Raw genomic sequence first — 55653 nt, 5'->3', positions numbered from 1 at the left:
TCTACTATGGTACAAATTCCTTTTGAAGACCTCAGTTTGACAGGTTCGAAAAAATACGGCAGACTGCAGCTCATCCGAATGGCCCTGGCGACAGAAAACCGTTCTGGATTTAACCCATAGGAAGGAAGGTCATCTGGAAGGACAAGGATTTTGCCATTTGTTAAATCAGAAGCGACGATTTTGAGCGTATCTTTTTTCAGATCCCCAAATACGGTGACACCTTTTCGTTTTAACACGTCTGTCAGCCATTTTTCTAGACGGTCACCTTTGTAAAGGCCAAGACGCCAATAAATAGACACCCACCTGAGCATTTTAAACGGGATGAATTGACACCTTCGATCAAGCAATTGATGCTCATCCATTTCGTCTAACAGCTCCCGAATCTCCTGACTCGTAAAACCCGCTGCGATGAGTGAAGCAATGATCGCTCCCGCACTTGTTCCAGCGAGACGGACAAATTGAAATCCTCTTGCTTCAAGCGCTTCATAGGCGCCTGCAAGTGCTGCACCCTTAATGCCTCCACCTGAGAACACACCATCTATCTTCATCAAGGAGCCCCCTTTTCTGTCACACTATTAATAGTGTAGGAGCATTTGCCTTTCATTAGAACTATATTCAAAAAGGACACCCATGCTAAGGGTGTCCTTTCAGCGTGTAGACAAACCCTCGCATTCGGTGTCAGTCCTGCGCTCCGGTGCTTACGAATGTCAAATTCGCTCCGCTCCGATGCTCGTCCTTCCTAGGGCTGCAAAGGTTTTCTTTCACGCTGAAAAGAAGACAAAGAGCTAAAATAAAGTACATTTTACCCCTTTGTCAACAATTTAAAAGGACACCCTTCGACAGGTGTCCTTTTTCTTAAGATTCTTGATTTGTTTGTTCGTTTTTCTTTTGAATCGCTTTCAGCTGAACGGATCGCTCATCGTTTTCTTCAAAGAATTGGACAAGATCGCCGATGCGGTCAATGCTGTTCCAGCTGAGATGATGCTCAATACCTTCTACATCATCATAAATTTTCTCTTCATCTACACCAATGATTCTTAAAAATTGCTCTAGCAGTTCATGTCTGTATACGAGACGTTTTCCAATTTTTTTGCCTTTCGGGGTTAAAATTAGACCACGATATTTCTCATAAATGAGGTATTCATCTTTATCTAGCTTCTGAACCATTTTTGTTACAGAGGAGGGATGGACAGCGAGGGCTTCTGCAATATCAGATACTCTTGCATATCCTTTTTCTTCTATCAGCATATAAATTTGTTCAATATAATCTTCCATACTAGGTGTAGTCATAAAACCCCTCCAAAATGCACCTTTACTTAATAATCATAACAATTCTACACCATCGCCCATTAAAAAACAAGAAGAGTCCTTCGTCTTAACGCTTGTAATTCCAATCATCTGTGGCGTATTTCGTTTTGGCGAGGTGATGAACAAATGCCAACTCTTCATCTGTCAGCTCATAAGGCACAAGCTCGATATTTAATCCTTTTTCAAACCCTCGTTTAAATGCAACACGCGCATCGTCTATCGTACATGTTCGATCTGAAATTTCATTGATCGCCACCGCTTTGTTTTTAAAGCTGCGCTGCATCCGCTCTCTCACCCGGTCGTTTGGATACAGAAATAAATCAAACAATTTATCCTCATCAAGATCAATTAAAATCGAGCCATGCTGGAGGATCACACCTTTTTGCCTTGTTTGCGCACTGCCTGCTACTTTTCTGCCTTCTACAACAAGCTCGTACCATGAAGGCGCATCAAAACATACAGACGATCTTGGATTTTTTAAGCTTTCTTTTTCTTTTTCTGTACGAGGAATGGCAAAATACGCATCGAGTCCCAGTTCTTTAAAGCCCTCTAAAATCCCTTCTGAAATGACGCGGTATGCCTCTGTCACCGTCGCCGGCATCTCTGGGTGCTCTTCTGACACGATGACACTGTAGGTCAATTCCTGATCATGAAGAACGCCGCGGCCTCCTGTAGGCCTGCGAACAAATCCAAGACCATAGCGCTCAACCGCTTCCATGTTGATTTCTTTTTCAACATGTTGAAAATATCCAACAGATAATGTCGCTGGATTCCAACCATAAAAACGGATCACAGGCGGGATCAGCTTCTCGCTATGCCAATAAAGCAAGGCTTCGTCCATGGCCATGTTAAAGGCAGGGTCTTGGTTTCCTGTATCAATGAAACACCATTTCTCTTTTTGCATATAAAATCCCTTCTCTTTTACGTAGTCAATGTTAGATGACGGTGGTGACCACCGATTTTCTCTCTTCATCAGTCTATCAAATAGGGAAGGAATTGAAAATAATTCTTACCATTTATGATGACAAGTTTCTTTTGCTTTACTATAATAGTATTTGTCTAAAACGTACCATCAGACAGGTGACTGTGCTGATGCTCAAGAAGGAGTCGAGTCGTATTGCCAATATTCAACTATATCGTCCTCTCACTTTGTGGACTTTTCGTTCTTTATTCCATCGGCAGTTACATTTATCAGCAGCGCATTATGAAAACGCTGACGGAAGCAGAATTTATCAAAGGTTACCGCAAAGCCCAACTCATTGATGTGAGAGAACCAAATGAGTTTGAAGGTGGACATATTTTAGGCGCAAGAAACATTCCCCTTTCACAATTAAAGCAGCGCAAAAATGAAATACGCCCTGACAAGCCTGTTTATCTCTATTGCCAAAATAATTTGAGAAGCGGAAAGGCTGCTCAAACGTTACGTAAAAATGGCTGTCGTGAGATTTATAATTTAAAGGGCGGCTTTAAAAAATGGGGCGGCCGCATTAAAACAAAGAACTAACAAAAAAGACTCTGGGAGCTATTGCCCCCCATGAGTCTTTTTATTTTCTTTCAAAAACCAGCACTGGATTTCGTGCAGCCTTTGTTTCATCCATTCGTTTCACAACGGTTGTATGTGGTGCTTCCTGTACGATTTCTGGGTTCTCTTCCGCTTCTTTTGCAATTTGAATCATCGCTTCAATAAATGCATCAAGGGTTTCTTTTGATTCTGTTTCAGTTGGTTCAATCATGATACATTCCTCTACATTTAGCGGGAAGTAAATCGTTGGCGGATGATAGCCAAAATCAAGTAATCGTTTGGCAATATCAAGTGTCCGCACACCTAGTTTCTTTTGGCGTTTACCTGAAAGGACAAATTCATGCTTACAGTGGCGATCAAATGGCAAATCATAATGAGCACATAAGCGGCGCATCATATAGTTTGCATTCAACACCGCATGATCAGTTACAGCCTTTAAGCCGTCTGGCCCCATAGAGCGGATATACGCATACGCTCTGACATTGATACCAAAGTTCCCATAGAACGGTTTCACACGGCCGATGGAATCTGGACGATCGTAATCAAAGAAATAACCATCTTCTTTCTTCACAAGCACTGGCTTTGGCAAATATGGAATCAAATCCTTTTTCACACCCACTGGACCTGAACCAGGGCCTCCTCCTCCGTGTGGACCTGTAAAGGTTTTATGAAGATTTAAGTGAACCACATCAAATCCCATATCCCCCGGTCTTGCTCTGCTTAATACAGCATTTAAGTTCGCTCCATCATAATAGAGCTTCCCGCCTGCTCCGTGGACGATTTCAGCCATTTCTAAAATATTTTCTTCAAAAAGGCCAAGTGTATTTGGATTTGTGAGCATGAGAGCCGCCGTTTCTTCATTGACCACACGGCGCAGGTCGTTTAAATCGACAAGCCCATGGTCATTAGATGCCACCGTAATCGTTTCAAATCCAGCTACTGTTGCAGATGCGGGATTTGTTCCATGAGCAGAATCAGGCACGATGACTTTTGTTCGTTTATGATCTCCTCTTGCTTCATGGTATGCACGAATCATCATGAGCCCCGTCCATTCGCCATGTGCTCCTGCCGCAGGCTGTAATGTCACGGCGTCCATTCCTGTAATTTCTTCTAAATGGTCACCTAAATCATAAAGTAACTCTAATGCACCTTGCACAGTGTCTGCCTCTTGAAGTGGATGCACATGCGAGAAGCCTGCAAGACGTGCCACCTTTTCGTTAATCTTTGGATTATATTTCATCGTACAAGAGCCTAGAGGATAAAAGCCAGAATCGACCCCGTGATTACGCCTAGATAATGCTGTGTAGTGACGCATAATATCCAGTTCAGAAACCTCTGGCAGCTCCGCATCTTCATGGCGGATATACGTTTCATCAAATAAATCTGGGAGCTTCTCCTCAGGTACGTCTAAATCAGGCAGGCTGTAACCAATTCTTCCTTCTTTGGATAATTCAAAAATAAGCGGCTGATCTTGTTTATTCATGACGATCCCCCAATTCCTTGATGAACGTATCAATTTCTTCTTTTGTTCTTAGTTCTGTCACAGCGACAAGCATATGCTGCTGAAGCTCTGGATAATCACGTCCCAAGTCATATCCACCGATGATTCCTTTTTCAAGTAATCGTTTATTGGCTTCTTTCACAGGTTCATTCAGTTTCAACACAAATTCATTAAAATGAGCGCCCTCTATTTCAGCCTGTAACCCGTGTTTTTCTGCCTGCGTCTTGGCATAATGGGCTTTTTGTACGTTTTGATAGGCAATGTCTTTGATACCTGTTTTTCCAAGCGCCGTCATCGCAACAGAAGCGGCTAACGCATTTAATGCTTGGTTTGAACAAATATTTGAAGTCGCTTTGTCTCTTCGGATATGCTGCTCGCGCGCTTGAAGGGTCAGCACAAATCCTCGCACACCGTTCTCGTCTTCTGTTTGTCCGACTAAACGCCCCGGCACTTTCCGCATTAATTTTTTCGTCACAGCGAAATATCCACAATGAGGTCCGCCAAATGCAGCTGGAATGCCAAATGGCTGCGCATCACCAACGACAATATCTGCCCCAAGCTTTCCTGGTGGTGTCAGTAAACCAAGTGCAAGCGGGTTACTTGAGACGATGAACAGACTTTTCCCTTTATGTGCAATCGGTTCAATGTCTTTTAACGGTTCGACAACACCGAAGAAGTTTGGGTATTGTACAAGGACCGCTGCTGTTTCCTCGCAGACGGCTTCTTCTAATGCAGCTAGATCGGTCTGACCTTTTCGCGCAGGTACCTCGACGACTTCAATATGCTGTCCTTTCGCATATGTTTTCAGCACCGCTCTTGATTCAGGATGAACCGTTTCAGAGACCACAATCTTTTTCTTCTTTGTATGTCCTGCAGCCAGCATCGCCGCTTCAGCTAATGCCGTTCCGCCATCATACATCGAGGAGTTGGCAAGATCCATACCGGTCAGCTCAGCAATCATTGTTTGAAATTCAAAGATTGCTTGCAATTCACCTTGAGAAATTTCAGGCTGATAAGGTGTGTACGCTGTATAAAATTCAGAACGTGAAATCACATGGTCGACAATCACAGGCTGGTAATGATCATACACACCAGCACCTAAAAACGAGGCATAGGCCACTGTATCTTTATTTTTTGCAGCAAGACGAGACAATTCCCGCACTAGCTCTGTTTCTGATGCGGCTTCTTTGATGTTGTACGCACCTTTGAATCTGACTTTCTCTGGGATATCTGAGAAAAGCTCATCAATTGACTGAACACCGATGACATCCAGCATTTCTTTTTGATCTTGCTCTGTTTGCGGCAAATACCTGTGCTTCATCCTCTATTCCTCCTCGTTATTTGGCTCTTTTATAAAATGGTGTGGCGACGATTTTGGCTTTTAGACGTTTTTTACGAACTTGCACTTCCACTTCTGTCCCAAGCTGCGCCTCTGATGTTTCAATCAAGGCAAGCCCAATATTTTTCTTTAATGTTGGAGATTGTGTACCGGTTGTGACTACACCAATCTGCTTATCTCCTGAGAAGACTGGATAGTCTGTCCGCGGAATCCCCTTATCTATCATTTCAATCCCGACAAGCTTTCGCTTCGGTCCTTCTTCTTTTTGTTTTTTAAGTGCATCTTTTCCGATAAAATCTGCTTCTTTATCCGTTTTAACAGCAAAACCAATGCCGCCTTCTAAAGGAGAAATATCCTTCGTGAGCTCTTGGCCATAAAGCGGGAGTCTTGCTTCAAATCTTAAGGTGTCACGTGCACCGAGTCCACATGGGATCAGTCCTTTCGGCTGTCCGGCTTCTAATAAAGCGGTCCAAAGGTGAACAGCATCTTCTGACTGGCAGTAGATTTCAAAGCCGTCTTCTCCTGTGTAGCCGGTTCTTGAGACAAGCACCTCTTTTTGCGCAATGATTGCTTTTGATAAAAACGTAAATGGCTTCAGTGATGTTACCTCTTCATCCGCAACATCTTTGATGATGTCAGCAGCATGAGGTCCTTGAAGGGCTAACAAGGCGGTTTGATCAGAGACATTTTTAATCGAAACATCTTCCCCACCTTGATGTTTCAGCAGCCAATCCACATCTTTTTCAATATTTGAAGCATTGATCACAAGCAAATAGTTGTTCTTTTCTTTTTGGTAGACAAGCAGATCATCCACCGTTCCGCCATCTTCATAACACATGGCTGTATATAGTGCCTTACCGTCTGTCAGCTTTGACAGATCATTGGTTAATAACCTTTGTAAAAAAGGAAGGGCTCCCTGACCTGTGACTTCCACCTCACCCATGTGAGACACGTCAAACAGCCCTGCTTTTGTTCGAACAGCTTCATGTTCTTCTTTAATGGAAGAAAATTGGACAGGTAATTCCCAGCCCCCGAAGTCAATGGTTTTTGCGCCAAACGTTTCATACGCATGAAAAAGCGGTGTTCGTTTCAACATCAATCGTTTCCCCCTTTTTTCTTACAGTGCACATCACAAGCTGAATTTTCAGAAAAAAATCACAGCAAAAAAGGACAGAGCGCTCCCTTTTATCAAAAAGAAGTCTCTGTCCTTGCACCTGAAAGTTTACAGCACAACATCATTGTGCGTTTTCCCCTTTGGTGGTTTGCTAAAAATCGCTGCGCAAACACTCTCCAGAGTTGCGTCCGGTAAGAGTACTTTTGCCTGAGAGATTCACTGAACCAATTCAGCTTGCTCCTTCGGCGCCTGTCAGTGCAAAATAACCGCTAGGTCTCTCCCCATACCATCATCCGCTCATATTCTTCACCTTTATTGGACATACTATCAAAATGGGTGACTTATTCTCTAGATCACTTACCAACATCCTACCATTAGAAATGGATGAAGAGCAACAGAAAAATCATTAACATTTTTAAAATAATTATTCATTATCGTTCGCTTTTATTGATATATAACATCTTTTAAATCGCTATCAAAAAATGAAGCGTTTAAAAACAGAACGATTTTATCATCACTCTACCAGAAAGGCAGGCGGTCACATTGAATATTCAAACGATCTTTGATCAAAAATGGGCAAGTGAATTTCAAAAGCGGCTTACAGCAGACGGTCCCTGGGCGAATTGGGATATGTACCGTTTAGCAGCACAGGTACAAAAAGTGACAGCCATTGATTCATTTGAAGGACTGCAAGCACCTGCGCACCTGCCTGCATTTACTCCTTTAAAACACCAGCTCGAAGTCGCTAGAAGAGTCGTAGAAGAGATGAATGGGAAAGCCATTTTAGCAGATGAAGTGGGTCTTGGAAAAACCGTTGAAGCAGGACTGATTATCAAAGAATACATGATTCGCGGACTTGCCAAGAAGATTCTCATTCTCGTACCCGCATCCCTTGTGTCTCAATGGGTACAAGAACTGCGGACGAAATTTTACATAGATGCTGTCGAGCAAAAAAAGAGCTATGTGTGGGAGCAGTGCGATGTTGTGGTTTCCTCAATTGATACAGCCAAAAGACAGCCGCATCGAGACACGATCTTATCCATCTCCTACGATATGGTCATTATTGATGAAGCACACAAACTGAAAAACAATAAAACGAAAAACTATGAGTTTGTGAGAAATTTGAATAAAAAGTTCTGCCTTCTGCTCACAGCCACACCTATCCAAAATCGAATAGGAGAAATTTTTAATCTCGTCTCTCTGTTGAAGCCAGGCCATTTAGGTAATGAAACACAGTTTAAAGACCTCTTTGCCAAAAAAGACCTTCAACTTGAGGACCATGACCGGCTAAAACAGTTAGTCAATAAAGTGATGATTCGAAACCGAAGACAAGACACTGGCATCGAATGGTCAAAGCGGCATGTAAAGACGATTTCTATTGATTTCTCCCCGACAGAACAAGCACTATATGATGAAATTTGTCAGTTAAAAGAAAACCCTTCCTATACGAAGCACATGTTTTCAATTATGACCTTAGAACGAGAATGCTGTTCAAGTCGTGAGGCCGTCTATATGACCATTAAAAAAATGCAAGAAGAGGAAAAACACATTCTAGGTGCTTCTGCGATGATGCACATCATGGAGAAAATCAACCAGGTAGAACAAAATTCTAAAGCACTTGAAGTCGTTAAACTCATTCAGCAATTAAATGAAAAAGTCATTATCTTCACTGAATACCGCGCGACACAAATTTATTTGCAATGGTTTCTCCAGCAAAACGGCATCAGTTCGGTCCCTTTTCGAGGCGGGTTTAAACGGAGTAAAAAAGACTGGATGAAAGATTTATTTAGAGAGCGGGCGCAAGTGCTCATCGCGACAGAAGCAGGCGGCGAGGGGATCAACCTTCAGTTTTGCAACCAAATCATCAACTACGACCTTCCGTGGAACCCAATGCGCTTGGAACAAAGAATTGGACGTATTCACCGGCTCGGTCAGGAGCGGGATGTTCACATTTACAATATGGCAACCAGCGGGACAGTCGAAGAACATATTTTAAAACTTTTATATGAAAAAATTCAGCTGTTTGAAAACGTCATTGGCGATCTAGATGATATTTTAACCCGAATTGATATCCAAGATGCTGAAACAGAATTGCATCAAATTCTCTTCCAGCACGAGTCTGACGTAGACATGAAAAAGAAATTAACCCAATTTGCTTCCTATTTAACAGAAACACAAACACCGCTTTTAGAAGAAAGACAGCAAGGTTCATAAAGGAGAGTTGACCAATGGAGCAGCGCGAGATTCACACATTTCTTCTCCGTTTCTTTCAGGCAAATCAATGCGACATACTTGAAGAAAGTGCAGGACACCTGACCGTACAGCTGACAATCGAAATGGATAAATTGATCATGAACCGTCCTTTTTATTGGCATTGGCTCGAAAAAACGGGAGGCGTACCTGAGCCGCGGCAATTGACTTTGATCACCGATCAAAAAAAAGCTGATGACTCGGTCGAAGGAGAATTTGTCCACTTCGGCTCCCCTCGTTTATTCCAAATATTCCAGGCTGTGAAACAGCAAGGCCGTTTTATTCGGCTGTACGAAAAAGTCAGACCGCTCACAAACAGCCAGATCGCACTGGAGCCGTGGCTTGGTCTCAATGTCAAAATATCCTATCTGGCAGACCGTAAAAAAGATAAACTGCTGTCTCTTGGACTTCATCTAATACGCGGAGAAGTCATCGAACAATTTCAAGAGAAGCTAGAAGCACGTGAGCTATCGTCTCAAATTCCTGATTATTGCTTCACAATGAGTACGATGATTAAGCCAGAGAGCGGCGTCAAACGGCTTTACAGCCTGATGGAACGTTATGCCAATGAAGAGCCGGATGATTGGGCGGTAAGAGCTGTTCAAAAGTGGAAAGAAGACTCGGAACTTTTAAACCAATTTTATGAAGGGACTTCAGACACATCTGTAGAATATGAAATAGAAAGACAAGCACTTAAAACTTTATACGAACCAAAAATCAGTCTTACGATTGAAAATGGCGGACTTTTTTACTTACAGCAAAAAAGAGGAGGCTGACTTAGCGAGTCTCCCTCCCTTTCATGTGATATCAAATTTTCGATCAATCAAAAGCAATGTTTGTCTGTTTGTATTGGGCGGAAACATGACGCAAGCAATCTATGAGGTCTTATCACCAGTGTTTTTCCATTTCATGCGTTAAGTGCCTGAAATACACGATTCAGTATTTTAGGAGGGTATTTGTATGGAAAAGAAAACGAAGTTATTAGACAGTGAATGGGTTCAATTATTACGCGAAGCGCGCAAAGCAGGACTAACAGTAGAAGAAGTCCGTCATTTTCTCAAATCACGCGAAAAGTCCTCTGAGTCTCCCCCTATGGCAAGAAGTCATTCTATCAAACCTTTCTGAATGTGCTATAATATCGAAAGGAAGGTGATGACATTGATTGGCCAGCGTATTAAACAATACCGCAATGAAAAAGGCTACTCACTATCAGAACTGGCCGAAAAGGCTGGGGTAGCGAAGTCTTATTTAAGTTCAATAGAAAGAAACTTGCAAACAAACCCCTCCATTCAATTTCTTGAAAAAGTCTCCGCTGTTCTGGACGTCTCGGTTCATACACTGTTAAACGAAAATGATGAAACCGAATACGATGGTCAATTAGATAGTGAATGGGAAAAACTAGTTCGAGATGCAATGACATCAGGGGTTTCGAAAAAGCAATTTCGTGAATTTTTAGATTATCAAATCTGGAAAAAAAAGCAAGAAGAGGAGTAATGCGCATATTTTAGCGCATACTCCTCCAATTGCTATGCAGATCTTGTTATCAGTCTAAAGACTGACTTTATTTTTTATCTTCGCTGTGTGCTTTTTCGTTTTCTTTCACGTAGCCTTTTTCATCCGTATGCTTTTTTGGATTGATCGTTAAACCATTCCACTGAGTCGCTTCGAAGGAAAGATCAATTTGAATCGCATCGCCTTGGTATTTATTTTGGATATAGTGACCCGCTTTATCCTTCGTCTGGTCATTGACAAATTCAATGATCATTTCCATTTTATCGTAATCAAACGGATTCTTTGGAATGCCGTCATACTCTGGAGCTGTTGACCCATCAACGGTGGCAACATTAATTTTACCACTTTCATGTAAAAACTTCTCATCGACGGCATGACGAAGCTTTTCAAATGCGGTCTGATCCTGCTTTGACGTTAATAAATGCAGGTCAAGCAGGTTTGCATGGTCTAAAATAATATTTTTCGGGTATCCATTCCCACCTTCGGCTCCAACCGTTAGAACACTCACCTGAAATTGGCTGAGGAATTCTTCAGCTGTATTCTTCCCGCCATTTTTCGCTGATGTTCCATCTTGAAATTGGCTGTAATCAAGACTCATCAGGACTTGATTAATTGCAAGAGACCCTTTATTTTCAAAATTAAATTCCTTCTTTATACGGTCACCGGGTTTTATGTTCGCAAGGTTGATGGCGCCGGAATTCTCTTTTGCAGATAGATTCAGCTCTCCTGTAGAGTAGACCGCGTTTGCCGTCTCAACATCATTAAATGCAGCCCACGTTCCCCCTCCAATTAAAGCAAGACCTAATGCTCCCGATAAAACACCTAAACGAATTGATTTTTTCATTGCCATGATTGAACCCCCTAATAAATTGTTTTATTGAAACCTGATTTAGGTTACAAACGAAAATTTATGCTTGTTCCTCTGACATATGTAACTCAGCCGTATGTCTTCGATGTTTGGCAGCACCAACAAAATGAATGGTTGAATAAACAAGCAGCATCACCCCTGGAATGATGAGCAAAAGAGCGGTCCCAGCAGAAGTTCCTGCATACGAAAGAAGCTTTCCTGCATAAGGAATGTTCACGCCCGTATACTGCGCAGTCACTTGATTCGCTTTGACGAGCGTGCCGTCTTGATACATATTGTGGTCTCCTTTTGTCTCAAAGGCTTTATTTACTCCTTTTCCTTTCACCCCAACAATGCGGTGAGTCACAAAGGATTGGTCTTGCTTCGTTTGAAACGTAATAATATCCCCTTTTTTGAGTGCTTCAGGTGAGGTGACATGTTTCACGACAATCAATGAACCAGTCGAAAATTCCGGTTCCATTGATCCAGATAATACTTGCTTGAACTCATAACCAAAAATCTGAGGATCTCCTCCTGTTGTTCTTGATGACAACACGACAATAATACACACAATCATCATCGTGAAGACCAGCGCGTAAAGAATACTCCCAGACATTTTCATCCACTTTTTCATACCTTTCTCCCCTTTACATATCATGTTTCATTCAAAAGACTAGTCCCCTTTAGGACACCTTTTCTTGACAATTCGAAAGCTGCATATGTTGAGACGTAAAGAATGGCTTTTCAGAACCACCAAACCCTTTAGGATAATAGATTTTAAACACATAGATTCCATTTGTTTTTGCTTTACCTGACGTGACAGTCGTCGTTTCTTCTGATGAGAGGGACTGTATAGCACCTTTTTCAATAACATGGCCATCTTGTAATGGCATCTGAACACTCTCTACTTTATGTAGTTCCCACTTCCATTCAGAGTGCGCGATGGGTTGTCCAATATTTTTTAGTGACATGCTCAGCTTTTGAGGCGCACAGACTGTCCCCTCAATGATCGTTTGATCGATCAGTTTCAAATGGCTTCTATCCCATTTCTTCGGCTGGCAATGCTGATCTGTCTCTTCGAAATTTTCACATGTTTTCATGACAAAATTCGAATGCTCAACATCGTTAAAAGAAGCATTAGTAGACGTAATAAAAAAAGAAGTGAAAATCAAACAAATAGCACAAAATAGTACAAAGAGCGGCTGTTTCATTGAATCTTTCAACTCCTTGAACAATTGTTCTTTAAAAAGAACGATTACACTCAGTATAAGGAATTACCTATAAAATCCAAAACGTCAAATTAGTCCATTTTGTTCTTAAACAAGAACATTACCGAGAAAATTCTTCCATTTTCTCATTCTTTCGCCATATTCAATATTTTTTTCTGTGACATTTGTACTTCTTAAAAATTTACATAAAAGTGCAGGATTTGGTCAGGATAATAATTGGTGAGGTGATGTTAGTTGAAATATGGAAGAATCATGATCATGCTCAGTTTACTGTTAAGCCCTTTGATCCAAAGCGCCCATCTAGCGGAGGCAAAAGGAATCACTGCCGCCGCAGATCAATGGGAAACAAGGGCAGTCAAAGAAGCAAAAAAACGGTATCCGTTAGCACATGTTTTATTCAAACAAAAAGTGTGGGATCGGCACCGGGAGAAAGAATCCGTGAAGCAATATCATATTACGTTGAAAGATCAGGCCAAAGAATTTGGGGTATATGTCACCATTTCCTATAACCCTTACTCGAACAAGGTCAATAAAGTCATTGTTGTCGAAGAATACAGCTAAAATGGCATTAAAAAAACCGCCTGCTGGCGGCTTTTTACTTTTGTCGATGACGTTGACGTTTTTTTAGCATCATTGAGAAGCCAAAAGGCAGAACACCGAATAAACGCTGAGAAAATGGTGGTTTCGTCTCCATTTTTTCCTGTTTATGTTCTTTCCGCTCGTCACGTGGTGTATTCATATATTTAATAATTTCCTGCGTCATATATTTTACATAATCATTTGTCTTCATCGAACACTCACCTCTTCTTCCTTAAAGTGTTACCAAGAAGAGTATCGTTTTATACACTCGCTAATGAGTGCTGATCCATTGATTGATTTCTCCTGTCTCCTTATTCATCTCTAGTTCCCGCTCGTCAGTTACACCACCCTTTGTCTCGATGTTAACCAAGAGGCGGACTAGCTTTTTTCTGTCATCGCACCCAATTCGCTTCAACGTCACTCGACCTTCTTCTGTGACAATTGGGCTCAATGGCTGATTACAAATACGATTTAATTTGTTTGCAGCTTCACTTAGACCTAAACGAAATAACTGCTGTTTTTGATAAAAAGAAATCGTGAGCTCTGCACTTTTCAACTCTTTTTGAAACCCAATGGTCATCGAGCCTAGAATCAATAAAAATAAAAGAATGACAGCAAATACGTGAGGATAAATAAACCCGTCTTCTCTTTTCACGTTTTAGGAATCACTCCTTTGTAAGTGAAAAAAACAGCTTCATGTACTTGACCAAATACATCTGTGACTTGGAGAGTGGTGGTTTGCTCTTTTGTTCTTACATGGAATTGTTTCACCTTTTGTAATAAAGGGAGATGGCCTGCCTGATCCGTTCGTTTACGAAGCATCTCTTGATACGGCTCAATCGTCACCACTCGCCCTTGATTAGAAATATACTCCAGTGCTGTTCCATTTTTCACCGCTCTTACAGCGACAGCACAATTTAGATCCTCCTCTAATTGCAGGACCGTTTGTTTCCACTCCATTTGCGAAAATTTGTTGATTTCTGCAAACGGATGAGCTTTTTCAACAATTGATAAAAGCAGCATGCAGCCAAAAGAAAGCAGCAAAAATAGCTGCAATTGCCATATTGCTTGAGCGAGTGTAAAGCCTTGTTCATCGCTCCAAATGTCGAAAGCAAATCGTCTTCTTTTTTTGTACTTTGTATGAAACACATCCCTTCTCCTGACCCCAAATGAATTCATATGTGATCTGGCCTCGTTTCTTTGTACTTGTTTTCTTTTGACCTTCTATAAAAGCTTTATTCATATACTCATGTAAAATTTGATTAGCTTCCAGTTTGGCTCTTAATTCTTCTTTCCCTATTGTCAGTTTTTCAAAGGATGGCACGAGCACAAGAGCAGCAAATAGAAAGAGGTGGCAAGAAAAGAGCATCTCAAACGTACTAAATCCTTTATTGTTGCTGAACATGAATCCGCCCGCTCCCTAAGTAAATCGTGAGTTTATATATTTGACTGCCAAATTGAACAATGAGAGAACCGCCGCTATTTGGATGTCCGTTTTTATTAAAGTGAAGGCCTTTTTGAAATGTGGATTGCTTGATGGTGCCTTTTTTATGTGGATTAGAAGCAATGATCTGCTCACTATTCTGCTCGATGACTTGATAAGATACATTGGTCGGGTGAAACTCAACAGTTACTCGTGTTTTTTTAATAAATGCAGTATAAGATGCCAATTGAAGATCTTGTTTTAGCAAGTTCACTTGCTTTTTTGCTTCAGCACTTTCTAATATTTTGGGAACTTTTCCACCTATTATCGATAATAAGATAGAGAAAATCATGACGATCAAGAGCTGCTCAATGAGTGTAAATCCTTTCTCCTGGAAAAGCGATTTATTCATTTTTCACATCCCCATTTTGAATGAAAATTGCCTTTCCATTCGGACAAGTTAATCCCTTTTTGACATAGCCTTCTTTTTCTAATTCAGCTAAAGATGGCGTCTTGCCATCATGCTCTAATTCATATGCCATTACCTGTGTACTCACCATTGATTTCAGCCCTTCACAGCCCTTTGCTTGAATGCTTTGATGATGCCGAGTGATATTTGGAATGGTGATCAATAAAAGAATGGAGATCACAAGCATGACAATTAACATTTCTAACAGTGTAAATCCTTTATCATTCATGCCTTTGTCCTCCCTTTTCACACTTGTTCCATTAGTTGATACATTGGTAAAAGAATAGATAAATACACAATGAGTATAAGAAATGCTGTTAAGCCATAGATGACAGGCTGCAGCCATGAAACCCATTTTTCAATTTTCAATTCTGCATTCTCTAAAAGAAATTGACTATATGTGTACATTTCTCTTGCTAGCATCCCACTTGCTTCCCCATGCTTAATGACAGCCGCAAAATGCCTTTCGAAAAAAGGAGACCGGCTTATTTGATGTTCCATACTCTCACCTTTTCTTAACTCTCCTATCATTTGTTCAGACATTTCTTGAAGGAAGGGTAAATAGGTCTGCTGTTTAAAAGCTTGCAAACTTTCGTAAATCGATAACCCAGCTTGAAGAAGTCCGCTTAGCTGAAGGGAAAAAAGATACGTATGCATCAGCTGCACCCCTTTAAATACCACCGGCAGCCTGCTGATGACTTTCAGTTTCTCAAGGGTCGATTTTTTCTTAAAAAAGAGCTCATAATATCCAAAAAGACAGATACATATACAACCGATCATGAGCAGCAAAGCGTGTAGGAATTGGAAGAGGCCAAACATTCCTTGAATGAGCCATGACATGCTTGTATTCATAGATGAATATAATAAAGAAAATTGAGGAACGATCATTTGCTGAACAATGATGAGCACAACAAAAACCGTAAACATAAGAAAAATCGGATATCGTAACATACGCTTGAATGTGTCTACCTGCATGATTTTTTTCTCTAGAAATCGGGCGCTTTGTTCAAGAGCTCGCGCTAGGCTGCCATGTTTCTCTGAAAAACAAAGAATAGCGACGGCTTCCCGCTGAAAATGAAGTCGCTCAAGTACAACGTAAAAAGGCTCCCCTTCAAGCAGCCACTGAATGCCTGGCGTTAATCGCTGTTGCTGTTTTTTTGATAATTGAATATTCACCATCGTTAATGCCTCAACCAATGTATATCCAGCTTGAATCAATTGAGCCAGTTTAGATAAGAATTCAGCTTGTTCTTTTTTAGACCAGGCTTTAGAGGTTCGCTTCTTCATAAACCCAGCGATGATATGTGCTTTTTGATAAATAGCCGAGTGCCACTCCTTTCCGAATTAATCTTTGCAGTGTTTCGTATGACGAATGAGCGTATTCTCCTTTTGCCTCTTTGATACACTCTCCAAGCTCCTTTCCGTAAAGCAATTCAAATACATTTGTTAGTCTGACTGGCCGATTTAGTTTGCAATAAAGCTCACACGTTTCGCCGCAAAATGGACATGCGAGTTCGATTAACCGCTGAGCAGCAATGGCAACCATTGTTTGTTCGAGTTCATTCATCGTCACACCAAATTCGAGCATTCGATAAAGAGCTCCTTTTGCATTTTTTGCATGCAGTGTGCTCATGACTAAATGGCCTGTCAAAGCTGCTCTAATAGCTGTTCTGGCTGTTTCCGCATCTCTTATTTCTCCAAGCACAATCATATCTGGATCATGTCTTAAAATAGCGCGTAAACCTGCCGCATACGTGATACCAGCTTTTTCATTTACTTGAACCTGCAGCACTTCTTCATTTCTTGTTTCCACAGGATCTTCAAGGGTAATAATATTTCGATTAAAATGTTTTTTGGCAAACTGGATCAATGAATAAAGTGTTGTCGTTTTCCCTGAATTTGTTGGTCCAGTAAATAAAATAAGCCCATGCGAATGATTCAGAAACGATAATAATCTCGCTGAAGCCTTCGGGAACAGTGACAAATACTTTGTTTTCGGCACATGATTCTGCGGTAAAATCCGAATCACTAAACTTTCATCATTTACAGTCGGTAATGTAGAAAGCCGAACAAACACTTGACCGCGTCTTAGCATCACAGCCAATGACCCATTTTGTGGTCTCCTTCTTTCACCAATATCCATAGAAGATAAAAATTTGAAATGAGCAATGAGCCGCTCTCCACTCTTTTTGTCAATGATCCGCTGCTGAATGAGGTCAGCGTCTACACGAAAAGAGACTGAAGCTTCCTTTTCTCTCGGAACAATATGCACATCAGATGCTCTCATGCGACACGCCTCTTCTAGCAGCTCTTGCCCCAAATATTCAATACCATACAAGTTGTTCACTCCTTTCAGTGACCATATTGTATGATGGCGTAACGTGCCTGACAAAAGCGTATTTCATGGTTTTCATGACTGAAAAGGGTTAAAAATGTTCAATTTGAGGTGTATTTCATCTATAAATAACAGAAGGACTTATCAAAAAATTTGACTTTCACAACAACGGGTTCCGTTCAGAGGAGAAAATAAAAAAGAAGTGCTATTGGCACCTCTTTTTATGATCATTTCATTTTGTTCTTTCATTATGGATGATCTGTTACAAGGAGGTGTCTCCAAATTTAATCCTCCTTAATAGGTTACTGATTTGAAGATAAAGAATATCCTTTCGTGTCTGATTTATGGATAAAAAAAAGAGACCAAATCTGTATGCGAATTGGTCATCTCATTCATATGCTCATTATATTGTTTCTCCTTGTCAATGGACCCGTTACTTTTACTAGTAACATTTTTTGGTTCACGTTGCTTCTTGCTGCTGCTCTTCAAAGATACGAAATCCTCTTTTTTCTAAAGCTTTTGCAAGGCTGTGTTCAGTATTTACTTTTGAGAAATCAATGCCGAGTTTCACTACAGTTTGAGCGATTTCTGGGCGAATGCCTGATATAATCGTCTCAATTCCAAGCAGCTTCGCACTATCAACCACTTTAAACAACTGATAAGCAACCATCGTATCAACAACGGGAACGCCAGATATATCAATAAATAAATGGGTTAGACGCAGTCTAGATGCCTGTTCTAGTACTGATTCCAAAATGATTTTCGCCCTGTACGTATCAATTTCACCAATCAGCGGCAAAATACCGATCTCTTTTGAAACTGGAATAACAGGCGCACTAAGTTCTTGAATCATTTCTCTTTGTGCATTAAGCTGATTGATTGTCACGCGGTCATACTCTTCTGATAAACGTGCAATCATGTCATCAAATGTTGCGTGAAAATGCTGATTCCAATCGCACACATCTTTGAGTGTCACTTCAAGCTCTGTTTGTTGTGTAAAGGTCTCAATTCTGGAACAAAAAATGTGGCGGAACACCTTAAATTGTCCGATGATTTCATATAAAGGTACTTCATGAACAGCTCGATCGCGGGCAATATCAACTGACCACTTTTTTAGATGGTCTTCTACTTTATCTGATAGCGTGACTAACGTTGCTGCAATCGTTTGAATAAATGCTGTGTTTTGTTCTTTCAGCTTCTTTTCTGTCTCCTCTGAAGCATGTTTGGAATATAATGAGCCTTCTTCTGTTCTTGTTTTCAGCCATTCTTCGGTCATGACAGGGGCTTCTTTAAGAATAAATTCATATAATTGCTCAGATTTTTCATTTTTCATTTCTGTCGTTCGCTCCTTTTTCACTTACAACTAGTGACAACCAACTTTTTATGTATAAATGACCGCAGATGGTGAACAATAGCATTACACGTTTCATATTGGGCTATAGCCAAGTGGTAAGGCAATGGACTTTGACTCCGTGATCGTTGGTTCGAACCCAGCTAGCCCAGTTCAGCACAAAAACGAAGACGGCTGAAACATCATTCAGCTGATCTTCGTTTTTGATTAGGAAACCGATTGATGAATCGCTTTCTTTTTTGAAATTTTCATGAGTTCCCCTGGATTATAGCCGACCACTAATTTATTTCCATCAATGATAATAGGTCTCCGGAGCAGCTTTGGTTTTTCAATGAGAAGCTGAAGTACCTCATTTACTTTTAGATCATTAATATTTAAATTTAAGCTTTTAAAAGCTTGGCTTCGAGTAGCTAAAATTTCATCCATTCCTTCTGTTGTTAAGGAAAGGATTTTTTTCAATTCGTCTAGAGTTGGCGTTTCTCTGAAAAGGTGACGCTCTTTAAAATCAATTTGATTCGCCTTTAACCAATGTTTTGTTTTGCGGCAAGACGTGCAGCTTGGGTATGAATAAAAAGTAATGTCACTCATTAGTCTTCCTCCTTAGGTCGTTAACCTTTTCTCTTATGGACTAAGTACCCTCATAAATTTAGGCATAAACACTTTTTCATCACTTTTTCAAAAAATTTTTTCTAACGAAAGAATGAATGTTCACACGTTGTCAAAAATGTAAATGTTTACATAACAAGTGATCATCAGCTATAATATGAATCAAAGGGGTTTTTTAAGGGGAGGGAAAGAAATGAATCGCATGTTCCGCGTTCTTGGGTTTTGGACGGGTATTTTTGCTGTCATGTTCTATTTAGGACATATGAAAGATGCATCCTTGCTGTTCTTCGGTCAAACCGTTCTTTTTGTATTTTTATCCTACTTGAATTTATCCGAAAGAATGTATATTTACATTTTCGGAGCGTACTTGACGATTTTCTTTGCCGGATTTACATATTATTCGATTTTCATCATGGTTCCCGGTACCGGACATTAATAGAAAAAAGCATCTCTTTTGAAAGAGATGCTTTTTTCGTGCGTGCGATTATAAAGAAAACCCATTGATAAACGGATTTTGCTCCTGTTCTGTAAGCACAGTTGTTTCCTCGCCATGTCCACTTAACACAAGAGTTGATTCTGGCAATGACAACAATTTGTCATGTATCGATTGAAGTAGCACGTCTTGATTACCGCCCGTTAAATCAGTTCTCCCGATACCGCCTTGGAATAAAGTATCACCAGAAATCACAAATCCCTCTTCCGCTGAATAGTAAGACACACTGCCAGGTGAATGACCTGGTGTGTGGAACATTTCTAATGTAAACGATCCAATTTGAAGAGGTCCTTCTGACGTAATCAATTGTTCCGCTTCTTTGACCGTAATTCCGTTACCAATTAGTCGAGCTGAACCGTTTAGCTGAGCATTTGTCAGCCATTCTTTTTCCTTTTCATGGACATAAAGCGGAATTCCCCATTCTTGACGCACCTCATCTGCTGCACCAATATGATCAAAATGGGCATGTGTCAGTAAGACTGCAAGTGGTTTCAGCTGTTTTTCTTTCACATAAGAAATTAGCTTTTGCGCTTCGCCGCCTGGATCAAAAATTAAACATTCTCCCTGTTCATTTTTCCAAATATATGCGTTCGCTTGCACATAGCCTAGCGGCATTCTTCTCCAATTCATTTTCATCACCTACTACTTTTTTCATTCTTTTTTATTATGAAGGCTATTCAATAAAAATTCAAACAATCGTCAACTTGAATGTACTCGACAAGCTTTATGAAAACGGTTAAAATGAAAAGAAAGGAAATCAAGGGGATTGATGACAAAGGGGGACTTTCATATGATGCTCGTCATTATTTTTGGTCTAGTCACGATTTTAGCCGCTCTCGGCATCTATCGCTCACTCAAAAAAGTGAACGTACTGGCCATTGCTTTCGCTGGCGCCACATTTTTGGTTTTTGGATGGTTTACCGTCATGACCATCATCTATAGCGGTTATCCAACTGCACATTAAAAGCCTGCAATCAGCAGGCTTTCAGATTGTTGACAAAGGGCTAAAATGAACTTTATTTTAGCCCTTTGTCTTCTTTTCAGCGTGATAGAAAACCTTTGCAGTCTAGGAAGGACGAGTACTGGCGCGGAGCGAATTTGATATTCGTGAGCACCAGCACGCAGGACTGACAAAGAATGCGAGGGTTTGTCTACACGCTAAAAGCCTGCAATCAGCAGGCTTTTTCTATTGATTCAAATGTTTATTCACGCTTTCTAATTTGCTTGAAAGGGTGGTCGTTTGATCTCTTCTGTCATCTATGCGGATATTGGTTGCTACTCGGTGTAAACCCTTTTCAAATGGAACTTCATGAATACGCTGAATGACCTCAAATAAAACGGATAGCTCCCCTTCAATTAATGTATTCATTGGTGTGAGCTGATATTTGATTTTCCCTTCTTGTTGAAAGCCCTCTAACAGTCTTTGTACGTCTGCTACATAAGCACTCACGCTTGGTGTATCAGTGCCTATTGGAATGATGGTGACATCTGCTATCGCCATGGTTCTTGCTCCTTTCAATGATATCCTATTTCTTTCTCGTTCTCATTGTAACCCATCGTGATTCAAAAATGCCATGATCATGTGGCGTTTAAGCTTGGTTTGTCCCGTTCTATCGTCAAATCTGCTCTCTCTACCTTCCCAATCTTTGTGAAAAGGAGCAGGCATATACCTGAAATGGCTTCGATCAGTCCACCAGCTGCAATGACATATCCTGAACCGAATAACGTCGCCATATAGCCACCAATGAGAGCGCCTAACGGTATCATTAAATACGAGATCATGTTAATAATCGCATACACTTGCGGCTGATCCTCCGCTTTTACTGACAATTGAATCATCGTATGTTCAGGTACATTGACTGCACTGATGGCTGCACCTAAGGCAAATGCAGATATAAACACAAGTGGTAATAAAGCATTCATCCCTGTAATGAAAAATGCAATTCCATCAACGATCCCTGCCCCGATAAACAACAGACCGTATCGATTCACTTTCACCTTTGTTAAAACGAATCCCATCAAAAATGCACCTAATGCCGTGGTCACTTTGATGAATGAATATACTACTGGTCCACTATGTAAATCTTCTGTTAAATAAATAACCGACAATGCCTCCCACGGTGCCGCAGCAAAATTGGAGCAGACACAAAAAATGGCTAATGGAAACAAAATATGATGACTTTTCACAAGTGAAAATCCCCTTATTAATCGTTTTCCGTATGATAATCCTTTTTTTCCTTTATCCATGATCGCTTCCGTTTTATATGTAATCAGCAAAACCAGTAAAGCGGACATGAGGTAAAGAGGAATAATCACAACCATTGTATATCCTACCCCTACAAATGCAATCATGACACCACAAATCGTCACAGTCACAAGCCTGACCACATGACTGGCTGATTGAATGGTTGCATTCGCCTTTTGTATCACATCTTCATGCACAAGCTTTGGAATAATGGACACCGAAGCTGGTTCATAGGAACCACCAGTCGCTGAATGCAGCAACATACCGCCAATGATGAGTGCCAAAGGAGAAAAATCATAAAAGTAACTCACCACAATCACAAGTATAATCGCCGCCCGAGTTAAATCAGCAAAGCACATCCAAAATTTCAATTGATGCGGCTTCATCATTGGGGTAATAAACGGCCCAATAATGGCTTGAGGGACAAAACTAACGGCAATAAAAAATGCTGTTCCAATTGCTCCCTTTCCCCCTAGCACTAAAAGCCACAAAATGGTATTAAAAGATAAACTATCAGCAGTAATTTTACACATTTTAGAAACAAATAGATAAGTAAAATTCCGTTTCCACAGGCTTTGAGCATTCAATCATCGACATCTCCCTAATTCATATCCTTTTTTTTACAACCACTCTTTCACAATAGCTTACAGGGATGCTCTCGTCAATCACATCAGCACGATTTTTATTGACCATAAGAAATTGATTGGTTTGAACGGATTAAATGATTGTTGACAAAGGGCGAAAATGAACTTGATTTTAGCCCTTTGTCTTCTTTTCAGCGTGATAAAAAACCTTTGCAGCCCTAGGAAGGACGAGTACTGGTGCGGAGCGAATTTCACCTTCGTGAGCACTGGCACGCAGGACTGACAAAGAATGCGAGGGTTTGTCTACACGCTGAAAGCACCAATTGGGTGCTTTTAATACTTACATGCTTCCCACAATAACCGCTTTGTTTTTTCATAGATCGAATCAAATTGACTCATAGAAAGCGGGTTCTTACCTCGCCCAAGTTCCACCGTATAGCCCTCACTTTTACATTGATAAATAAACCAATCTCGATAACCTGCATAGCTATCAAGATATTGAATCGCTTTGTAACCACTCACCCGTTCTAACCGTTCGACCGTCTCTTTTGAAATGGCCGGTTCGTGGCCAAGAAAACCCCAGTATATCTCTTCTCCTTGTGTATGAAGGGCAATTAGCCGGTCAAAGCGTTTTCGTAAGGCGAGATGTGCCATTGCTTTCGCTTCTGGTTCTGTTAACGGCTGATGCCCTGGGAAATCCCTATAAGACGGAGCTTTCGGCTTATTACGATAATATTCGATTTCCCAATAAGCAGGAAATTGATTGTTTAGATCAATTCCTCGAATATTCGCCTTCCATTCTCGATAATCGGAAAATCCACCATTTAGCGGCGCGAACTCCTCACCGCACAGCCCTAAAGATTCTGGACCATTGCGAACCAAATCAACACCGTCTGGATTTACCATCGGGACAATAGACAAAGCAGTAGTCTGCAATATACGAACCGCTTCATGATGTCTTGCTTGCACTGGGTCAGAGGCCGCTAAACAAAGTGATTTAAGCCATTTTAATAAAACAGAGGTCGTGATCCATTCATTTGCATGAAAAGAGGCATTAACATGTATGGAATGTAAATGTTGTACAGGCTCCGTACGGATTTCATAAATGGGCGTATCAAGCACTGATTGACCAATCACACTCATTTGAAGAAAAGGAAAAACAGCTTTCAAATATTGAAGCTCTCCTTCTAAGTGAGCGCTATCATATTCAAATATTCCGCTGATCCAATCATCTGATTGCTGGAGCCGGTAAGGCGCTATGAAGCTTTGCACATCACCTACCGATTGAAATGAATGGGTCCCTTCTGGAAGTCTATACCCCGGTAAAAGGAGGTGATCCGTATTTGATTGATTGGATAAACTGAAAGCTTCTTTCCCTATACCAAGCTGCTTTGCCACATCCTCCTTCCTTGCTTCACCCAGATGCCATTCAATTGTGCCAAACGACTTTTTCATTTACATCCCTCCTCTCACACTATATGAACCAGTAAGTAAAAAAAGAAAACCTCTGCATGTAAATAGCAGAGGTTTTCTTTTAAATTAAGACGCCTTTTTTAGCTCAGTGTCATCTTCTTTTTTAGATGGTGAATGGTCCGAGTTGTTTCGGTCATAAAATCTAAGGAGATCTCCATAGATAATTTGATCAGAGAATTGAAGCTCTTGTTTTGCCTTTTCTTCATAAGACTGACAACCAGACTCATCTTCTCTCGGCTCACCCGTTTCTTTGTTGTAGCACACACCAGCTGTGAAAACACTGTCCTTCGTAATAAAACTTCCATCTCGAAGCACTGTGAAGTCATTTGTATCTTTTGATAATAGGTCATGACCAAATTGAATTTGCTTACTTGTATCGATTCCTAGAAGGTTCATGACTGTTGGACGGATATCCACTTGGCCGCCAACTGTATCAATCTCTTTTGGATGTTTATCCGTGATACCAGGAATGTGTACAACAAATGGTACTTTTTGAAGCTGAACTTCTTCAAAAGGTGTAATGTCTTTGTTTAAGAATTGTCCCATTGCTTCGTTATGGTTTTCAGAAATTCCGTAGTGATCACCATATAACACAAAAATGGAGTTATCGTATAACCCTGCTTCCTTCATTTTTTTAAAGAAAAGCTTTAGTGCCTCATCTTGATAACGCACTGTAGGGAAGTATTTGTTCAACGTTTTGCTCTTTGAGTCATATTCATCAATGAGCTTATCTTCTTCATCTAAGTCAAATGGAAAATGGTTCGTTAATGTAATCAATCTCGTATAAAACGGTTGCGGGATCGTTTTCATTAAATCCACTGACTGCTCAAAAAACGGACCATCTTTTAGTCCCCAGCCAACTGAATTTTCTTCATTTACATCGAATGATTTAATATCAAAAAATTTGTCGTAGCCAAAGCTGTCATAGATCAGGTCACGGTTCCAGAAACTTTTGTTATTCGCATGAATAACAGAAGAATGATAGCCTTCCTCTTTTAACAACTCAGGTGCGGCTTTGAACTCGTTGCTTGGATTTGTGAAAAATACAGCTCCTCTTCCAAGCGGATAGAGTGAATTATCAACAATAAACTCGGAGTCGGATGTTTTCCCTTGACCCGTTTGATGATAGAAATTACTGAAATTGTAGCTTTTCTTGATCAATTTGTTTAAGAACGGCGTGATCTCTTTCCCATTCAATTTTTCATTGATCACAAAGCTCTGGGTAGACTCAAGCGATACTAGAATGACATTTCGTCCTTTTGCTTGACCAAACGTCTTTTCATTACGGTCTGTTTGATTTGCGCTTACATAGTTTTCAATTTCAGTTAAACTATTGCTGTCGGCAAGTGCTCGCTGAGCGGATTGCTTCGATTGCAGAACCCCATCATAAATATGGAAGTTATATAAGCTGATGTTTTTCACTAGCATCTCACGGTCAAATGAACGAGTTAACAGCTCTGGTCTTTCTGTTTCAGCCAAACCAAGGTTAAAAAAGAAAGTGGCTGCCACAAATAAATAATAAGCTGCACGTCCCTTACGTGAAATCGTTACATCTGTTCTAAAGGAAGGCTGTTTTTTATAGAGCCAAATTAAAATGATGATATCAACAAACATCAGAAAATCAACTGGTTCAATTAAAGAGGTAATACTTGACCCGAGGTCACCCATATTGTTTGTTTGAAATAGGACGGGGATGGTTAGAAAATCACTGTAGAATCGATAAAATACAATGTTAGCTAACAAAATAAATGTCAGAACAAAACTCGTCACGATGATATATCGATTGCGATTTTTTTCTTTAAAGAATAAACCGATACCGAAGATAAACAAGAGAAAGCTAAGCGGATTAATAAACAGGATAAATTCCTGCATGAAATTTTCAATTTTGATATTAAAGCTAGATTTATAGATAACATAGGTTTTCACCCACATTAACAAAGTCGCAATCAGTAAAAATGAAATCGCCTTTAATCTTTTCTTTCGCATTGTAACCTCCTTATGCTAAAAACGCACTCAGGTTAGGGACATCCCCAATTATTGGTGCTTCTTCAAAAATAACTAAAGTATATCTTATCCTGTCTACGCTGGAAAATCAATGTCTTTTTCCCCATGACAAACTTATGAATATGCTAAACATTCAATTTCATGCCTATCTATCGCTGATTTTAATAAAAATGACATCATTATGACATTTTTGTTCAAGACAGCCACTTGTTTTTTGCCATCCATGCACCGCCGATCACGCCTGCATCGTTTCCTAGTGAGGCAATCACCACTTCAACATCCTCAGCACATGGCGGGAAGGCATGATGCTTGACGACACGCTCTACTTTACTGCGAAGAAGCTCGCCCGCTTTAGATACACCGCCACCAATGACGATTTTTGTTGGGTTTAAGGCACTGGCTAGATTCGCAAGGACAAGACCAAGATGGGTTGTTACTTCATCTACGACACGCATCCCCAGTTCGTCTCCGTTTTCTGCTGCCTCAAATACATCCTTTGCAGACAGCGAAGTAAGTGATGCAAGTGATGATGTATGGCTCTTTGTTTGTAATGTATCCTTTGCGATTCGGACGATACCTGTAGCAGACGCAATGGTTTCAATACAGCCTGTTCTCCCGCAGTTACATGGTGCTCCTTGAAATGGAACGGCACAAATATGACCAATTTCTCCACCAGCACCTGTTTCGCCTTGAACCACTTCTCCATTGACAATAATACCGCCGCCAACCCCTGTGCCCAGTGTAACCATCAGGATGTTTTTGGCGCCATCACCTGCACCCTTCCACATTTCACCGAGTGCAGCAATATTTGCATCATTTTCGATGACAGATGGAAGTCCTGTCTCTGCCTCTAAATGGTCTTTCAAGGGATAGTTTGTCCAGCCCAGATTCGTTGTTTTATAGACAATTCCGGATACTTTATCCACTGGTCCAGGTGCCCCCATACCGATCCCAATTAGGGCTGATTTCGGCATGCTGATCTCAACTAGTTTATGGTCAATTGACTTGGCAATGTCGACTGTAATTGTCTGCCCAGATTTATCCGTAGGAATCTCCCACTTATGCTGAATTTCACCATAAAGATTAATAAACGCAAGCTTAATTGTCGTACCGCCAAGATCAACTCCTACAAACCAATCCCCTGTCATATGTCCTCCACCTTCACATTGTTTTTCGATTTAATTTGGCTAGTTCCATTTGAAGGATGGTCATTGCGTTTGACCATTCAGTTCGATCGATGATGCCCGATGTGTACATTTCCTTCAATTCATCTGCCATAAATTCTAATTCCACTTCACGATCTCCGAAATACACGTAATTTCCAAATCTGATGAGCAGCTGCTGTACATCATATAACGTTTTCATTATTTTTCACCATTTCTCTAAATCAACAGATAGGATAAGCGTATTCATAAATACGCTTTCAGTCAAGTCATTCAACGTGTTTGAGTGTTTTCAATATATTGTTTCAACTTTAAAAATTGGTCATTTTGCGGATCTTGTTTTAATGCTTTTTCGATGAAGTCGTCTGCTTCCGCTGTCTCGCCTTTTTCTACATATAACAACGATAAGTGATACAATTTATTCGGCTCATTTGGATCTTTTTCAAGCGACTTTTGCAAATACTCAATGGCCTTGTCAAGATGTCCAAGCTGCGCTTCGGAAAGCGCATATATATGAAGTGCTTCAGCTGAGGCATCCTTTTGCTTTACATATTCCTCTAGACGCTGACTTGCTTCGCTATAGTTCTTTTCATCAAATAAACTCGCTGCCTCGCTAGTTGTCACCGCTTCTTTTTGATCGTCTGAATGAAACCCTGTATACAATCCAATGCCGCCAATAAGGAGGAGAAGAAGACTAGCAAGAAGCATTTTGACAGGCTGAAACTGTTTAGGAAGACGGACTGCTAAAGCGGCTAAAAATCCGCCAGCGAGCCCCCCAAGATGCCCTGCATTATCAATCCCTGATACAGTGAAACCTATCCCTAAGTTGATGAGGATAATCACGATAATATTTGTCCCCATCGTACGAAAGAAGAGCTTCCGGTTAGAAATCGCTAAATATAACAATGCGCCTAAACAGCCAAAGATCGCACCTGATGCTCCTGCTGCGATGGCTGTATTAAACACAAAGCTCGCTATGGAGCCAAAGATGCCGGAAATTAAATAAATGAGCAAAAATCTACCTGAACCATAAATTCTCTCAACAGCCGCTCCAACGGACCAAAGAGCAAATGTATTAAAGAGTAAATGCGTCAAACCAATGTGTAAAAACATAGGTGTCACAAAACGCCACCATTCACCCTCTAAAATCAGCACATTATTTTTCGCACCGAATGCTGTTAAAGTGGCTGTATTGGTACTTCCACCAGATAATTCAAGTAAAAGAAACATCACCACTTGAACTGCGATTAACATATAGGTAAAAATCGGTCTGCCATTTTGAAAAACGGCCCGTTCTCGTTCACGCTGCTTTTCCTGATCTTGAAATGCCTGAAGCACGTTCATTTTAAGCTGCATCACATCTTCGACTGTATCTGCTTTCGCCTCTTCTACATCAATCGAGAGTGATGTATTCAACCATTTTTGCAGCTCGTGTCCATCGTTTTGAAGGGTTTCTTCATTCAGTAAAACAGGTGTCACCGTTACCTTTTGCTGTTTTTGCGGCTGGCCGCTTAGGTCTTCCCAATCATCTACTGGAACATCAGCTGTAAATTGCAGCTGTAAGAGATGAAGAGATCGTTTACGCATAGCTTCTCTCAGCTGATTGATCCGATACGTTTGCTCCTCAATATCTCGAACGATCTCCTGCCTAAAATTCACATCTCTTCTATATAGACGGATGAGATCGTACCCTGAGTTTCGTGGTGCTTCAAAAAATATTTCATCTTCTGGATACGGACTTTGAATCATCTCGTATCCTTTTTGTCTTAGTTCATCAACAACTCGCCAAAATAGACTATCTATGACATTCATTCATTCGCGCTCCATTTTTTACATTATTATAGCAAGAATCGTACTTATCCGCATTTCTAAACAAAAAAAATCCCGGCTTTTGCGGGATTAGAATGCTTGGCGAATAAATTTCGTCCGAAAATATGGGATTTTCATCAGCCATTTAATAAAAAAGTGACGCACTTGGTTTTGACCTAAGATCAAATTCATGAGCCGATAACGATTTTGCACAAGAACGAATGCAAACAGTGTGAACACAATGCTCCAAATCATTTTATTCATCATATTCCCTCCTATGTTCGTATCGTGGCTTAAATAGGATTTGTTTATGCATGAACCATCATTTTTATCTCTTACCATGCGATCTACTTTCACACTCTAATCCCTTGTTCTTTTGATTGGATATAATAGACCTCTTCACACTCTGATTGATCATAAGAACCGCCAAATTGATGAAGGTCGATTAAATCTTTGAACGCTTTGATATACTCTCTTCTTATTTTTCCGACTCCAAAAAAATCAAGGTGTGTATGCCAAAAATAAACCCATGAATCATGTTCGAGTTGTAAGTCAAAAGTATTCACTTCCTCCCACAAATTACGGAAGTATCTTTTCTTTCCTCGAAATTTTTTCAATATATGACTCCTACTAGCTAAAATGCCCTGAGCTAATGAAACGATCTCAACACAAAAAGCCCGTTTTTGGACAATGAGCGGGCTTTCACTTTTGATATAACGTACCTTTTTCACTGACAATCATAGACACCGGTATGTCGTGCGTTTCAGCCGGAATATGCCTTGTCTGCTGTAAAGACAAACAAAGGGCAATGGTTACCCCGTGGTAGTCCGCTAAGTAGCGATCATAATAGCCGCCTCCGTAACCGATACGGTAGCCGTGCTGATCGAAGCACACCCCAGGGACAATGATCAAATCAATGGCTTCTTTATGTACAGCTGTAGACTCAAGAGGGTCTGGCTCCAATAGCCCAAAGTAGCTAGATTTCATCTTTGTTTCAGGTGTATATTCATAAAACACCATCTCTTTTGTTCTCGGAAAACAGGTGGGAATACAAACTGTTTTTCCTTCTTCCCACGCTTTTTCAATCAGAGGCATTGTCGGTATTTCTTTTCCCCTAGACATAGTCAAAGCAATCGTTTTCGCCTGTTTCCATGCTGGCAGCTGCAACACGTGTTCATGAAGTAGAGCGGCGTGGCGATTGAACTCTTCAGCGCTTATCTGATCAAGCATGGCTAATGTTTGAAGGCGGAGCTTCTTTTTCATACAGGTTCATCTCCCATCATAAAAAAACAGCAGGAAAATTCCCTGCTGCTTACTTTGTTTCACGATGTAAAGTTTGTTTTTTATCACGTGAGCAATACTTTTTGAATTCAACGCGATCTGGATTGTTTCGCTTATTCTTTTTAGTAATATAGTTACGCTCACCGCATTCAGTGCAAGCTAGAGTAATATTTACGCGCATGTTTTTCCCTCCAAACTAAAATCAATTCACATTCAGACCTAACTATAATACCACTTCTAGCTAAGGAATGCTAGAATGTTTTTTCACCAATTTCATTTTTCAATGCATTCCACCCGCATCCTGATCCATATTGTCTGGTCATGTGATGAAAAATCGCCTTCTCCCCTATAAAAACACGTTCTTTGTCGTACTGTATACATGAGAACCCCCTCTTTGTTCCACAGCTTTTTTTCATCTGATCCGTCTTCTTTTATTTTAACAGCGGGCAAGGTTTTCATACTCGGTTTCCCTATAAAAAGAAAAATGATGAAAAAAAGGTGATTTTTTCAGCAATTCCTTTTGAAACTAGCTTTTTTATGGTATAAAAAAGAAGGGTCGAAAACTGTCTGAAACAATCATGAGAGCCTTTTTTGGCTTTCAGCATTAAAATATGAATAAAAGGTGATGAAACATGGAAATTGCAATTATCGGATTGCTTGTTGTCAGTATTGTACTGATCGCATTCTCATATTTTCAAAGAGAGCCGATTAAAGAAGTCGAACAGGAACTTGAAACACTTCAACTATCTGCAATGCAAGAAATCTATAAACTGAAAAAGAAAATGAAGGTTCTTGAAGAAGAATTGCTTGAAACAAACATCGTTGTCCGCAAGCATTCAGAAATTGATCCATCTATTGCAAGACAAATCATTTCAAAGCATCAAAATGGCATGTCTCCTGAGGCGATTGCGCGCGCTGAGCATGTATCTGTAGAAGATGTGAACATGATCATTAAAGACAACGAGAGGGTGCTTGTATGACGAAAAAAAGCATCCAAACGTTTGCAGCAGGTATGATTCTTGCAACTGGTGTTCTGGCGATCGTCTTTTTCCTTACTGGAAAAGATGAAGCGGCAGCTGATTCTACAACAAAAGAAACCCTCGCAGCGAAAGTGACAGACACTGACGTGAAAAATTACTTAGACTCTAAAAAAGAAGTCTCCGTCAGCCGTGAAACATATCAACAACTTCTTGATTATAAAGAAAAAGCGCTGAAAGCAAATGAAGACGGCGATTCTCAGAACGATAAAAAAACAACGGACAAGCCAAAAGGCAAAACGGTTAAATTCGTGATTAAAAACGGTATGAGCACAAGTGATGTTTCAGACATGCTTGAAAAGGACGGAATCATCAACTCGTCTAAAGATTTTAATGATTATGTGATAGACGCAGGCTACCATAAAGAAATTCGTGCCGGCAAATTCAATTTAAAAACAGGTATGACATTCAAACAAATCGTCAAAGCCTTAACAAAATAACATCAAAACCCCCCTGGCGGCATTGACCTCCAGGGGGGTTTTGATTATCCAAATCGTCCTGATATATAATCATTTGTTCTTTGATCATTTGGCTCTGAGAACATCACATTCGTATCATTGACCTCAACAAGCTCGCCCATCAAGAAGAACGCTGTTCGGTCGGATACCCTTGCCGCTTGCTGCATATTATGCGTCACAATGGCAATCGTATATTTCTCTTTCAGTTTCATGATTAATTCTTCAATCTTTAATGTTGAAACAGGATCAAGCGCAGATGTTGGTTCATCCATTAATAGAATATCCGGGCTTGTGGCAATGGCTCTTGCGATACAAAGACGCTGCTGCTGACCGCCGGAAAGACCTAATGCAGGCGCACTTAATCGATCTTTCACTTCATCCCAAAGGGCAACATCACGAAGCGCTTTTTCAGCGATTTCTTTCAATTGCTGCTTGCTCTTCACCCCGTGAATTCTTGGCCCGTAGACGACATTATCAAAGATAGATTGAGGGAATGGGTTTCCTTTTTGAAAGACCATCCCGACGTTTTTACGCAGTTCCACTAGATCGACACGGCCTTTTAAAATATTGTCACCGTTATACATCATATCCCCAGTGATTTTCACACCTGGCACTGTTTTGACCATGAGATTTAAGGTCTTTATAAATGTTGACTTACCGCATCCGGACGGACCGATAATCGCTGTGACCTCGTGCTCTTTAATGTCTAAATCAATATGCTTCAGTGCGTGATGCTGTCCGTACCAAAGGTTCATATCATTCACACGAAACACTTCTTTTTTGACTGTTTCAGTTGCTACTGCATTCATCAAAATCCACCCGCCTTATCCGAATCGACCATTAATATAGTCTTCTGTTTTTTGCTGCTCAGGACGTGTAAAGATACGTTCAGTCGCATCGTATTCCACTAGATCACCGTTCAGGAAAAAGGCTGTATGATCAGATACACGTAACGCTTGCTGCATATTATGTGTGACAATGACAATCGAATAATCATGTTTCAATTCCGATAATAGTTCTTCAATTTTTGCATTTGAGATCGGGTCTAAGGCAGAAGCCGGTTCATCTAATAAAAGCACGCTAGGTTTCATCGCAAGGGTACGTGCAATACAGAGGCGCTGCTGCTGGCCGCCTGATAATGATAAGGCAGAGCGGTGCAAACGATCCTTGACCTCATCCCATAGCGCTGCCTTTGTTAAGCTTTCTTCTACCGCATCATCAAGCACTGATTTCCTTTTTTCACCCGCATATTTTAGCGCATGCGTAATGTTGTTGTAGATGGATTTAGGAAATGGATTTGGCTTTTGGAAGACCATCCCGATTTCTCTTCTTAAATTCACCACATTAATACGGTCATCCAAAATATTTAACCCTTCGTACATGATCGCCCCTTCACTTCGTGCATCTGGAATTAGGTCGTTCATGCGGTTAATGCTGCGTAAAAAAGTCGATTTTCCGCACCCTGATGGGCCGATTAATGCAGTAATTGCATTTTTTTCAATTTCAAATGAAATTTGATTGACTGCTCTTTTTTCACCATAATAAATACTTAAATCCTGCACCTGTAGAATCTGTTCCGCTTGAAGTGGAGCCTTTTTTGCTGCAATCTCTTTTTTTTCTGCTAGCATTTGAACCATATCCCCTTCACACCTCTCACTATTTATTTTGACGTAAGCTTCTTATGAATAAATGAACCAAGCCATCTAGCTGCTAAGTTGAATACTAATACAGAGAGCACAAGTACGGCTGATGCACCATTTGCAATGGCCTCTGCATCTGGAATAATCCCCTGTGTATTGACGTTCCATATATGAACGGCTAATGTTTCTGCCGGTCTAAAAATATTCAGTGGTGATGTATCGGAGAAAGGACTCCAGTTTGTAAAATCAAGACGCGGTGTTGAAAGACCTGCTGTGAAAAGAAGAGCAGCCGCCTCACCGAAAACTCTTCCCGATGCTAAAATCGCTCCGGTAATAATGGATGGAATCGCACCTGGGATCAGAACCGTCTTCACTGTATGCCACTTTGTCACACCAAGCGCAAGCGATGCTTCCTTTTGATCCTTCGGTACAGATCGAAGTGCATCTTCTGTCACCCTGACCATCACTGGCAGGTTAAAGACAGTCAGCGCAAGGGCTCCTCCGATGATCGTATAGCCCCATCCTGTTAAATTAACAAACATCAGCAAACCAAACATACCGATGACGATCGATGGCAGAGACGATAACACTTCAATACATGTACGAATAAAATCAGTCACTTTGTTTTGAGGTGCATATTCTGCCATGTACACCCCACCGCCCACGCCAAGAGGCACGGTAAACAGCATCGTAATAAATAGAATGTAAAACGAGTTAAACAGCTGATCCCTAATACCGCCGCCAGAACCAATCGCACTTGAGCGTGTAGTCAAAAAGTCAAAATTTAATTCTTTGGCACCGTTGAAGATGATATAAGAAAACAAGCCAACAAGTATCGCCGTAATAATGGCGGCACATAATCCAAAAACAATTGTGGCAAAACGATCGGTCATTTTGCTATTCATTAAATCTTCCTCCTAGATGACAAGTATCTGATAATGAGTATGAACATAAATGATACAACTAGAAGGACAAGTCCCATTGACCAAAGTGTATTGTTTTCAACACTTCCATACGTTGTATGTCCCATGTTTAACGTAATAATGGTTGTTAATGTACCAGCTGTGTCCATAATACTTTCTGGTAGATTACGCGTGTTTCCAATGACCATCTGAACGGCAAGGGCTTCTCCAAATGCTCTTGCCATTCCAAGCACGACTGCTGTCATTAATGTCGGAAGCGCTGCCGGTACAAGAACACGTCTGATCGTTTGCCATCTTGTTGCGCCTAATGCATACGATCCCTCACGTAAACTTTTTGGAAGTGAAGCCATTGCGTCAGTTGCAATGGATGTAACAGTTGGCAGAATCATAATAGACAGGACAATCGTTCCTGCTAAAACACTGTGCCCTGAACCGCTTGACTTGAAGTGTCCAATAAACGGCACCAATACTGTAAGACCTATGAATCCGTAAACAACGGATGGAATCCCTACAAGCAGTTCAATCACTGGCTGGAGAATTTTCCGTCCCCATGCAGGTGCAATTTCTGTCATAAAGATCGCTCCTGCGATGCCTAGCGGTGCTGCTATAAGTGCTGATAGAAGCGTGACAGCGATTGAACCAAAGATAAACGGAAATGCGCCGTATTGCGGATTTTCTGCTGTAGGGTTCCAATTGATACTGGTTAAGAACTCAATTGGGCTTACACCATTTACGATGAAAGATTGTAAACCCTTAATACCAAGGAAGATCGTGATGGCGATTGATACAGCAATCATTAAGAATGCGCAAAATTTCACCAAAATACTTCCTCTTACTTCATCCATTTGCCTATTTTTTTTCGAGCTGATCAGTCGATCGCTCGCTTCTGTATGTTCTATCTGTTTCATCTTTTTCTACACTCCTATGAATGTCATAAAAGGAAAAGTGAAAAGCTCCACTTTTCCTTCATCATCAATTCAAGACCTTTTACTTATCTGTTTGTTTGCCTGTTGCGTCTCTTTCTACTTTCATATTAGAGACTGAGATGTAGCCTTGGTCTTTAACGATTTCTTTTTGTACTTCGTCACTCATCAAGTAATCTAAAAATTGTTTTGCTAAACCGTCTGGCTCACCTTTTGTATAAGAGTGCTCGTATGCCCAAATTGTATATTTACCGCTTTCTACATTGCTTTCTTCTGGTTTCACACCATCAATGCTAAGCGGTGTAATTTTGTCATCTGTTAAATAAGAGAATGCTAGATACCCAATCGCACCTGGTGTTTCTGCAATCAACTTTTTCACTGTGTTTGAAGAATCCTCTGTGATTCCTTCTGCAGGTGTCGCGCCGTCAAGTGCATATTTCACAAATGTTGCACGAGTTCCTGATGAGTCTGGTCTGTTCACAAGTGTGATTTTTTGGTCTTTCCCGCCAAGCTCTTTCCAGTTTTTGATTTTACCAGTGAAGATTTTTTTCAATTCGTCCTTTGTGATGTCTTTGACACCAACTTCAGGGTTAACAGCTGCGGCCATTCCAACAACTGCTACTTTGTGGTCTTTTAAAGCTTTTGCGTCGATTCCGTCTTTCTCTTCTGCGAATACATCTGAGTTCCCAATTTGTACAGATCCTTCTGATACTTGAGAAAGTCCTGTTCCTGAACCGCCGGCTTGTACTTGAATATCGGCTTTTGGATGTTTATCCATGAATTTTTCTGCTGCCGCAAGAACTAAAGGCTGCATCGCAGATGATCCTGAGATGGTAATGGAACCTGATGCCTCATCTTTGTTTGAAGCATTTCCTTTACTGTCTTTTGAATCTCCGCTTGAGCTGCTGTTTCCGCATGCTGTGACGAATGCTAACAATGCGATAGTAAGGAAAGTAAGCAGCCATAATTTGTTCTTTTTCATTTCAAGAATACCCCCTGAATAATTTGTCCTACGAGTAATACATTAAAGGTTCTTTATTAATTTCGTTTAAATGGAATGTTAAGGTTTTGTAAATGTCGGAGATTTGTAGAGAAATTGCGGGGTTTTTTATGATTTTTGTCAATTTATATCGAAAAGTTTGAAGAAAATATAAAAAAACGCCCACAAAAAGTGAGCGTTTTTACCTAGAATAGGTCTAGTTATTTGTTTCTGCTTCATTTTCAATTTTGTTTTTGTTCTTCGCTTGTGTATCATTGCTTTCCTGTTTCGATTTCAGTTCAAAGTACTTGTCTAATACTTGTTCACCAATATCATTTGTAATCGGATAGCGCTGGTTGTAATCTTGATACACCCAAGGCACGACAACTGAAATCGCTACTTCTGGATTATCAGCAGGCGCATACGCAACAAGTGTTGTGTTATATGTTGGTGTGCCGCGTTTGCTTTTAATCGGGCCGTCATAGAATGATTGAGCGGTCCCTGTTTTGCCAGCTGGATTGTATTTTTTGTTGCCAAAGTTCGAATATGCTGTCCCTCTTGGGTTCTGCATCACAAGCTTGAATCCTTGCTGTACGCGTTTGATCTCATCACTTGTCATATCGAGCTTATTCAGTACATCCGGCTTGACGGACTCCGTTACAGCCCCAATGCCTCTTTGCGGATCTGGCTCTCTCACTTCTTTTACGAGCTGAGGACGTAAACGATAGCCGCCATTGGCAATCGTTGAAACGTATTGCGCCATTTGCAGCGGTGTAAACGTGTCATATTGTCCAATCGCATAGTCAAGTAACAGACCAGATTGTGTAGATGTTCCACGATAGCCAGTTGCTTCGTTTGGCAGGTCAATACCTGTCTCTACTCCAAGACCAAATTTACTAAAATTGTAACGGAACGTATCAAACGCCTTTGTATCAATTGGGAGCGGCTGATTCTTACGATATTCCCCTTTCCCAATTGCAATCGCTGTTTTAAACATATACACGTTTGATGAACGCTCTAGTGCGGTTAAATCATTAATGAGTCCCATATTTTGATAGGATTTTTTCGGCGGTGACTGAGCGATATAGAGCGGTTCATCGTATTGGGTGCTTCCAATATGAAGGACGCCTGTTTTATAACCTGTGAGCACAGTTGCCCCTTTTACTGCTGATCCCATCGCATATGATGATGTCATCGTTCCTAGTGCATAGTCATCAAATTTGTATGACCCATTCTTATTGGTAATCTGTTTACCCGCAATCGAGAGTACTTCCCCATTTCTCGGGTCCATCATGACAACAAACGCACGATCAAGAAGTTCTGTTCCGCCTCTTTGCTTCGCACTTTTCAAGTTCTTTTCGATGATTTTTTCCACCGCTTTTTGCAGCTGAATATCAATCGTCAGCACAAGGTCTTTCCCGCTCTTTCCTTCTGTTAACACTTTAGAGCTTGTGACATTGCCTTCTTTATCTGTTGTACTTTGTTCTTTTTCTTTTTGACCTTGCAGGACATCTTCATATTGATATTCAAGATAGCTTTTTCCTACACGATCATTTCGGCTGTAGCCGAGTGATAGATAATGTTCAAGCAGTGACGACGGAAGACCTTCATCACTTGAAGACACACTGCCGAGCATACTGCGGAGCAGTCCTTTATAAGGATAGCTGCGTGACCAGTCTGTTGTGACATCTACACCTGGCAGCTCGTCCAAATGCTCAGAGACGTAAGCAATTTCACTTGGTTTTACATCTTCATTTTTAATGAATTGAGGCGTAAGTGCATAGCCTGCATCCATTTGTCTTTTAATCGCAAGCACTTGCAAATCTTTTTTCGTCAGTTGATTTAATTCTTTGTCTGTGATGCGTTTCAGCTGGAGCTCGTATAGTTTATCATCAGAGACCTTATCGTCACCCTTTAAATCGGCTTCCTTTTGAACAAGCTTTTTCGCTTCATTCGGATGGGTTAAGATCCAGAAATCTTTTTTATCACGATCTGTGATTTTCTTCGTACTTACGTGAATCATATCCGCTAATTTTGTTGCCACTTTGAGCCGCTCTTCTTGTGAAGTCGTCGAGGTTCTCGTATATGTAATGGCATTTAGCGCTTTATTGCTGACAATCGTGTTATAGTTTCGATCATAAATTTTTCCGCGCGGAGCAGATGAGCTGACATTCACGTCTTCTTGTTTTTCTGCCTGCTTTTTATAATCTTCTCCATTCACAATTTGCACAAAACCGAGTCTGACCACAACACCGGTAAAAATAATGAACGCAGCTAAAAATAATAAATTCAGCCGGATCGGAAGTGTTTTGCGCCCTTCCTTCGCGTCTTTTTTGTTTTTCTTGTTTCTCATCACATCACCTTTTCTATCAAGAAAGAAATGGCACCCCTTTTTGTGTATAAAAGGTGCCATCATCATTTTAGCGGTTTTTCTATCATTTATCTAGAAATTTGATGTTCCATTGGTAAGAAATTTTACCTTTCTCCCTTCATAAGGTTCGTTTGAGAAACGGGCTTTTGACCGTCAGCCTCTTCTATATCAGCTGTTTTCTCTTTTAAATGAATGTCCTTTACAAAATAATAAATAAGGGTGTGCCCCGCTCCCAGTACGACAAGTGAAGCAGGAATCCCAAGCCGATCGCCCAGTAAGGTGACAGATAAAAGAAAAAAGACAATCGAACAAATACGCCCTGCATTTAAAAATAGTTCTCTGACGACAATATATTCAATTCGGGCTTTTCTTGCATATCTGGCATGACCGATGACATCGTAAGTTAAAGAGACATACGGAACAAGCAGAAGCGGGTAGCCGATCGCAATGGCTACAGCGTACATAAGCAGTGATACATAGGACAAGTGAAAGACGATTAAAAATAAAGCGCCGTATAAAATAAGCCCGCCAAACATAATCGCTTTTTTGCGCCATTTTTTCTTAATCAAACGAGTAGCAAAAAAATAGGCAAAAAAGGCAACACCTGAATTGACTAGACCAAATGTGCCTAAAGCAAGCTCACTGTTTGTTGCAATAAACACAAAGACACTGATTAAAAAGACAAACACGCCTTCACGGAGCCCCTGAAAAAAGTGAGCAGTTGTGATCTTACGCCAATTCTCGTCCGCATGGCGCTCTTTCCAAATTTGCTTAATGATAAATTTTCCTTTTGATTGTCTCCTCTTGAGGAAAAAACTCATCACAACCGCTAGTGAAAACAAAAAAAGCGATAAAGTGAAAATCACTGTATAGCCTGTATCATCCGTTAATTGAGAAATCACAATTCCTGCAATGAGCGGCCCGATCATACCGGCTGTAGAGGTAAGCACTCCTAAAAATCCATTAAAGAAATCCCTTGTTTCAGGTTCAGTAATCTCAAAAGTGAGCACGTTAAAGGCAAGCCAGTAAAAACCATAGCCGATTCCAAGCACACTGCCTAATAACACGAGCCGAGCTGCCGCTTGCTCTCCTGCCATGAGAACAATTAAGTAAAAAGCGGCTAAGAAGATGACACCGAAACGAAGAACAAATGCACGATCTATTTTTTTAGCGAGCCGTCCAGCAAATAAAAAGGTAATGGGCTGAAGGACAACAATCGCCAAGTTATAAATCGCAAGGTCTGTAAATCGCCCAGACTGTTTCCATAAATACACGTTCACAAACGTATTCGAAAGCGCAATCGCAAGTGCGTATAATCCGCCAATCGTGAGGAGGAGCAATAAATCTCTTGTGACATCCATGTCCCCGAACATTTTCTTTAATCTGCTCATATCATTCATTCTCCTTTTCTACACAATAGTCTGTCTCATCAAAAGGCAGATATGTAAAAAAAGGAGGGAAAATATAAAAAGACCCGCTCTCAGAGAGAAGCAGGTCTTTTCAAATCAAATCATTTATTTAGCTTCGCTGTAAAGGCGAGCCACTTCATCCCAGTTCACAACATTCCAAAATGCTGAAATGTAATCAGGACGACGGTTTTGGTAGTTTAGGTAGTAAGCATGCTCCCAAACGTCTAGTCCTAGGATTGGTGTTTTTCCTTCAGTTAAAGGAGAATCTTGGTTTGGTGTGCTTGTGATTTCAAGTTTGCCATTGTTCACAACAAGCCATGCCCAACCAGAACCAAAGCGTCCTGCAGCTGCTGCAGCGAAATCAGATTTGAATTTTTCAAATCCGCCTAATTCTTTTTCGATCGCATCTGCAAGTTCACCAGTTGGTGCGCCGCCACCGTTTGGTGAAAGAAGCGTCCAGAATAATGAGTGGTTCGCATGTCCTCCGCCATTGTTACGTACAGCTGTACGAATGTTTTCAGGCACAGAGTTCAAGTTAGCCACTAGCTCTTCAATTGATTGATCTTCAAGAGCTGATACACCTTCGATTGCTTTGTTTAAGTTTGTTACATAAGTGTTATGGTGTTTTGTGTGGTGAATCGTCATTGTTTCCTTGTCGATATGTGGTTCTAATGCATCGTAAGCATATGGTAATTCTGGAAGTTTAAAAGCCATGGTTAAATTCCTCCTTAGAAATGTATGTACTGAAATGCTTCCTTAGTAAGCAAGCAATTCACCCTAATCAAAGAGTATCAAAAGAAACGGCTTGTTTCAACGTTATTGCTCATGATCTGAAACATTTCAGTGTTTATTTTGTATTTAACCCTTCTGAAAGAGTGTTAAACACCGATTTTCCATTTAGCGAAGCACATAAAACAAAAAGATTCCCAGCATCAGTGCTTGAATCAACCCTTTTGCAAATACGCCTGACACAAAACCAATTAATGAGCCAAGCCCCACTTTCACACTTGTCTTCAGATCTTTTTGATGAACGAGCAGCTCTGCGATGACACTGCCGATAAATGGACCAATGATAATTCCAGCAATCGGAATCACAAAAGGACCGGCTAAAAGCCCAATGGTACTTCCCCAAATGGCCGCCCGGCTGCCGCCAAAGCGTTTCACCCCAATCAGATTGGAGACATAATCCGCGGCAAATAACACAGCTGTAAACATGGCTTGAATGAGCCAAAAGGTGAGCGTCAATTTCTCAAAGCTAAAAAAGAACCCATATAAAATAAACCCAAGAACCATGAAAACCACACTAGGAATGATTGGATAGACAAGTCCCACAAACGCAATGATAAATGCACAGCCGATCAAAATCCAATACAGCACGTCCAATCCGCAGCCGCCTCCTTTTTATATGCTGTATACATTATGCCTCATTCCTTCTATCTTAACCAGCAATGAAGGCCGTACTTGTACTGGATGGATAGACATTGATACAATGTGAGAAATAGAAAAGAATGTAGGAAGTGAATCGGTTGAACGTATTTAGTTTATTGTTAAAAGGAATTTATTCACCAAAAGATATTGCCAGAGCACGTTTTACTGGGATTGGAAAGGCCATTTTATTCATCTTTATCCTTTCGATCATCGCAGCTGTCCCCCAGTGCTATCATATGAGCAAAGAGATTTCAAATGCGATGTCAGGATTTCAGCATGTGATTAAAAAAGATTTACCCGACTTTTCCATTGAAAAAGGAACGCTTCAAGCGGATCAAAGCACGCCGATCGAAAAAGAAGAAAACGGCATCACGATTATCTTTGATCCCGCTGAAAAAATAAAATCAAGTGAGCTTGAATCAAAACAAACAGCCATTGCGTTATTGAAAGAAAAAGCAGTGATTGCCATTGACGGACAAATGACAGATATTCCATACCAGCTGCTTGGCGGAACACTCACAAAAGATGAACTTGCCAGCGTCACAAACCAGAATCAAGCGATCATTATCCCTGTCATTTGTGTCCTGCTGTATCTATCTACTGCTGCTCTCATGTTCATCAGCGCAACATTCCTAGCCATGCTTGGTACATTTATTAAACGAATGCAGCAAAAAGAGCTGTCCTTTCAAATGCTTTGGAAGCTCTCTGCCTATTCACTCACATTAACAACCGTCTTTTTCGCCATCATGAGTGCATTAAACACGCCGGTTGCGAACTCATTTTTATTAAATTGGGTGATTAACTTTATTTTCTTATATCTTGTCGTTAAAGAAATACCTGCAAAAAAATAAGCTCCCTCATTTCGGGGAGCTTTTTTATTTGTTTTGACCCTATGACTCATCTGGATGGATGATCGCAAACATATAGTGATCCTCCCACTTATCATTGATCTTTACTTTTTTACGATGAAGTCCCTCATTTTCAAACCCTGTCTTCTCAAGCACACGAATGGAACCAATGTTAGATGGTTTTACGCCAGCCTCAATACGGTGAAGGTACAGTTCATAAAAGGCATAATCGATAATCAAACGAATCGCCTCTGTCATATACCCCTTCCCGCCTTGCCTTTCATCAAGCACATATCCAAGCAAAGCCCCTTGAATCGGTCCTCTTTCAACAGAATGGAGTGAGATCGTTCCAATTAATGCATCTGTTTCATTTAAGAAAATACCGTGCATATAGGCTTCATCTTTTGCACGCCTTTGCATACTGCGGTTAATCCGTTCCTTTTGACGAGGTACAGTAAAAAAATCATCCTGAACCAAAGGTGTAAATTGCTGAAAATAAGTGCGGTTTTCTCGTTCAAGTGTTAATAGAGCTTCTGCATCACTTTCTGTTAGTGTTCTTACATATATATTCTGACTGATTTTCTTCATATACTCTCCCCCTTTTTTTATTTTATCATAATAAAGAAAGCGCTTCGGCTTATCAAAGATTTTTCCGATTACAAGTCATACTAGAACTCACTAGAACCGCCCTTCTCTAGCTTTTTCACTCTTTTTGGTTCTATCAACTCAGGGACAAACATACACTGAAGTAAACTCTTAAAAGCGGTGAGTAAAATGCGGCGAATTATTTTTTTACTAGTCAGTTTGTTTGTCCTCTTTATTATCTTTTTTGATTTGAAAAATGGAACGATCCCCGTTCAGGAAGGCCCTGCTGTTCCCGCCAGCGCCTTTCAAACAGCTGATAAACAGGCATATAAAACTGTCACTGTTAAACAAGGTCAAACCGTCGTCTCTATCGTACATACAAGTAAGCCATTAGATGAAGTGATCGAAGACTTTGAAGCACTGAATCAAGGCGTCAAAGCGAACGAAATTCGGGCAGGCAGCACATACAAGTTTCCGGTCTATAAGAGATAAAACGTTAATTCCTTGTCATTCATACGAAGAGACTGTTACAATATGAGATGTAAAACACGTCGTACACTGCAAACGAATTGCATGTACACTAAGGAGCGATTGACAAGTGAGTGAAGTCACACATCGTACAAAAACGCGTCCCGTCAAAGTGGGACCTTTAACTATAGGTGGAAACAATGAAGTCGTCATTCAAAGTATGGCGACAACCAAAACACATGATGTCGAAGCGACAGTAGCTGAAATTAAACGTTTAGAAGAAGCTGGCTGTCAAATCGTGCGTGTCGCATGCCCAGATGAGCGTGCAGCAAATGCGATTGCGGACATAAAAAAACAAATCAACATTCCCCTTGTTGTCGACATTCATTTTGACTACAAGCTTGCACTGAAAGCGATTGAAGCAGGTGCAGACAAAATTCGTATCAACCCAGGAAACATCGGAAGACGAGAAAAAGTCGAAGCTGTTGTGAAAGCGGCAAAAGAAAAAGGCATTCCAATTCGTATTGGGGTAAACGCCGGTTCGCTCGAGAAAAAGATTCTTGATAAATACGGCTATCCAACAGCAGATGGTATGGTTGAAAGTGCACTGCATCACATTAAAATTTTAGAAGACCTAGACTTTCATGACATCATTGTCAGTATGAAAGCATCTGATGTAAACCTTGCGATTGAGGCATACGAAAAAGCAGCAAAAGCCTTTGATTATCCTCTTCATCTTGGGATTACAGAATCAGGTACGTTATTTGCAGGTACGGTCAAAAGTGCAGCTGGTCTTGGCGCAATCTTGAATATGGGGATTGGTAACACACTCCGTATTTCATTAAGTGCTGACCCGGTCGAAGAAGTCAAAGTGGCACGTGAATTATTAAAATCATTTGGCCTTGCATCAAATGCAGCAACACTCATCTCTTGTCCAACTTGTGGACGAATTGAAATTGACCTCATTAGCATTGCAAATGAAGTCGAAGAATATATTTCTAAAATTAAAGCACCGATCAAAGTAGCTGTTCTCGGATGTGCTGTAAACGGTCCGGGTGAAGCGCGTGAAGCTGATATCGGCATCGCTGGCGCTAGAGGTGAAGGCCTTTTATTCCGCAAAGGTGAAATCGTTCGGAAAGTGCCAGAAGAAACAATGGTCGAAGAACTGAAAAAAGAAATCGATAAAATCGCTGAAGAACATTATGCAAAAATGGAAGCTGAAAAAGCAAAACAAGCGAACGCATAACAAAGAACGCCTGACATCACTGTCAGGCGTTTTTCTGTTCCTGTCCTGTTAAAAGAACGGGGTGATAAAGATGCCGAGGATGACGGAAACGATTCCGATCCCGATTGACCACGCGCCAAGCGCATGTGCTCCTTTTCTTCTTGCAATATAACCAACGACGATTGCCGCTACCCCTAATAGCACCGGCAAGACAAATAATGAGATAATCGCAATCGCGAGTGCTGTATAGCCTATCCCCTTACTGCCTGAATCGTCACCTACATGGTCACGTTCTCTTCTGTCTTCACGATCTCTTGATGCTTGATATGGCTCTGCTATTTCAGCAGCTGTTTCCTCTAAATAGCCATCATCATTACTAAAGTGTGTGTCGATTTCACGATTATTTCTTCTGAAATCTTCGTCTCTTTCCATGATCAATTCCCCCTTTTGGTTAATAGAAAGGAGCTTTTTTAGTATGAGCAAAAATGTCTGTTTCATGTTTGCTAAAACTTGCTGGAATTGTGAATTGATTATGTTACACTTTAAGAGGATAAATATGAGGAGTGTGGGCATGTTACGTTTAGGAATTGATATCGATGGCACAGTCACGGCGCAGGACACCTTTGTCCCCTACTTAAATGAGTCGTTTCAATGTGACATCACACTAGATGATATGACGGAATATGATTTGACGAAGCTTTTAAAGATTTCAAATGAAGAATTTTGGGGCTGGATGAATGAGTATGAGCCTCTTATTTATAAACAGGCAAAGCCTGCCGAGGGTGCAAAAGAAATCCTCAATCAAATGAAACATCATCATCAATTGATTTATATCACAGCCAGAAGGCAGCATCACTCAGACATCACCTACAAATGGTTTGAGGAGAATCATGTCCATTATGACGATATCGAGCTTGTTGGCGGACATCATAAGGTGGAAGCTGTTCAAAAACATAAGATCGATGTGTTTTTTGAAGATCACCATGGCAATGCCACAATGATTGCAAAAGAAGCTGACATTCCAGTGATTCTGTTTAACTCACCGTATAATCAAATGCCAATTGATGAACGGATCATTCGCGTGAATAATTGGCAAGAAGCATCCCAATGGATCAAACAGTATGAAAAGCGTCTGCAAACTGCTTACTAAAACAGATCAAAAGCCGATACGTTTTTAATGTATCGGCTTTTTGATTGTACGATAATGTCCTTCTTTTATTAAAAAATGATAAAGTGCACCCATCATACCTGCCTGATTGAAGTAATAGCACGTTTCCAGTGTCACCTGTATGTTTTTCCATGCATGCAAAGTATGTAAATGTTTCTCAATGTTTGGAATCAAATCGGGCCTTGCACTCACGCCCCCGCCAATGAGGATTTTCTCTGGATTGAGAACTGTTGCCACATTGTAAATGCCAATTGCGATTCGTTTGTACCACTGATCGATCATCTTCTCAATGGCCGGATCATGCTTGGCTTTTTCAAAGATCTCTTGACCGTCTATTTGCTGACTTTGTGGAAGTCCCTGCTGCTCTTTGTAGCTTCGTATCAATCCAGCTGTCGAAGCACTGCTGTTGAGTGTCGTAAACTGACCGTTTTCTGTTTCTGTCAGCATCATGCCAAATTCACCGCCGCGAAAAGAGGCACCGCGAACAAGCTCGCCACCAGCAAAAATACCGCCGCCGACACCAGTCCCAAGCGTCATACATATAAAGCTGTCACACTCTTTCGCATGACCACTAAATTTTTCAGCCAGAGCTGCACAGTTCGCATCATTTTCTACTTCTACACGAAGTGATGTTTTTTCTTCCAAAAGCGTTTTGACATTTTGACCATTTAAAGCAATAATCGCTCCTGCAAATTCCGTATAACCCGTTTGACTGTCAACAAACCCCGGAAGACTCATCGCAATCCCTTTGATATTCCAAGTCCTTTGATACTCTTTCACCACGTTCTCCATGTCCTCTAAAAACGGCTCAAGCTGCCGGCAGTTTGTTTCGTAGTCACCGCTCATGATCAGCTCACCATTTCGATTCGTGACCCCGTGCTTTGTTTTTGTCCCGCCTACATCGAATACGATATAATACGCCACTTTTGACCCCTCCCCCTATTTCTAAAGACTCAAATCTGCTTCTATAGATGATCTGTTGTTCTCATTTTAATGAAACAGCTATCCTTTGTAAAACGTTTTCAACATGACAAAACAAAAAGCCAGCCCATCGGCTGGCTTCTTTCATGAATGAACTTCTTTTGGTTCGCAAGAAGGACACGTTCCGTAAATTTCAAATTTATGTCCGCTAATGTGATAATCCTCTAGATCAGCATCAAGCTTGTCCATAGGGCAAGCGTCGATTTCCTTTGTTTTACCACACGTCAAACAAATAAAGTGATGATGATGGTGGGAAAACGAACATTTAAAACGGAACAGTTTCTCCCCTGATAATTCCGTTGTCTCTAATATCCCAAGATCTTCATATAAAGACAGGTTTCGATAAATCGTATCAAAACTAAGCCCTGGGTAATCTTCACTTAAAGCTGTTAATACATTTTTAGCGGTCAAGTATTTATCAGAATCAGAAAACAATTGAAGCATATCTTCACGTTTGCTTGTATATTTATAGCCTTTTTCCTTTAATAAATCAAGCGCTTCTTGTACGTTCATGATGATTCCCCCTTCTGAATTTCCCAATACTAATACACCCGATTAAAATCAAAATAGACAGCATCACAATGGTTCCACCCGGCGCTAAATCAAGATAATAACTTAAAATCAAGCCGACCATAACAGACAATTCCCCAAATAAGATGGAAAGGAAAATCGCCTGTTTAAACCCTTTGGCAATCCGAATACTTGCCGCAACAGGCAGTGTCATGAGTGCGGACACTAGGAGTGTACCAACAATACGCATCGATGCTGCGATGACAAGTGCAACGACTAAAATAAAAATAAAATGAATCCACTTAGCTGAAATACCAGAAGCCTTCGCATGTTCTTCATCAAAAGAAAGCAAAAACAATTCTTTATACAAGAGCACAACCACTAATACAACGACAAGTGAGATCCCAACAATAATCCAAAGATCGAGCCTTGAAACCGCACTGACACTTCCGAACAAATAGCTGAACAAATCTGTATTAAAACCATTTGCAAGTGAAATGAAAATAACAGAGATCCCAATACCACCCGATAAAATAATGGGAATTGCCAGCTCCTGATAATGTTTATACACAGAGCGCAGACGTTCAATAAACAACGAGCCAGCCACAGAAAAAGCCATTCCTAAGTAAAGCGGGCTAACCCCTGTCAAAAGTCCAAACTTTTTATCAAGGAATAAACTTGCCGCTATCCCAGCAAGTGATACGTGACTAAGCGCATCTGCGATGAGAGAGAGCCTTCTCACGACAATAAATACACCAAGTAAGGGCGCAATAAAGCCGATCAGCATACCTGCGATAAACGCATTTTGTAAAAATTCATAATGAAAAAATGGAAATAGCATTATTCATGTCCCCCATGATGGTGATGATCGTGATGAATCACTTGAATGTCATGCCCGTAAAACTGAGAAAGCGCCTGATCATCCATCGAATCAAACGTTTCCGCATCTCCATGAAAATGAAGTGTCTGATTTAAACAAGCCACATGCGTGACTTTGTCAGAAACGGTTCCTACATCATGTGTAACGAGAATTAAAGACATTCCTTTTTCTTTGTTCAATGTTTCTAACAGCTGATAAAAGCCTTCTACTGTTCTTTGGTCTACACCCACAGTCGGCTCATCTAAAATAAGCAGCTTCGGCTGACTGACGAGTGCACGGGCAATAAATGTACGCTGCTGCTGCCCGCCTGAAAGCTCACCAATGTTTTGGTGTTTTAAGTCCTGTATGCCAACTGAGCGGATGGCCTCATCTACTTGAAGCTTATCCTGCTTACTCATGCGTTTGAATAAACCAATCTTCGCCGTTAAACCACTTGCCACGACCTCGTATACAGAAGCAGGAAAACCTGTATTAAAGCTATTCGCCTTTTGAGAAACAAATCCAATTTGATCCCAGTCTTTAAATTTTTGAGCAGGTGTGCCAAAGAGCTTCAATTCTCCCTGCTGTGGTTTAATCAAGCCAAGCAGGCATTTTAATAAGGTTGTTTTACCAGATCCATTCGGTCCAACAAGTGCTAGAAAGTTTCCTTCCTCTACTGTTAAATGAATGTGATCGATGACATTTCGCTGTCCATATGAATACGAAATGTCCTTCATTTCAATAATTGGCTTTGCCATAAATCTTTCCACCTTTAATCCAATATAAAAAGAATGATTACGATTTATACAACAAAAAGAAAATGGCAAAAGCCATTTTCTTTGTCCATACATACATTTCATTATATAAAAGAAAGATAAAAAAGTAAAATAAAAGCTAATGAATGGCTGTTTTGAATTTACCGCCTTTTGTTTCATGCGTATCCATAATCGTAATAAAGGCTTGACCATCAATTTCAAACACGATAGATTTCAGCTTCGTAATTTCAAGTCTTGTCACGACGGCGTAAATGACATCTTTTTCTTCATCGGTATAACCGCCTTTTCCTCTAAGCTTGGTGGTTCCCCTGCCGAGACGATGAAGGATCGCATCTGAAATTTCATCATAATAATCCGAAACGATAATGACAGCTTTTGTTTCATCTAGTCCTTGAATGACAGCATCAATTGTTTTCATTGCCAAATAATATGTCATGACAGAATACATAGCCTGCTCTGGTCCGAAGACAAAGCCTGCCCAAATAAAAATGAACACATTGACGATCATGACAAACTCACCGACGGAGAAAGGAATTTTTTTCGTCAGAAGAATTCCTAAGATTTCCGTTCCGTCCATTGAGCCTCCATTCCGTATCACAAGCCCAACGCCAAACCCGAGTAATAGCCCTCCAAATACAGTAGCTAAAATCGGCTGCGTCGTAAATGCTTCTACATGATGGAGTGAAGATTCAATCACGGCCAAGCTGACAATCCCAATCACAGTGGAAATCAAGAAGGTTTTCCCAATATGTTTGTATCCTGATATCATAAATGGAATATTTAAAATGACAACAATCGTCGCAAAATTAATGAATGGGTTATCCGTAAAAAGATAATCCAAAATAAGCGAAATACCGATGATGCCTCCATCAATAATATTGTTTGGCACTAAAAATAATTCAATGCTGACTGCCGCACATGCAGCTCCTACTAGAATCAGAAAAATTCTCAAAATAAAATGAGGCACTGATTCCTTTTTATGCTGTTTACTATTTGCCATACGTTCTCCCTTCTACACATGTTTAGTTTTCAATGAACATTTTATTCACTTTACTATTTTATCATTTCACAGAGTAAAATAAAATTTTTTGCACATTTTCCGTTTTCGCCCATACATTGATACAGAGGGGAGGAATGGAATTGATTTTAATTCAAAAAATTGTGTTGCAGCGTCTGAATCAGATCACAGCAAATGACTTGTTAAGGTATGCGAAACAGTATGGGGTCAGTTTAACATCCAATCAGGCTACTGAGGTCGCCAAACTCATGAATGGGAAAAACGTCAATATTTTTAACGATGCAGAGCGCAACCGGCTGCTTAAGCAAGTGGAGGCGATTACGTCTAAGCAGACAGCACAGACCGTCAATGATCTGTTTAATCAATTCACAAATTAGGCAAAAAAGGGCCGCATTTAGCGGCACCTCATCACATTGCATGCACTTTTTATTGACCCGTAATCTTATCTAGTAAACCTTCATCAAATTGCTTTTCTTTCAGCATCGCAATTTCGAATTTATAAGGTGGTTTCTTGTTCTTTTTATCTTCACCTACATAAGGCGTTTCTAGAATCTTCGGCACATCTTGAAGCTGTGGATGATGAACGATATAGCTCAGGGCATCAAAACCAATTTCTCCAAAACCGATATTTTCATGTCGGTCTTTTCTTGCGCCTTGTACATTTTTACTATCATTAATATGAAGAACTTTGATTCTGTCGATCCCGACAATTCGATCAAATTCTTCTAATACTCCATCAAAATCACTCACAATGGGATAACCTGCATCGTGCGTGTGACACGTATCAAAGCAAACAGAAAGTGCTTCGTTATGTGTCACACCGTCAATAATTTGGGCAAGCTCTTCAAAGCTTCTTCCGCACTCTGATCCTTTTCCCGCCATTGTTTCCAGCGCAATTTGAACCTCCTGCCCCTTCACAATGACTTCATTGAGGCCTTCAATGATTTTTTGAATTCCAGCATCTGCACCTGCTCCGACATGCGCACCTGGATGAAGAACAATTTGTCTTGCACCTAGCGCTTCTGTACGCTCTATCTCAGAGCGAAGGAAATCCACTCCAAGCTCAAATGTCGCTGGATTCACTGTGTTCCCAATATTGATAATATACGGTGCATGAACGACGATATCTGTCATACCATGCTCTTTCATATGCGCTTGTCCAGCTTCAATATTGAGATCTTCAATTTTTTTACGGCGCGTATTTTGCGGTGCACCTGTATAAATCATAAAAGTATTTGAACCATAAGAGGCAGCTTCCTCACTCGCTGCAAGAAGCATATGTTTTCCGCTCATGGATACATGTGATCCAATCTTCAACAATGTGTCCCCCTACTTTCCGTTACGCTTTGACTTTCTACGTTCTTGTCTTTTGATCTTATCCATCTCACGTGTCATTTTCTTTTTATATCCAGGTTTGACGGCTTTCGGTTTTCTGACAAGGCGTTTTGCTTTTTCTTCAATTTCATTTGGTGCTTTTTTACGTCTTTGACGCTTCAAACGATCATCTGCATCTCGCCATTCGCCATGAACAATCGTTTTGTTTTCAAACACAACACCCATTTTTTCAATTTGAACGAGTGCATCCTCATCAGCGAGATCATAAATGGTCATTGCAATGCCAGATGAACCAGCGCGAGCCGTTCTTCCCACACGGTGAACATAAAAATCAAGATCGGATGGGAGCTCATAGTTAATCACGTGGCTGACGCCCTTAATATCAATCCCGCGGGCAGCAAGATCAGATGCCACAATATAGGTGAACTCCAAATCTTCAATTTGTTTCATCACTTTTTTACGTTCACGAGGCGTTAAACCACCATGAAGTACCCCAATTTTCATTCCTTTTTCCTGTAGGAATGAGGCAATTTCATCAACAGTTGATTTCGTATTCGCAAAGATGATCCCTAAATAAGGCTGTACATTCGTCACCATTTCATGAAGTAATTTTAATTTATCTCGTTGTTTAGATGGAACTAAAATATGCTGAATGTTTTCAGCCGTAATGCGTTTCGGTTCAACATGTGCATATTTCGGATTATCCATATATTTTTTGAGGAAAGGTTTTAATTTTTCTGGAATAGTTGCTGAGAACACGAGCATTTGCAACTGTTCTGGCATTTGTGAGCCAATACGATCCACATCTTCTAAAAAGCCCATATCTAGCATAAGGTCTGCTTCATCAATGACAAGAGATGTTGCTTTGTACACATTCAGCGCTTGCTCATGAATAAGATCAGCAATACGTCCAGGAGTGCCGACCACTAAGTGCGGCTGATTCTTTAGCTTTTGAATGGATTTCTGCTTGTCTGTTCCGCCAATGTAAAGCTTTGCCTTGATTTCTTCTTCTGGAGGCGTATTTTTTAAGATCGTTTGTGCTTCTTTAAAAATTTGATTCGCTAATTCTCGTGTTGGTGCAGTAATGACCACTTGTACTTGCTCTTTGCTTGGATCAATTGAATGAATAAGCGGCAATAAATACGCATGGGTTTTTCCTGTTCCTGTTTGAGACTGTCCAATCACACTTTCACCTTTTAAAACAGCAGGTATGATTCTTTTTTGAATATCAGTCGGCTCATAAAAGCCCAGTTCATGAATAGCATCTATAATAAAAGACTTTAATTCATATGTCGTAAATTTCGTTTCTTTCATGTTTTCACTCCTTAAGGCAATGCCTTTTTGCTCATCTCCTCATTATAGCTGATTTTCAGCAAAAAAACCATGTCCGCTTTTCTCACAGGAAACCAAATGATACTTCCTTGCATAACCTATGAAGAGAAAGAGAATGCAGTAAGGGAGGTACAAGTATGTTAGGGCAAAGGCCTATGGGCGATTTTCAGCCGCATCGCCCCTCACGCCGGCACCTTGGAAATGGCGGACAGCCCGGGATTTTTCAACGGAGACAGCAGGCTCCGATCGAACAGCCTTTTCAAGGGCAAGGCAACCAATTTCAACAAATGATGCCTCGCTCTCCGTCTGTACAAGGCGGCGGTCTACGCGGGATGGGTGGCATTCCTGGAGGCGAAAGCCGTGCACTAGGCGGCGGAGCCGGAATTAAGGGCATGCTGGCAAAATTTCTTCCTGGATCTGGAGGAGCAGGGATCTCTGGAGCTGGAGGTGGTGCGGGATTACAAGGAATCCAGAGCTTCGCAAACCCTGCGAACCTTTCAAGCATGTTAGGAAATGTTCAAAAAGTACTCGGAATGGCGCAGCAATTCACGCCTATGATTCAGCAATACGGTCCTTTAGTCAGAAATTTGCCTGCCATGATTAAACTCTATAGCCAGCTTGGCAGTGCGGATGATGATGAAACAAATACGAATGATGCAGACGAAGAACCAAAAGAAATCACTGCAGAAACAGACGTTCCTCACGAACCAGTTGATGATGAAATAGAAGAAGGAAAAGAAGAAGAACCAGAGGACATCCTTGTCAAAAAAGGGACTGTACACACATCAGCTGCTCCTGAAGCAAAACCGAAAAAAAGATCGGGTAGTTCCATTCCGAAACTATATGTCTAGTGATCTTTTAAAGGCGAAGTGTTTCCCATGTATAACAATCTTTGATATATGCGCTTACTTTGGCTATAATGAAGGAAGAGAATGATCAAAAGCCGTTTTTCACGGCTTTTTATATTGTTCTTCTCTAGCAGCACTTCCCTACAGGAGGACGAATAAATGAATGTAATTAAAATTTCGCCGCGTGGCTATTGCTATGGCGTTGTAGATGCAATGGTCATTGCTAAAAATGCCGCACTTGATAAAAACTTGCCACGCCCAATTTATATATTAGGTATGATTGTGCACAACAAACATGTCACAGATGCCTTCGAAGAAGATGGAATTTACACACTGGACGGACCAAACCGTCTAGATATTTTAAAACAGGTTGAAAGTGGCACAGTGATTTTCACCGCTCACGGCGTATCTCCTGAAGTCCGTCAAATTGCAGAAGAAAAAGGCCTTGTCGCCATTGATGCGACGTGTCCAGATGTCACGAAAACACATGAACTCATTTCAGAAAAAACAGCTGATGGATATGACATTATTTATATCGGGAAAAAGGGGCACCCTGAGCCAGAAGGAGCCGTCGGTGTTGCACCTGACAAAGTGCACCTTGTCGAAACAGAAGCTGATATTAAAGCGCTCGATTTAACGTCAGATAAACTACTCATCACCAATCAGACGACAATGTCTCAGTGGGATGTTCATGATCTGATGGAGCTCATTAAAGAAAAATATCCTCACGTCGAGTACCATCAAGAAATCTGCCTTGCGACACAGGTACGTCAGGAAGCTGTGTCACAGCAAGCAGGCCAAGCCGATCTGACCATTGTGGTCGGCGATCCAAAAAGCAATAACTCAAATCGTCTGGCGCAAGTGTCAATGGAGATTGCAGGAACGCAGGCTTACCGAATTGGTGATCTCAGTGAGTTAAAGCTTGAATGGCTCCAAGGGGTAAAAACAGTTGCCGTTACTGCAGGTGCTTCCACACCAACACCTATTACAAAAGAAGTCATTCGTTTCTTAGAAAACTATGAACCTGATGATGAATCGACATGGAAAATTGAACGGACGGTTCCTCTTTCTAAGATATTACCTCGCGTGAAAACAAAGAAATAAAAAAACGTCAGAGCTGCTATGCTCTGACGTTTTTATTTACACAAATTGAAACGGATTTGTGTTTGATTCTGATACAAAGAATTGTACATCATATTTTTTATCTGTACATAGCGATTCTAGCTTTGTCTTCACGCCCTCTTTCATGATCTTTTCTGCGTAATGACCTGGGTCCACTACATTCAGTCCGAGCATCATGGCATCGTGAGCGACATGGAAATAAAGGTCGCCAGTCACGTACACATCTGCACCCATTCTTTTCGCTTGATGGATATATTTATTTCCGTCTCCTCCAAGCACAGCTACTTTTTTCACGACCGCTTCCTGATCTCCTACAAAACGCGCTCCATTCACATCTAACTTCGTTTTCACAAATTGAGTGAAGTCTTTAAGTGTCATAGGTTCTTTTAATTCTCCAATACGGCCAAGGCCTTTTTGAATAGGAGGAAGATCTGTCGTGTGTACACTGTAAGCCACTTCTTCATAAGGGTGTGCTTTGATCATTTCACGAATCACTTGTTTTTCAATACTCGCTGGGAAAATGGTTTCAATTCGTACTTCTTTCACAAATTCCAATTTACCCGTCTCACCAATAAATGGCACAGCTTCTTCTGATGGCAGAAAACTGCCTGTCCCTTCATTTGAAAAAGCGCAATGACTGTAGTTGCCAATATGGCCAGCTCCCGCATTTCCTAAAGCCGTCCTGATGGCCTCTTCAAATTCCACTGGGACATACAAAGCTAGCTGCTTAATTGGATCTTCGTATGTTGGAACTAGCACTTTTGTTTCCCCGAGCTCTAAAGCCTCTGCAAGCAAGTCATTGACTCCTCCATCAGCCACATCCAGGTTTGTATGTGCTACATACACCGCAATATCATGTTTGATGCATTTCTCAATGATCCGTCCTGCCGGCTGATCTGTCGCCACATGTTTTAATGGACGGAAAATTGGCGGATGGTGGGCAATAATGAGATCCACCTTCCGCTCAATTGCC

General features: G+C 40.8%; 67 protein-coding genes, 1 tRNA gene and 2 riboswitches (2 of these 70 running past the window's edge). Of the genes, 18 read left to right on the top strand and 50 right to left on the bottom strand.

Going from position 1 to position 55653, the window contains the following annotated elements:
- From ACSBQP_RS01540 to ACSBQP_RS01530, 3 genes are all read right to left on the bottom strand, one after another.
- Nucleotides 1–548 carry the 5' portion of a patatin-like phospholipase family protein gene (locus tag ACSBQP_RS01540; protein WP_008342205.1) on the bottom strand. It extends 328 nt beyond the left edge of the window, so the window shows 548 of its 876 coding nt (coding positions 1–548); it begins with the start codon at nucleotides 546–548; its stop codon lies off the left edge, out of view.
- A gap of 307 nt (nucleotides 549–855) precedes the next feature.
- Nucleotides 856–1290, bottom strand: coding sequence for a transcriptional regulator MntR (gene mntR / locus ACSBQP_RS01535; protein WP_003215946.1), 435 nt, complete (start codon nucleotides 1288–1290; stop codon nucleotides 856–858).
- A gap of 85 nt (nucleotides 1291–1375) precedes the next feature.
- Nucleotides 1376–2212, bottom strand: coding sequence for a lipoate--protein ligase family protein (locus tag ACSBQP_RS01530; RefSeq protein WP_017357972.1), 837 nt, complete (start codon nucleotides 2210–2212; stop codon nucleotides 1376–1378).
- Nucleotides 2213–2431: 219 nt separating this feature from the next.
- On the opposite strand from ACSBQP_RS01530, the gene ACSBQP_RS01525 reads away from it, so the two are divergent.
- On the top strand, nucleotides 2432–2812 hold the full coding sequence (locus ACSBQP_RS01525; protein WP_024718853.1) for a rhodanese-like domain-containing protein: 381 nt from the start codon (nucleotides 2432–2434) through the stop codon (nucleotides 2810–2812).
- 40 nt (nucleotides 2813–2852) lie between these two features.
- Here the strand turns inward: ACSBQP_RS01525 and gcvPB are convergent, their stop codons facing one another.
- From gcvPB to gcvT, 3 genes are read right to left on the bottom strand one after another with little or no spacing between them, the layout of a single operon-like run.
- Nucleotides 2853–4313 (bottom strand): aminomethyl-transferring glycine dehydrogenase subunit GcvPB, encoded by a 1461-nt coding sequence (gene gcvPB / locus ACSBQP_RS01520; protein WP_326110200.1) that lies wholly within the window; start codon nucleotides 4311–4313, stop codon nucleotides 2853–2855.
- The gene (gene gcvPA / locus ACSBQP_RS01515) at nucleotides 4306–5652 is read right to left on the bottom strand and encodes an aminomethyl-transferring glycine dehydrogenase subunit GcvPA (protein WP_017357974.1); all 1347 of its coding nucleotides are present in this window, start codon (nucleotides 5650–5652) and stop codon (nucleotides 4306–4308) included. Before gcvPA ends, gcvPB begins: the two co-directional genes overlap by 8 nt.
- A 16-nt stretch (nucleotides 5653–5668) precedes the next feature.
- Entirely contained in the window at nucleotides 5669–6766 is a 1098-nt protein-coding gene (gene gcvT, locus ACSBQP_RS01510; protein ID WP_250026314.1) for a glycine cleavage system aminomethyltransferase GcvT, read from the bottom strand.
- A gap of 104 nt (nucleotides 6767–6870) precedes the next feature.
- Nucleotides 6871–6966: riboswitch (glycine riboswitch) on the bottom strand.
- A 3-nt stretch (nucleotides 6967–6969) separates the two neighbouring features.
- Nucleotides 6970–7077: riboswitch (glycine riboswitch) on the bottom strand.
- Nucleotides 7078–7327: 250 nt separating this feature from the next.
- Here gcvT and ACSBQP_RS01505 point away from each other — a divergent pair.
- The 4 genes from ACSBQP_RS01505 to sinR all read left to right on the top strand — a co-directional run bounded on the left by ACSBQP_RS01505 (nucleotide 7328) and on the right by sinR (nucleotide 10528).
- Complete coding sequence (locus ACSBQP_RS01505; RefSeq protein ID WP_007501213.1) at nucleotides 7328–8998, top strand: DEAD/DEAH box helicase; 1671 nt, start codon at nucleotides 7328–7330, stop codon at nucleotides 8996–8998.
- Between the two features lie 14 nt (nucleotides 8999–9012).
- Nucleotides 9013–9810: a YqhG family protein gene (locus ACSBQP_RS01500; RefSeq protein WP_435028130.1), complete on the top strand. Its 798-nt coding sequence runs from the start codon at nucleotides 9013–9015 to the stop codon at nucleotides 9808–9810.
- A 184-nt stretch (nucleotides 9811–9994) separates the two neighbouring features.
- The gene (locus ACSBQP_RS01495; protein ID WP_008342197.1) at nucleotides 9995–10159 is read left to right on the top strand and encodes an anti-repressor SinI family protein; all 165 of its coding nucleotides are present in this window, start codon (nucleotides 9995–9997) and stop codon (nucleotides 10157–10159) included.
- Between the two features lie 33 nt (nucleotides 10160–10192).
- Complete coding sequence (sinR, locus tag ACSBQP_RS01490; RefSeq protein ID WP_017357978.1) at nucleotides 10193–10528, top strand: transcriptional regulator SinR; 336 nt, start codon at nucleotides 10193–10195, stop codon at nucleotides 10526–10528.
- A 67-nt stretch (nucleotides 10529–10595) separates the two neighbouring features.
- On the opposite strand, the gene tasA is transcribed toward sinR, so the two are convergent.
- From tasA to tapA, 3 genes are read right to left on the bottom strand one after another with little or no spacing between them, the layout of a single operon-like run.
- Nucleotides 10596–11396: a biofilm matrix protein TasA gene (gene tasA, locus ACSBQP_RS01485; RefSeq protein ID WP_035390805.1), complete on the bottom strand. Its 801-nt coding sequence runs from the start codon at nucleotides 11394–11396 to the stop codon at nucleotides 10596–10598.
- Nucleotides 11397–11454: 58 nt separating this feature from the next.
- Nucleotides 11455–12027: a signal peptidase I SipW gene (gene sipW, locus ACSBQP_RS01480; protein ID WP_041091749.1), complete on the bottom strand. Its 573-nt coding sequence runs from the start codon at nucleotides 12025–12027 to the stop codon at nucleotides 11455–11457.
- Nucleotides 12028–12076: 49 nt separating this feature from the next.
- Complete coding sequence (gene tapA / locus ACSBQP_RS01475; protein ID WP_041091748.1) at nucleotides 12077–12604, bottom strand: amyloid fiber anchoring/assembly protein TapA; 528 nt, start codon at nucleotides 12602–12604, stop codon at nucleotides 12077–12079.
- 252 nt (nucleotides 12605–12856) lie between these two features.
- On the opposite strand from tapA, the gene ACSBQP_RS01470 reads away from it, so the two are divergent.
- The gene (locus tag ACSBQP_RS01470; protein WP_039166025.1) at nucleotides 12857–13183 is read left to right on the top strand and encodes a DUF3889 domain-containing protein; all 327 of its coding nucleotides are present in this window, start codon (nucleotides 12857–12859) and stop codon (nucleotides 13181–13183) included.
- Between the two features lie 34 nt (nucleotides 13184–13217).
- Here the strand turns inward: ACSBQP_RS01470 and ACSBQP_RS01465 are convergent, their stop codons facing one another.
- The 9 genes from ACSBQP_RS01465 to ACSBQP_RS01425 form a co-directional block, all read right to left on the bottom strand.
- Nucleotides 13218–13412 carry a YqzE family protein gene (locus ACSBQP_RS01465; protein WP_008342191.1) on the bottom strand — a complete coding sequence of 65 codons (195 nt, stop codon included), beginning with the start codon at nucleotides 13410–13412 and terminating at the stop codon, nucleotides 13218–13220.
- 60 nt (nucleotides 13413–13472) lie between these two features.
- Nucleotides 13473–13856 (bottom strand): competence type IV pilus minor pilin ComGG, encoded by a 384-nt coding sequence (locus ACSBQP_RS01460; protein ID WP_035702776.1) that lies wholly within the window; start codon nucleotides 13854–13856, stop codon nucleotides 13473–13475.
- Nucleotides 13853–14350, bottom strand: a complete 498-nt coding sequence (comGF, locus tag ACSBQP_RS01455) for a competence type IV pilus minor pilin ComGF (RefSeq protein ID WP_019743636.1) — start codon at nucleotides 14348–14350, stop codon at nucleotides 13853–13855. Before comGF ends, ACSBQP_RS01460 begins: the two co-directional genes overlap by 4 nt.
- On the bottom strand, nucleotides 14292–14570 hold the full coding sequence (locus ACSBQP_RS01450; RefSeq protein ID WP_268989650.1) for a type II secretion system protein: 279 nt from the start codon (nucleotides 14568–14570) through the stop codon (nucleotides 14292–14294). Before ACSBQP_RS01450 ends, comGF begins: the two co-directional genes overlap by 59 nt.
- Nucleotides 14571–14589: 19 nt before the next feature.
- Nucleotides 14590–15036 (bottom strand): competence type IV pilus minor pilin ComGD, encoded by a 447-nt coding sequence (comGD, locus tag ACSBQP_RS01445; protein WP_035702770.1) that lies wholly within the window; start codon nucleotides 15034–15036, stop codon nucleotides 14590–14592.
- Nucleotides 15029–15322 carry a competence type IV pilus major pilin ComGC gene (comGC, locus tag ACSBQP_RS01440; protein ID WP_008342186.1) on the bottom strand — a complete coding sequence of 98 codons (294 nt, stop codon included), beginning with the start codon at nucleotides 15320–15322 and terminating at the stop codon, nucleotides 15029–15031. The genes comGD and comGC overlap by 8 nt, the downstream gene beginning before the upstream one ends.
- Nucleotides 15323–15339: 17 nt before the next feature.
- Nucleotides 15340–16380: a competence type IV pilus assembly protein ComGB gene (gene comGB, locus ACSBQP_RS01435; protein ID WP_079920615.1), complete on the bottom strand. Its 1041-nt coding sequence runs from the start codon at nucleotides 16378–16380 to the stop codon at nucleotides 15340–15342.
- On the bottom strand, nucleotides 16361–17431 hold the full coding sequence (gene comGA, locus ACSBQP_RS01430) for a competence type IV pilus ATPase ComGA (protein ID WP_435028125.1): 1071 nt from the start codon (nucleotides 17429–17431) through the stop codon (nucleotides 16361–16363). Before comGA ends, comGB begins: the two co-directional genes overlap by 20 nt.
- A gap of 457 nt (nucleotides 17432–17888) precedes the next feature.
- Nucleotides 17889–18761, bottom strand: a complete 873-nt coding sequence (locus tag ACSBQP_RS01425; protein WP_035390819.1) for an STAS domain-containing protein — start codon at nucleotides 18759–18761, stop codon at nucleotides 17889–17891.
- A 99-nt stretch (nucleotides 18762–18860) separates the two neighbouring features.
- On the opposite strand from ACSBQP_RS01425, the gene ACSBQP_RS01420 reads away from it, so the two are divergent.
- Nucleotides 18861–18931, top strand: a tRNA-Gln gene (locus ACSBQP_RS01420).
- A gap of 55 nt (nucleotides 18932–18986) precedes the next feature.
- On the opposite strand, the gene ACSBQP_RS01415 is transcribed toward ACSBQP_RS01420, so the two are convergent.
- Entirely contained in the window at nucleotides 18987–19367 is a 381-nt protein-coding gene (locus tag ACSBQP_RS01415; RefSeq protein ID WP_007501232.1) for a Spx/MgsR family RNA polymerase-binding regulatory protein, read from the bottom strand.
- 211 nt (nucleotides 19368–19578) lie between these two features.
- Between ACSBQP_RS01415 and ACSBQP_RS01410 the strand changes: the two genes are divergently transcribed.
- Nucleotides 19579–19821, top strand: a complete 243-nt coding sequence (locus tag ACSBQP_RS01410) for a DUF2626 domain-containing protein (protein ID WP_003217440.1) — start codon at nucleotides 19579–19581, stop codon at nucleotides 19819–19821.
- Nucleotides 19822–19869: 48 nt separating this feature from the next.
- On the opposite strand, the gene ACSBQP_RS01405 is transcribed toward ACSBQP_RS01410, so the two are convergent.
- The gene (locus ACSBQP_RS01405; protein WP_017357989.1) at nucleotides 19870–20508 is read right to left on the bottom strand and encodes an MBL fold metallo-hydrolase; all 639 of its coding nucleotides are present in this window, start codon (nucleotides 20506–20508) and stop codon (nucleotides 19870–19872) included.
- A gap of 160 nt (nucleotides 20509–20668) precedes the next feature.
- Here ACSBQP_RS01405 and ACSBQP_RS01400 point away from each other — a divergent pair, with 160 nt between their 5' ends.
- Nucleotides 20669–20842, top strand: coding sequence for a DUF2759 domain-containing protein (locus tag ACSBQP_RS01400; RefSeq protein ID WP_003217333.1), 174 nt, complete (start codon nucleotides 20669–20671; stop codon nucleotides 20840–20842).
- Between the two features lie 222 nt (nucleotides 20843–21064).
- Here the strand turns inward: ACSBQP_RS01400 and ACSBQP_RS01395 are convergent, their stop codons facing one another.
- From ACSBQP_RS01395 to rpmG, 11 genes are all read right to left on the bottom strand, one after another.
- Nucleotides 21065–21379 (bottom strand): MTH1187 family thiamine-binding protein, encoded by a 315-nt coding sequence (locus ACSBQP_RS01395; protein ID WP_435028123.1) that lies wholly within the window; start codon nucleotides 21377–21379, stop codon nucleotides 21065–21067.
- Between the two features lie 77 nt (nucleotides 21380–21456).
- Nucleotides 21457–22710, bottom strand: coding sequence for an MFS transporter (locus tag ACSBQP_RS01390; RefSeq protein WP_411231983.1), 1254 nt, complete (start codon nucleotides 22708–22710; stop codon nucleotides 21457–21459).
- Between the two features lie 330 nt (nucleotides 22711–23040).
- Nucleotides 23041–24162, bottom strand: coding sequence for a M14 family metallopeptidase (locus ACSBQP_RS01385; RefSeq protein ID WP_079919861.1), 1122 nt, complete (start codon nucleotides 24160–24162; stop codon nucleotides 23041–23043).
- Nucleotides 24163–24246: 84 nt separating this feature from the next.
- On the bottom strand, nucleotides 24247–26166 hold the full coding sequence (locus ACSBQP_RS01380; RefSeq protein ID WP_025207626.1) for an LTA synthase family protein: 1920 nt from the start codon (nucleotides 26164–26166) through the stop codon (nucleotides 24247–24249).
- A gap of 212 nt (nucleotides 26167–26378) precedes the next feature.
- A complete protein-coding gene (locus ACSBQP_RS01375) occupies nucleotides 26379–27332 on the bottom strand; it encodes an ROK family glucokinase (RefSeq protein WP_099496604.1) in 954 nt (317 codons plus the stop codon).
- Between the two features lie 13 nt (nucleotides 27333–27345).
- Nucleotides 27346–27549 carry a YqgQ family protein gene (locus tag ACSBQP_RS01370; protein WP_411238019.1) on the bottom strand — a complete coding sequence of 68 codons (204 nt, stop codon included), beginning with the start codon at nucleotides 27547–27549 and terminating at the stop codon, nucleotides 27346–27348.
- A gap of 71 nt (nucleotides 27550–27620) precedes the next feature.
- Nucleotides 27621–29159, bottom strand: a complete 1539-nt coding sequence (locus ACSBQP_RS01365; RefSeq protein ID WP_435028121.1) for a rhomboid family intramembrane serine protease — start codon at nucleotides 29157–29159, stop codon at nucleotides 27621–27623.
- Between the two features lie 87 nt (nucleotides 29160–29246).
- Nucleotides 29247–29420 (bottom strand): hypothetical protein, encoded by a 174-nt coding sequence (locus ACSBQP_RS01360; protein ID WP_017367602.1) that lies wholly within the window; start codon nucleotides 29418–29420, stop codon nucleotides 29247–29249.
- Between the two features lie 89 nt (nucleotides 29421–29509).
- Nucleotides 29510–29773 carry a hypothetical protein gene (locus ACSBQP_RS01355; protein WP_008342327.1) on the bottom strand — a complete coding sequence of 88 codons (264 nt, stop codon included), beginning with the start codon at nucleotides 29771–29773 and terminating at the stop codon, nucleotides 29510–29512.
- An 85-nt stretch (nucleotides 29774–29858) separates the two neighbouring features.
- Nucleotides 29859–30419, bottom strand: coding sequence for a 5-formyltetrahydrofolate cyclo-ligase (locus tag ACSBQP_RS01350; RefSeq protein ID WP_206115544.1), 561 nt, complete (start codon nucleotides 30417–30419; stop codon nucleotides 29859–29861).
- Nucleotides 30420–30468: 49 nt separating this feature from the next.
- On the bottom strand, nucleotides 30469–30618 hold the full coding sequence (gene rpmG / locus ACSBQP_RS01345; RefSeq protein WP_008360061.1) for a 50S ribosomal protein L33: 150 nt from the start codon (nucleotides 30616–30618) through the stop codon (nucleotides 30469–30471).
- A 451-nt stretch (nucleotides 30619–31069) separates the two neighbouring features.
- Here rpmG and ACSBQP_RS01340 point away from each other — a divergent pair, with 451 nt between their 5' ends.
- Together ACSBQP_RS01340 and ACSBQP_RS01335 are read left to right on the top strand one after the other, a co-directional pair.
- Nucleotides 31070–31417 (top strand): hypothetical protein, encoded by a 348-nt coding sequence (locus ACSBQP_RS01340; protein WP_003217285.1) that lies wholly within the window; start codon nucleotides 31070–31072, stop codon nucleotides 31415–31417.
- Complete coding sequence (locus ACSBQP_RS01335) at nucleotides 31414–31914, top strand: endolytic transglycosylase MltG (RefSeq protein ID WP_035390825.1); 501 nt, start codon at nucleotides 31414–31416, stop codon at nucleotides 31912–31914. Before ACSBQP_RS01340 ends, ACSBQP_RS01335 begins: the two co-directional genes overlap by 4 nt.
- A gap of 44 nt (nucleotides 31915–31958) precedes the next feature.
- Here ACSBQP_RS01335 and pstB (ACSBQP_RS01330) read toward each other — a convergent pair whose 3' ends face one another.
- The 9 genes from pstB (ACSBQP_RS01330) to ACSBQP_RS01290 form a co-directional block, all read right to left on the bottom strand.
- The gene (gene pstB / locus ACSBQP_RS01330) at nucleotides 31959–32741 is read right to left on the bottom strand and encodes a phosphate ABC transporter ATP-binding protein PstB (RefSeq protein ID WP_008342337.1); all 783 of its coding nucleotides are present in this window, start codon (nucleotides 32739–32741) and stop codon (nucleotides 31959–31961) included.
- 15 nt (nucleotides 32742–32756) lie between these two features.
- A complete protein-coding gene (gene pstB / locus ACSBQP_RS01325; protein ID WP_435028118.1) occupies nucleotides 32757–33569 on the bottom strand; it encodes a phosphate ABC transporter ATP-binding protein PstB in 813 nt (270 codons plus the stop codon).
- Between the two features lie 23 nt (nucleotides 33570–33592).
- Complete coding sequence (pstA, locus tag ACSBQP_RS01320) at nucleotides 33593–34477, bottom strand: phosphate ABC transporter permease PstA (protein WP_007501259.1); 885 nt, start codon at nucleotides 34475–34477, stop codon at nucleotides 33593–33595.
- Nucleotides 34477–35403: a phosphate ABC transporter permease subunit PstC gene (pstC, locus tag ACSBQP_RS01315; RefSeq protein ID WP_017357999.1), complete on the bottom strand. Its 927-nt coding sequence runs from the start codon at nucleotides 35401–35403 to the stop codon at nucleotides 34477–34479. Before pstC ends, pstA begins: the two co-directional genes overlap by 1 nt.
- 79 nt (nucleotides 35404–35482) lie before the next feature.
- Nucleotides 35483–36400, bottom strand: a complete 918-nt coding sequence (locus ACSBQP_RS01310; protein WP_007501261.1) for a phosphate ABC transporter substrate-binding protein — start codon at nucleotides 36398–36400, stop codon at nucleotides 35483–35485.
- 214 nt (nucleotides 36401–36614) lie between these two features.
- Nucleotides 36615–38750: a peptidoglycan D,D-transpeptidase FtsI family protein gene (locus ACSBQP_RS01305; protein ID WP_039964027.1), complete on the bottom strand. Its 2136-nt coding sequence runs from the start codon at nucleotides 38748–38750 to the stop codon at nucleotides 36615–36617.
- Between the two features lie 122 nt (nucleotides 38751–38872).
- Nucleotides 38873–40159 carry an MFS transporter gene (locus ACSBQP_RS01300; protein ID WP_008342348.1) on the bottom strand — a complete coding sequence of 429 codons (1287 nt, stop codon included), beginning with the start codon at nucleotides 40157–40159 and terminating at the stop codon, nucleotides 38873–38875.
- 123 nt (nucleotides 40160–40282) lie between these two features.
- The gene (sodA, locus tag ACSBQP_RS01295; RefSeq protein WP_007501264.1) at nucleotides 40283–40891 is read right to left on the bottom strand and encodes a superoxide dismutase SodA; all 609 of its coding nucleotides are present in this window, start codon (nucleotides 40889–40891) and stop codon (nucleotides 40283–40285) included.
- A 183-nt stretch (nucleotides 40892–41074) separates the two neighbouring features.
- Nucleotides 41075–41560 carry a DUF456 domain-containing protein gene (locus ACSBQP_RS01290; protein WP_041091011.1) on the bottom strand — a complete coding sequence of 162 codons (486 nt, stop codon included), beginning with the start codon at nucleotides 41558–41560 and terminating at the stop codon, nucleotides 41075–41077.
- A gap of 143 nt (nucleotides 41561–41703) precedes the next feature.
- Between ACSBQP_RS01290 and ACSBQP_RS01285 the strand changes: the two genes are divergently transcribed.
- Nucleotides 41704–42456, top strand: coding sequence for a DUF1189 domain-containing protein (locus ACSBQP_RS01285; RefSeq protein WP_435028116.1), 753 nt, complete (start codon nucleotides 41704–41706; stop codon nucleotides 42454–42456).
- A gap of 39 nt (nucleotides 42457–42495) precedes the next feature.
- Here the strand turns inward: ACSBQP_RS01285 and ACSBQP_RS01280 are convergent, their stop codons facing one another.
- Nucleotides 42496–43041: a GNAT family N-acetyltransferase gene (locus ACSBQP_RS01280; protein ID WP_017367613.1), complete on the bottom strand. Its 546-nt coding sequence runs from the start codon at nucleotides 43039–43041 to the stop codon at nucleotides 42496–42498.
- A gap of 186 nt (nucleotides 43042–43227) precedes the next feature.
- Here ACSBQP_RS01280 and ACSBQP_RS01275 point away from each other — a divergent pair, with 186 nt between their 5' ends.
- Entirely contained in the window at nucleotides 43228–43530 is a 303-nt protein-coding gene (locus ACSBQP_RS01275) for a hypothetical protein (RefSeq protein WP_052320616.1), read from the top strand.
- Between the two features lie 106 nt (nucleotides 43531–43636).
- Nucleotides 43637–44752 carry a flavodoxin-dependent (E)-4-hydroxy-3-methylbut-2-enyl-diphosphate synthase gene (ispG, locus tag ACSBQP_RS01270; RefSeq protein ID WP_008342357.1) on the top strand — a complete coding sequence of 372 codons (1116 nt, stop codon included), beginning with the start codon at nucleotides 43637–43639 and terminating at the stop codon, nucleotides 44750–44752.
- Nucleotides 44753–44800: 48 nt separating this feature from the next.
- On the opposite strand, the gene ACSBQP_RS01265 is transcribed toward ispG, so the two are convergent.
- A complete protein-coding gene (locus ACSBQP_RS01265; RefSeq protein ID WP_212338177.1) occupies nucleotides 44801–45163 on the bottom strand; it encodes a DUF308 domain-containing protein in 363 nt (120 codons plus the stop codon).
- A 139-nt stretch (nucleotides 45164–45302) separates the two neighbouring features.
- Between ACSBQP_RS01265 and ACSBQP_RS01260 the strand changes: the two genes are divergently transcribed.
- Nucleotides 45303–45881 (top strand): 5' nucleotidase, NT5C type, encoded by a 579-nt coding sequence (locus ACSBQP_RS01260; protein WP_008342361.1) that lies wholly within the window; start codon nucleotides 45303–45305, stop codon nucleotides 45879–45881.
- Between the two features lie 24 nt (nucleotides 45882–45905).
- Here ACSBQP_RS01260 and ACSBQP_RS01255 read toward each other — a convergent pair whose 3' ends face one another.
- From ACSBQP_RS01255 to ACSBQP_RS01235, 5 genes are all read right to left on the bottom strand, one after another.
- Nucleotides 45906–46823, bottom strand: coding sequence for an ROK family protein (locus ACSBQP_RS01255; protein ID WP_435028112.1), 918 nt, complete (start codon nucleotides 46821–46823; stop codon nucleotides 45906–45908).
- 141 nt (nucleotides 46824–46964) lie between these two features.
- Nucleotides 46965–47393 carry a Fur family transcriptional regulator gene (locus ACSBQP_RS01250; RefSeq protein WP_003217433.1) on the bottom strand — a complete coding sequence of 143 codons (429 nt, stop codon included), beginning with the start codon at nucleotides 47391–47393 and terminating at the stop codon, nucleotides 46965–46967.
- Nucleotides 47371–48231 carry a metal ABC transporter permease gene (locus ACSBQP_RS01245; protein ID WP_007501274.1) on the bottom strand — a complete coding sequence of 287 codons (861 nt, stop codon included), beginning with the start codon at nucleotides 48229–48231 and terminating at the stop codon, nucleotides 47371–47373. The genes ACSBQP_RS01250 and ACSBQP_RS01245 overlap by 23 nt, the downstream gene beginning before the upstream one ends.
- Nucleotides 48231–49007 (bottom strand): metal ABC transporter ATP-binding protein, encoded by a 777-nt coding sequence (locus ACSBQP_RS01240; RefSeq protein WP_008342368.1) that lies wholly within the window; start codon nucleotides 49005–49007, stop codon nucleotides 48231–48233. The genes ACSBQP_RS01245 and ACSBQP_RS01240 overlap by 1 nt, the downstream gene beginning before the upstream one ends.
- Nucleotides 49008–49143: 136 nt before the next feature.
- On the bottom strand, nucleotides 49144–50025 hold the full coding sequence (locus tag ACSBQP_RS01235; protein WP_007501276.1) for a YitT family protein: 882 nt from the start codon (nucleotides 50023–50025) through the stop codon (nucleotides 49144–49146).
- A 140-nt stretch (nucleotides 50026–50165) separates the two neighbouring features.
- On the opposite strand from ACSBQP_RS01235, the gene ACSBQP_RS01230 reads away from it, so the two are divergent.
- Nucleotides 50166–50420 carry a DUF2624 domain-containing protein gene (locus ACSBQP_RS01230; RefSeq protein ID WP_076822215.1) on the top strand — a complete coding sequence of 85 codons (255 nt, stop codon included), beginning with the start codon at nucleotides 50166–50168 and terminating at the stop codon, nucleotides 50418–50420.
- Nucleotides 50421–50469: 49 nt separating this feature from the next.
- Here ACSBQP_RS01230 and ACSBQP_RS01225 read toward each other — a convergent pair whose 3' ends face one another.
- Together ACSBQP_RS01225 and ACSBQP_RS01220 are read right to left on the bottom strand one after the other, a co-directional pair.
- The gene (locus tag ACSBQP_RS01225; RefSeq protein ID WP_017358005.1) at nucleotides 50470–51363 is read right to left on the bottom strand and encodes a deoxyribonuclease IV; all 894 of its coding nucleotides are present in this window, start codon (nucleotides 51361–51363) and stop codon (nucleotides 50470–50472) included.
- A gap of 9 nt (nucleotides 51364–51372) precedes the next feature.
- The gene (locus ACSBQP_RS01220) at nucleotides 51373–52692 is read right to left on the bottom strand and encodes a DEAD/DEAH box helicase (RefSeq protein WP_024718822.1); all 1320 of its coding nucleotides are present in this window, start codon (nucleotides 52690–52692) and stop codon (nucleotides 51373–51375) included.
- A gap of 155 nt (nucleotides 52693–52847) precedes the next feature.
- On the opposite strand from ACSBQP_RS01220, the gene ACSBQP_RS01215 reads away from it, so the two are divergent.
- Together ACSBQP_RS01215 and ACSBQP_RS01210 are read left to right on the top strand one after the other, a co-directional pair.
- Nucleotides 52848–53561, top strand: a complete 714-nt coding sequence (locus ACSBQP_RS01215; protein ID WP_251185773.1) for a YqfQ family protein — start codon at nucleotides 52848–52850, stop codon at nucleotides 53559–53561.
- Nucleotides 53562–53717: 156 nt separating this feature from the next.
- Nucleotides 53718–54662 (top strand): 4-hydroxy-3-methylbut-2-enyl diphosphate reductase, encoded by a 945-nt coding sequence (locus ACSBQP_RS01210; RefSeq protein WP_007501283.1) that lies wholly within the window; start codon nucleotides 53718–53720, stop codon nucleotides 54660–54662.
- A 36-nt stretch (nucleotides 54663–54698) separates the two neighbouring features.
- On the opposite strand, the gene ACSBQP_RS01205 is transcribed toward ACSBQP_RS01210, so the two are convergent.
- Nucleotides 54699–55653, bottom strand: the 3' portion of a protein-coding gene (locus tag ACSBQP_RS01205) for a Nif3-like dinuclear metal center hexameric protein (protein WP_048001530.1). 167 nt of this gene lie beyond the right edge of the window; the window shows 955 of its 1122 coding nt (coding positions 168–1122); the start codon falls outside the window, past its right edge; its stop codon occupies nucleotides 54699–54701.

Source organism: Bacillus sp. G402 (assembly GCF_051172515.1).
GTDB classification, from domain to species: Bacteria; Bacillota; Bacilli; order Bacillales; family Bacillaceae; genus Bacillus; species Bacillus altitudinis.
The sequence above is the reverse complement of the archived record's forward strand: the minus strand, read 5'-3'. Positions and strand labels throughout refer to the sequence as shown.

Coding starts and splice junctions, on each gene's coding strand:
- ACSBQP_RS01280 (WP_017367613.1), bottom strand. CDS start 43,041: ATGAAGAAAATCAGTCAGAATATATATGTAAGAACACTAACAGAAAGT.
- ACSBQP_RS01465 (WP_008342191.1), bottom strand. CDS start 13,412: ATGAAGACAAATGATTATGTAAAATATATGACGCAGGAAATTATTAAA.
- ACSBQP_RS01215 (WP_251185773.1), top strand. CDS start 52,848: ATGTTAGGGCAAAGGCCTATGGGCGATTTTCAGCCGCATCGCCCCTCA.
- ACSBQP_RS01260 (WP_008342361.1), top strand. CDS start 45,303: ATGTTACGTTTAGGAATTGATATCGATGGCACAGTCACGGCGCAGGAC.
- ACSBQP_RS01235 (WP_007501276.1), bottom strand. CDS start 50,025: ATGGCAAATAGTAAACAGCATAAAAAGGAATCAGTGCCTCATTTTATT.
- ACSBQP_RS01350 (WP_206115544.1), bottom strand. CDS start 30,419: ATGAAAAAGAAGCTCCGCCTTCAAACATTAGCCATGCTTGATCAGATA.
- comGB (WP_079920615.1), bottom strand. CDS start 16,380: ATGAAGAAGCGAACCTCTAAAGCCTGGTCTAAAAAAGAACAAGCTGAA.
- gcvPB (WP_326110200.1), bottom strand. CDS start 4,313: ATGAATAAACAAGATCAGCCGCTTATTTTTGAATTATCCAAAGAAGGA.
- ACSBQP_RS01400 (WP_003217333.1), top strand. CDS start 20,669: ATGATGCTCGTCATTATTTTTGGTCTAGTCACGATTTTAGCCGCTCTC.
- ACSBQP_RS01340 (WP_003217285.1), top strand. CDS start 31,070: ATGGAAATTGCAATTATCGGATTGCTTGTTGTCAGTATTGTACTGATC.
- gcvPA (WP_017357974.1), bottom strand. CDS start 5,652: ATGAAGCACAGGTATTTGCCGCAAACAGAGCAAGATCAAAAAGAAATG.
- ACSBQP_RS01365 (WP_435028121.1), bottom strand. CDS start 29,159: ATGAATGTCATAGATAGTCTATTTTGGCGAGTTGTTGATGAACTAAGA.
- ACSBQP_RS01275 (WP_052320616.1), top strand. CDS start 43,228: ATGCGGCGAATTATTTTTTTACTAGTCAGTTTGTTTGTCCTCTTTATT.
- ACSBQP_RS01310 (WP_007501261.1), bottom strand. CDS start 36,400: ATGAAAAAGAACAAATTATGGCTGCTTACTTTCCTTACTATCGCATTG.
- ACSBQP_RS01250 (WP_003217433.1), bottom strand. CDS start 47,393: ATGAACGTACAAGAAGCGCTTGATTTATTAAAGGAAAAAGGCTATAAA.
- ACSBQP_RS01495 (WP_008342197.1), top strand. CDS start 9,995: ATGGAAAAGAAAACGAAGTTATTAGACAGTGAATGGGTTCAATTATTA.
- ACSBQP_RS01415 (WP_007501232.1), bottom strand. CDS start 19,367: ATGAGTGACATTACTTTTTATTCATACCCAAGCTGCACGTCTTGCCGC.
- ACSBQP_RS01220 (WP_024718822.1), bottom strand. CDS start 52,692: ATGAAAGAAACGAAATTTACGACATATGAATTAAAGTCTTTTATTATA.
- comGD (WP_035702770.1), bottom strand. CDS start 15,036: ATGAATAAATCGCTTTTCCAGGAGAAAGGATTTACACTCATTGAGCAG.
- pstA (WP_007501259.1), bottom strand. CDS start 34,477: ATGAATAGCAAAATGACCGATCGTTTTGCCACAATTGTTTTTGGATTA.
- comGC (WP_008342186.1), bottom strand. CDS start 15,322: ATGAATGATAAAGGATTTACACTGTTAGAAATGTTAATTGTCATGCTT.
- mntR (WP_003215946.1), bottom strand. CDS start 1,290: ATGACTACACCTAGTATGGAAGATTATATTGAACAAATTTATATGCTG.
- ACSBQP_RS01305 (WP_039964027.1), bottom strand. CDS start 38,750: ATGAGAAACAAGAAAAACAAAAAAGACGCGAAGGAAGGGCGCAAAACA.
- ACSBQP_RS01245 (WP_007501274.1), bottom strand. CDS start 48,231: ATGCTATTTCCATTTTTTCATTATGAATTTTTACAAAATGCGTTTATC.
- ACSBQP_RS01530 (WP_017357972.1), bottom strand. CDS start 2,212: ATGCAAAAAGAGAAATGGTGTTTCATTGATACAGGAAACCAAGACCCT.
- ACSBQP_RS01450 (WP_268989650.1), bottom strand. CDS start 14,570: ATGCTCTTTTCTTGCCACCTCTTTCTATTTGCTGCTCTTGTGCTCGTG.
- ACSBQP_RS01380 (WP_025207626.1), bottom strand. CDS start 26,166: ATGCGAAAGAAAAGATTAAAGGCGATTTCATTTTTACTGATTGCGACT.
- ACSBQP_RS01410 (WP_003217440.1), top strand. CDS start 19,579: ATGAATCGCATGTTCCGCGTTCTTGGGTTTTGGACGGGTATTTTTGCT.
- ACSBQP_RS01405 (WP_017357989.1), bottom strand. CDS start 20,508: ATGAATTGGAGAAGAATGCCGCTAGGCTATGTGCAAGCGAACGCATAT.
- ACSBQP_RS01395 (WP_435028123.1), bottom strand. CDS start 21,379: ATGGCGATAGCAGATGTCACCATCATTCCAATAGGCACTGATACACCA.
- pstC (WP_017357999.1), bottom strand. CDS start 35,403: ATGAAACAGATAGAACATACAGAAGCGAGCGATCGACTGATCAGCTCG.
- sodA (WP_007501264.1), bottom strand. CDS start 40,891: ATGGCTTTTAAACTTCCAGAATTACCATATGCTTACGATGCATTAGAA.
- gcvT (WP_250026314.1), bottom strand. CDS start 6,766: ATGTTGAAACGAACACCGCTTTTTCATGCGTATGAAACGTTTGGCGCA.
- ACSBQP_RS01240 (WP_008342368.1), bottom strand. CDS start 49,007: ATGGCAAAGCCAATTATTGAAATGAAGGACATTTCGTATTCATATGGA.
- tasA (WP_035390805.1), bottom strand. CDS start 11,396: ATGGCAATGAAAAAATCAATTCGTTTAGGTGTTTTATCGGGAGCATTA.
- pstB (WP_435028118.1), bottom strand. CDS start 33,569: ATGGTTCAAATGCTAGCAGAAAAAAAAGAGATTGCAGCAAAAAAGGCT.
- ACSBQP_RS01500 (WP_435028130.1), top strand. CDS start 9,013: ATGGAGCAGCGCGAGATTCACACATTTCTTCTCCGTTTCTTTCAGGCA.
- ACSBQP_RS01210 (WP_007501283.1), top strand. CDS start 53,718: ATGAATGTAATTAAAATTTCGCCGCGTGGCTATTGCTATGGCGTTGTA.
- ACSBQP_RS01360 (WP_017367602.1), bottom strand. CDS start 29,420: ATGAATAAAATGATTTGGAGCATTGTGTTCACACTGTTTGCATTCGTT.
- ACSBQP_RS01375 (WP_099496604.1), bottom strand. CDS start 27,332: ATGACAGGGGATTGGTTTGTAGGAGTTGATCTTGGCGGTACGACAATT.
- ACSBQP_RS01370 (WP_411238019.1), bottom strand. CDS start 27,549: ATGAAAACGTTATATGATGTACAGCAGCTGCTCATCAGATTTGGAAAT.
- tapA (WP_041091748.1), bottom strand. CDS start 12,604: ATGAAACAGCCGCTCTTTGTACTATTTTGTGCTATTTGTTTGATTTTC.
- ACSBQP_RS01265 (WP_212338177.1), bottom strand. CDS start 45,163: ATGGAAAGAGACGAAGATTTCAGAAGAAATAATCGTGAAATCGACACA.
- rpmG (WP_008360061.1), bottom strand. CDS start 30,618: ATGCGCGTAAATATTACTCTAGCTTGCACTGAATGCGGTGAGCGTAAC.
- ACSBQP_RS01335 (WP_035390825.1), top strand. CDS start 31,414: ATGACGAAAAAAAGCATCCAAACGTTTGCAGCAGGTATGATTCTTGCA.
- ACSBQP_RS01425 (WP_035390819.1), bottom strand. CDS start 18,761: ATGAAAAATGAAAAATCTGAGCAATTATATGAATTTATTCTTAAAGAA.
- ACSBQP_RS01385 (WP_079919861.1), bottom strand. CDS start 24,162: ATGAAAAAGTCGTTTGGCACAATTGAATGGCATCTGGGTGAAGCAAGG.
- sipW (WP_041091749.1), bottom strand. CDS start 12,027: ATGAAAAAGTGGATGAAAATGTCTGGGAGTATTCTTTACGCGCTGGTC.
- ACSBQP_RS01300 (WP_008342348.1), bottom strand. CDS start 40,159: ATGAGCAGATTAAAGAAAATGTTCGGGGACATGGATGTCACAAGAGAT.
- pstB (WP_008342337.1), bottom strand. CDS start 32,741: ATGAATGCAGTAGCAACTGAAACAGTCAAAAAAGAAGTGTTTCGTGTG.